Here is a 57,671-nt window from a genome sequence, read left to right as displayed (position 1 = left end):
CGTATATTCACCATATAACTGGCCCACCGTGTTCTGTTGAATATCCACATAACACGGTGGCTGGCTAGCGAGAATTTGGATATGTGGATTTGATTTTAAATCGAGTCGAATATCACCATTGACCAATTCAATATTTAAATGCTCTGTCTGTTTGTTTACACCTTGTTGCCAGATCAGTTCGATGTGATAGCCTTGTTCTGACCATTGAAGTGCAGTATGGCTCTTTTTTTGCCAGTACACATCGCCACTTTGAATAAAAGATTTGAAATGCTCCAATAAAATTCCGGAGATATCAAGATTGCTTTGATAAAAACGTTCGTCACTGTTTATTTTGGCATAATAATAAATCTGGTTAAATAATTGTCGTTTTTGTTCAGGTAAAGTCAGATGCTTTCTGGTGATATTTTCATATTGGGTATAATAACTTTCCCCCGCAATTGAGCCGTTTTTATTGCGTCTGGCCTTCTGAACATCAACTGTCAATTTCTTTAAGCTGACAGACTGATCTAACAGGTAAATTAAATAATTGTTTGTTTTGACAGATTGCTCTGGTTCAGTCTGTTGTAAATACCGTTTAAAATCATTCAACCAGCGCTGTGCCTGATCATCCCCCCGTAGGCGTTTTGCGATTCCCTGCGGGGATTGAGAGTCAGCATAACGCTGCTGAAATTCCTGGCGATATTCCTGAAAGAATAACCGCGCTAAAGCAGCAGCATGTTTACAGTTATATCCAACCGGACAAGTGCAGTCGTCATCGATTAAACGGTCTTTTTGGGGATTATAGGTAATTGCAGTATCGTAATAATCTGTCCCTTCAATTTGGGCATACATCGTAACCCCGTCTTTTTCCTCAAAGAACTCAATCGTTTCCCTATCAATGCGTTTAGCATAGCTAAGACTGCGCTGAAGAGTTGCTGTACTAAAGCGAGATAGAAAATTGATCAATGAGGACATAATTACCAGACACTAAAAATGTTTATACAATTATAACGAACAAAGGTGTCATTTCAGAATAGTAGCCGAACGGCCCAACCTGAGCATAACTTGGATTCACTCAAAAGGAATATTGTAAATAAAGACTACTTTTTGCATAAACATTCAAAGCCAAACCTCAATATGTCTACATCATCACAGCATGCATTTCCCACACATATTGACTGCGCATCAATTGCTTTAATTGTTTAAGGTCTTGATATTTTTCCAGTATCTCTTGCGCTCGAGCCAGTTTTTGTTGAACATGTCGATAGTCTTGCTCATATTTTCGATACAAATCCTGCACTTTAATTTTACGGTTAGAATATAAAAACTGACTCCAATTAAAAGAGTAAATAATGTCATCTACTTGCATTTGCAAAGTTTCTAACTGTTCTTCTAAAAGCAGGTTATACGCTTTTAATTGTTGATTGGCGAAAGACAAATTATGCTGCTGACCCAGCTGAATTTGCAAATTTAACAATGTCAATAAATCATTGGCTTCATAAGCCTGATTGGCTTGCTGCATCAATACGGTTTTTTCTTGTTTTTTCTGCTCATCTTGCTCACGATCTGGGTGAATCCACGCTGTAATTTTTAAGTAAATCGCTTTAATGGACTGATTTGCTAGTTTCTTGGCTTCTTCACGCTGTTGCTGTTTTTTTGCTGCTTTGGCTTTTTCACGGGCAATTTGCTGTTCGGCAAAAGCTTTTTGCGCACTACTCAACTGACTTAAAAAATCCAGCTCCTCTTGTTCTTGCATTTTTTGTTCAAATTTTTTTATAAAGTCATCTAAATCTAATGGATCATGCTGAAAATCAAAAAAATCTAGATCTAGGTCATATTCTTCACAAAGAAAATGCTTCAAACTTTCTAGCTTGAGCTGTGCCAAGCGCTCTTGTTCAGACTCATCATGTTCAAAACTATTTTGTTCACATTGTTCAACATTTTCGTCTTCTGACTCTGTTGCTGTTTTAGCTTCAGATCTTAAATCCACATCATCTGTGTCTAGCAATTCAATATGATGCCCATAACTGTTCAGCAATTCTGTTAAAAACTGAACTTGTTCGGTAGACATCTGCTGCGAATCCAAAAGTTGTAAACTGAGTTGCTCAATTTTTTGATCCAGCTTAGTTTGCTGGGCTGCCGTCATTTTTTGCTGTTTTTGCTGAAGCAATTGTTGAATTTGCTGAAATATAACTTCACGCAATTGCGCATAAGTCGGTAAAATTTCACGGCTGGCACGTGCCTGAATATCGGCTTGTGCGGTCTGCCATTCATTCAAACGTAGCTGTTCCTGCTCAATTTTTTGGCATAGTTTCTGAAATTTTTTCTGTGGCGCAGAAAGTTTCTGCTCTGGCTCTAAAGTACTTTTCTGTAATTCCATCTTCAATCATATCGAACACATAAGTCTGAGCCGTATTTTAACCAACTTCTTACTCAAGAAAAAACACCCTTGCCCATCACCACATCTTTTCTCATCCATAGTCTTTGACCTGAAACATCTTCAAGCAATTGATCTTCCATTCTATACAGCACATTACACACAGTTCGATTATCATAGGCAGCAATACGATTTTTCCAAATATTTAGGACAATACATGAGCGCATTCACCTGTTTTAAAGCCTATGACATTCGCGGAAAATTGGGCACAGAACTCAATGAAGAGATTGCCTATAAAATTGGTCGTGCTTACGGACAAATTTACCAACCTAAAACCGTTGTAATTGGCTGCGATATTCGCCTTAGCAGCGAAGGCTTAAAGCAGGCCACCATTCGTGGTTTAAATGATGCAGGGGTCAATGTGCTCGACTTGGGAATGACAGGCACAGAAGAAGTCTATTTCGCAGCTTTTCATTTAGACGTGCAAGGTGGCATTGAAGTAACTGCCAGCCATAACCCCATGGACTACAACGGCATGAAACTGGTACGTGAAAATGCACGTCCGATTAGTGCCGATACCGGCCTAAAAGACATTCAGGCTTTGGCAGAATCGGGCGAATTTACCCCAGTTGAGCACAAAGGTAGCACTCAAAGCTACAATATTTTGCCTCAATTTATTGACCATTTAATGACGTATATCGAGCCTAGCAAAATTCGCCCAATGAAACTGGTCATGAATGCAGGCAATGGCGCTGCAGGACATGTGGTCGATGCGATTGAGCAAAAATTCAAAGACCTGAATATCCCTGTTGAGTTTGTCAAAATTCACAATGATGCCGATGGTACTTTCCCCAATGGTATCCCGAACCCAATTTTAGTGGAAAACCGTGATAGCACCCGCAATACCGTATTAGAGCATCAAGCCGACATGGGCATTGCGTGGGATGGTGACTTTGATCGCTGTTTCTTGTTCGATGAAAAAGGCCAGTTTATTGAAGGCTATTATATTGTCGGCTTATTGGCACAGGCGTTTTTGCTCAAACAAGCAGGCGAAAAAATTGTGCATGACCCGCGCTTGGTCTGGAATACCTTCGATGTGGTCGCACAATATCAAGGTGAAGCGATTCAATCTAAATCTGGGCATGCCTTTATTAAAGATGTGATGCGTGAGCACAATGCCGTTTACGGCGGTGAAATGAGCGCACACCACTATTTCCGTGATTTCGCCTATTGTGACAGCGGCATGATTCCATGGCTATTGGCGGTTTCGGTATTGTCTGAAACAGGACAATCGCTATCAAATCTAGTCGAAGAAATGATTGCCAAATTCCCATGTTCAGGGGAAATTAACTTTAAAGTGGCCGATACTCAAGCCACCATCCAAAAAATCTTTGAGCATTATGCTAGCCAAAACCCAGCAATTGACCAAACCGATGGCGTGAGTCTTGACTTTGGGGCATGGCGTTTTAATGTGCGTGCGTCAAATACCGAGCCTTTATTGCGCTTAAATATTGAAAGCCGTCGTGGCCACAATCCACGCCCGATGCAGGACTATGTGGATGAGTTGACGCAACTCATTCAAGCCTAATCTGAAAAATCAAAGCAATATAAAAAATGGGAGTCAAAACTGACTCCCATTTTTTATGCCCTAAACTTTGTGGCTGAGTGTATGGCTAGAATGATTAATTTTGACGATAACCATTCGGATTCTGCTTTTGCCAGTTCCAGCTATCAGTCAACATATCTTCTAGGCCATATTGTGGAGTCCAGCCCAGTTCTTGCACGGCGCGGCTATTATCTGCAAAAGAGGTCGCAACATCGCCTTCACGACGTGGTGCAAACTCAAATGGAATCTGCACACCATTGACCTGTTCAAAAGTATTTTTGACTTGCAGCACCGAAATCCCATTACCCGTACCAATATTCCAAGCACGGCAACCCTGGGCAGTCAAACGGTTATTCAAGGCACATAAATGCGCATTGGCCAAATCGACCACATGAATATAATCTCGCACGCCTGTACCATCTGGCGTGGCATAATCCTGCCCAAAAATTGACAGTTTTTCACGACGTCCCACCGCCACTTGGGTGACATAAGGCATTAAATTATTTGGAATACCTTGTGGGTCTTCGCCAATGCAGCCACTTTTATGTGCCCCCACAGGATTAAAATAACGTAATAGCGCAATCGACCAACGTGCATCGGCAAGGGCTGCTTTTTGTAAAAGCTGTTCTACAATCAGTTTGGTATAGCCATAGTTATTGCTTGGCATACCCGTTGGCATCTCTTCATGTAACGGCGAAATATTGGCTTCATCATATACTGTAGCCGATGAACTAAACACCAGTTTAAACACATGCGCGCGTTGCATCGCCTGGATCAAGCTAATTGAACCCGCAATATTGTTATCAAAATAGCTCAGTGGAATTTGTTGGCTTTCTCCCACTGCTTTGAGTCCTGCGAAATGAATCACTGCATCAATTTGATGTGCAGCAAACACAGCATCCAAAGCAGCAGCATCACGAATATCACCCTGAATAAACTGCAAGGTTTTGCCCGTCAGTTGCTGCACCCGCGCCAATGACTCTGCCGAGCTATTGGACAAATTATCTAGCACCACCACGCTGTGCCCTGCATTCAGCAACTCGACACAGGTATGTGAGCCAATATAGCCCGCACCGCCTGTTACTAAAACATTAGCCATCTATTTTTCCTAATAAAATTTTTAATAAACCTTGAGTCGATGCATCGAGTGCCGATAAATCCTGTTGCTGCCCATTTAAAATAGGCAAAAGCTGATTGGCAATTTCCTTACCTTTTTCTACGCCCCATTGGTCAAAGGGATTGATATTCCACAGCACCGATTGTACAAAGACTTTGTGTTCATACAAAGCAATCAACATGCCTAAGCTATACGGATTGAGTTCTTGCAATAAAATACTGCTACTTGGCTGATTACCACTGTACTGCTTATACGCAGCTAAGCCATCTAATTCCTGCTGATCTAATGCCTGATTGCCAAAGGCCAAAAGCCGCGACTGTGCCAAGCAATTGGACAAGGCCAAATGATGCTGCTCCACCAAAGCCTCAGCATTTTCCGCATAGGTAAATTGATTGGCATTATAACGCTGCACAGGGGCAATAAAATCACAGCTGACCGCATGTGTCCCTTGATGCAACAATTGATAGAACGCATGCTGTGCATTCGGCCCGACCTCACCCCAAACAATCGGGCAAGTGTCCAAGCTCACCGCCTCGCCATTACGCTGAATCGACTTGCCATTCGATTCCATTTCTAATTGCTGTAAATACGAAGCGAAGTATTTTAAACGTCCATCATAAGGCAAGACCGCATGAGTCTGAATATTCAGGAAATTATTATTCCACACCCCCAGCAAACCCATCAGCACTGGGATGTTCTGATCAAATGCAGCCGTTTGAAAATGCTGATCAACCGCATGTGCACCTGCTAAAAACCGCTGAAAACCCGCAACGCCAATGGTCAGGGCAATCGGTAAGCCAATACACGACCATAACGAATAGCGACCACCCACCCAATCCCACAGCAAGAGCTGATTTTCAGGACAAATGCCCCAAGCGGTCATTTTATCTGCTTTGGTGGATACCCCAATAAAGTGATGTTTCAGAATTTGCGCATGTGTACCCAAGGCCTTTTCTAGCCATTGTTTCACGGTCTGTGCATTGGATAAGGTATCAATGGTGCCAAAAGACTTGGAGGAAATAATAAACAAAGTGGTCTCGGGACGCAGACGATGCAGCAATTCGGATAGCTGACTGCCATCCATGGTAGACACAAAATGTACATTCAGTGGTTTTTCAGTTGCCACTTTAAAATCAGATAAGGCTTGGGTCACCATCAAGGGGCCTAAATCTGAGCCACCCACACCAATATTAACCACATCCTGAATCACTTCACCCGTGGCACCACGGTATTGGCCTGCATGGATTTTTTCCACCAAGGCATACATACGCTCAAGCTGGGTATGGACTTGCTCAGTCAATGCAGCGTAGGCATCGCTCTGTTCGGAAGCGCTTGCTGCTGTGCTAGGCGCAGGCAAACGCAAGGCCCAATGCATCGCATCGCGCTGTTCGGTATAGTTGATTTTCTCTGAGCCCGTTGTTGCCGTTGAAAATAAACGTCCAATCCACTCAGCAAGCTGACTCTGCTGTGCAAACTGAACCAGGGTCTGCAACACCTTGGCATCAATCCGATGCTTGCTATAGTCAAACAGCACACTGTCCAAAGCCACCGAGAAACGCTGAAAACGCTGCGGATCTTGAGCAAACAGCTGATTTAAATGCAGCTGCTGAAACTGATGCTGCAATTGTTGTAACTGCGACAAGGCATTGTCATTTTGGGAAATCGAGTTTTGCGTCTGTGGCATTGTGCTACGAATCATTAGCGACCGACTCCCATATAGGCAAAACCTTGTGCTTTCACAAATTCAGGATCATAAATATTACGACCATCCAAAATCAGCGGATGCTGCATCTGCTGCAACAAAGTTGGATAATCCAAACTCCAATATTGTTTCCACGCGGTCAGCACACATAATGCCGATGCACCTTCTACCGCTTGATATTGGTCTGCGCATAAAATCAGATCATCACGCTGACCATACTGTGCCACAATTTCAGGCAATGCTTGTGGGTCATGCAATTTGACCGTCACACCCTGCGCCCACAACGCAGGCAACATCACATGAATTGGAGAATGTTGCACCCGTGCAGTATTTTCTTTAAAAGCCGCGCCCCAAATCGCCACAGTTTTGCCGTTTAAATCGCCCTGATAATAATTCCACAACTTTCTAAACAAGAGTTCTTTTTGTTGTTCGTTAATGTCCCAGACCTGCGCCAACAGCTGACTTTTCACCCCTGTGGTGGATACGGTACTGGCCAGAGTCTGAATATCATGGCTAAAGTTTTCACCACCAAACCCCGCACCAGGGTACATATACGATGCACCAATACGGCTATCTGCCGCCATACCCTGTCGCACATGTTCAATATCAATCCCGAGTTTTTCTGCCACCACCGCCAAGTCATTGATATAACTGATACGGGTCGCCAACATGCCTGAAATACTCAGTTTGGTAAATTCTGCATCCAACACGGGCATAAACAGATATTGCTGTGCACGTGGGAATAAGGGGCGGAGTAATTCTTTGAGTTTGACTTGCGCACGTTCATTTTCACAACCCACCGTGAGTTGCTGTGCACGGGTCATACTTTGAATGGCATTGCCCTCTTGAATCATGTCGGGCAAATAAATCCAGTCATCTTGTGGCAAGATTTTTTGCAGGCGCTGTGTGCCATTTAAACCCAAAGTCGAGGCATTGATCATCAGTTTAGGGTGAATGATCGGACGTTGTTGCAACTGCCCCAAAACAGTTAAGGCGTGAGCTTCTTCAGTCGGGTTCAAACTGAGTAGATACACATCAACGTCTAAAGGCAATGCAGCAAAATCACAATAGTGTAAAAAGCCCTTGCTGCATTGTTGTTGTAATAACAGGCTCAAGGCTTGGTCTTGAAAGCTGAGATGTTGCTGTTCTAGTGGATGGGCAGCATCCTGAAAGATATCGCACCAATAGACTTGATGCCCACATTCTGCCAAGAGTGCAGACATCACGCCTGCATAGAGGGTTTTTCCAAAGACTGCGACTTTCAAAATGTGTTCCTGCGTATTGGTTGATGCTGTTTATTTCACGTGGGTTCCTCCCTTTTTTAAAGGGAGGTTAGGAGGGATTTTTACATTTCATCCTTTCCTACATCATATATGAATAACTTTTCAGGTTTTTTAATCCCCCTCAATCCCCCTTTGAAAATGGGGAAGTTCACACTAGCAAAGGCTTTATAATGGATGTTCCACCATGAGCAAGAATTTAAGCACTGCTTTAAATTTTCGCACATAAAATCAATTTTATAATGAGCACCCCTCTCTTTTTTAAAGAGAGGTTGGGAGAGATTTTCAACATTGGAAGTTTTCACCATATTTGGCTCTCCTTTTTTTAATCCCCCTCAATCCCCCTTTTTCAAAGGGGGAAGTTCGCACTAGCAAAAGCTTTATAATGGATGTTCCTCCCTGAGCAAGAGTTTAAGCACTGCTTTAAATTCTTGCGTAAGAAGAGAGGCTAGGAAAGATTTTCTAATCTTTCCTCCCTCAACCCATCCTTAAGATTCAATCTTTAATTCTTGAATCATGGCTTTAAAATCATCCCCTAATTTTGGATGATCCACCCCATAATGCAATACCGCTTTTAAATAGCCTAACTTACTGCCACAATCAAAAGTCTGACCTTGCATACGGTAAGCTTCCACCACACTATTTTGTTGCAACATGGCAATCGCATCGGTCAATTGAATTTCATTACCTGCCCCTTTAGGGGTGTTTTCGAGCAAAGTCATAATTTCTGCAGGCAAGACATAACGCCCCACTACCGATAAATTAGAAGGTGCCGTGCCGACTGCAGGTTTTTCGACAATGCCCTGCATCACGGTACTTTCACCTTCTGCGGGTGCAGTGGCTACATCGACAATACCGTATTGATCGACCAGATGATCTGGCACTGCTTCGACCATAATCTGTGCGGCATGGCTTTGCTCAAAACGCTGAATCATACGCGCCAAGTCATTTTGTGCAGCATCATCTTTAACCAATACATCGGGTAACAGCACTGCAAAGGCGTCATTGCCCACTACAGATTTAGCACATAAAACAGCATGACCTAAGCCTAAAGGTTGTGGCTGACGTACACTCACGACACTGACATGTGCAGGTAAAATTTCGGCAATTTCTTTGAGCAAATCCAGTTTTTGTTTTTGTGCTAGTGTGGTTTCTAACTCGAAATTACGGTCAAAGTAGTTTTCAATGGAAGCCTTAGATGAATGGGTCACCAAAATAATTTGCTCAATTCCTGCTGCAACTGCCTCCCGCACTACATATTCAATCGCAGGACGATCGACCACGGTCACCATTTCTTTAGGGATAGATTTACTGGCAGGCAGAAAACGGGTGCCTAAACCTGCAACGGGTAAAATGGCTTTTTTAATCATGGTAAATGTTCTACTAACATATTATTGAGTTATGTTTGCTTTCTTTTCATCGGTAGGATTATTTCCTGTAAACAAGGAAGGACCAACATGCCCAGGTGCATTAATACCTTCTCGCTTAAGCATAACGCTGACTGTTTTAAGCATAATTTTGAAGTCCACCCAAATATTATGATGATCGACATACCATACATCGCACTCAAAACGCTGCTCGTAATCTAGCTCATTACGCCCACTCACTTGCGCCAGTCCAGTCATACCTGGCTTTACCTCTAGACGACGTGCTTGCTCGGGAGAATACAGTTCAACAAATTCTTTTAACATTGGGCGTGGACCCACCACACTCATATCCCCTTTTAAGACATTGATGAGTTGTGGCATTTCATCCAAACTTGTGGCACGTAATTTTTGTCCAAATGGCGTGATACGTTGCTCATCTGGCAAAGGATTGCCTTGAGCATCATTTGCATCCTTCATAGAGCGGAACTTCATCATTTTAAATAGCTTGCCATCTTTACCTGGTCGCTCTTGATAGAAAAAAATAGGCGAACCTAAATTTTTCCTCACCTTATATGCGACTACCAGAAAAACAGGCGATAGTAATAATAATGCAACTGAAGCAACAACGATATCAACAAGCCTTTTCATTCTTCTAAAATATACCTTGGAGCAATTAAACCTTGGTTCGAAGCCACATATTATAAATCTTTCCCAAAAAAATGGAAGAAGGATTCTTTTTTCTACAGCATAAACAATACGCACCTAAGATCAATCGATGAGTTTAGTCTAAAACACCTAAAATACGTGCAACCTTAGGATATTTCGTCCTCAAAATACCTCTAATAGCATAATGAGTAAAATAATATACTGCTTGTAGTAAACTTAACTTCTCCAAGTCTCTATAGAGTCGCCAATTCTCTTTTGCCATATTTACTTTTTTACCAGAGGTTTGATTTGAATAAACACGATATTTTGCTAAAGGTTGTGTTAATCCGTAAGCGTAATCGACTTTTTTTAGAATATGAAGCCAAGTCGCAAAATCTTCTCGCTTAGTATTGATAGGCATATAGATTTTTCCTAATCTATCTACATCATATACGACTGTTAAACATCCAATCACGCAGGTCTTTAATAACTGTGTATAATTAATCTGTTCTGGTATGCCCATCAACTCAAAAACTTCACCATTTTCATTCATTTTTTCATAAGCTGTATAAGAAAAAGCTATATCCTTACTCAACATAAATTTAATTTGTAGTTCGAGTTTTTTCGACAACCATAAATCATCACTGTCTAAAAAAGCAATATAACGCCCGTTGGCTTCTCCTATAGCCGTATTGCGTGCAACAGCTGCGCCTGAGTTTTCTTCAAGTTTTATTACTTTTATACGCTTGTCTAATATAGCATAACGTAAAGCAATGGCTAAAGAGTCATCTTGCGAGCAGTCATCAACCATTATCATTTCCCAGTTTTGATATGTTTGAGAAATTACAGATTGGATCGTTTGTTCTAAAAACTCAGCACTATTAAAAATAGGTGTGATAATACTGACGTCAGTATAATTTATAATGTGCATAAACTAGCCCATATGATGATTTTTATCTCTACAGTGTTTCAATCCAGAGAACATATTATTTAACATTCTAAAATATGTATAGTTTGGAAATAAGTGTTTACGCCTAACAACGAACTGAAATATTAGAAAATATGATATCTTGGGTGAAATTGCATAAAATACAGCACCGCGATCAAATAAAAACTTGTCATCGTAGCCCGTAAACCAAGTAGATTTGGACTCATTTCTTTTTAAGATCTTAGTTGGAAGATAAATCATCTTAAAATAACTGTAACATTTGGCAAGAAATATATTCTCCTCGCCAGACATATACATTCCACTACCTGTACCAAAGTTTTCATTAAAAAAAATGTTTTTATTAACCACATCCCCTCTCTTAAAGGCAATCTGCCAAGATGAGACACCCAACACATTAAGAAAGAAAAATCTTTTTTCTTCTCTAGGGTATGATTTTTCATAATTATCCACATTAAAAATAATAAACTCAAATTGATCATTTTTTTGAAATGCATCTAATATTATTTCATCAAAACCATCATAATAATATAAGTCATCATCAGCTAGTAACACAATATCAGCCTTACTATTTCGTAAAGCCATATTACGACTTTTGCTTAACCCTCTTTCTTTGGAAAAAAAAATTTTAATATTTTGATTGCCTTTTGTAACCTCCCTATAATCATTAATATTGCCTTGCACAACAACAAGTACATCACAAGATATATTTGACATTTTTATCATATCTAAGACTTGTACTACATTTTTATGCATAGTTGATATAAGAAGCTCAAAGGTCATAATAATTCCTACATAAAATAAAACTTAAATGGCTCGGCATTATAAATAAGCCATCCTTGATAAAGTCCATAACTGAAAACAACAAACAAACTAAAAATTAATTTAGCTTTCAATGCATAAAATACCTTCAAATTATAATATCTTGCTATAGCTGGTATTATTACAACCCCACAGATTAAGAAAAAGTAACTAAGCCTCCAAGCCAAAATAACAACATCACTAAAAGCAATTAATAGAAATGAACCAATTATAAATAATTTAAGATAATAAAGTTCAAAGCTACTTAGTGTATTTTTTATTTTTAGCCCAAAATAGGAAACACATAAGCTTACGATAATTCTCGGATCATATAAAGCTAAAGGATAACCAAACTCACCACCTCTATACAGGATTATTGCGTTACTTAAATCACTTTTTCCAATTTTATCTAAAACAAAAATAGCTAAATCTACAGGAGAAATTACAATTAAAAATAAAAATGTTGATAAAGCGAAATAAAAAAGCACATTAACTTGAAAAAGAGTTAAGAATACAAGTATCAAAATCAATGCTGCTGTATGAAAAGAAACAGCCATTAATAATGCAAAAATACTCCATACATACTTCTTTTTAAAAAAAGAAAATATGAATATCAAACCAAAAGCTACTGCTACCGAAGTTCGGCTAGTTTGCATATTAAAGGTATAGAAATACGGTAACCAAAAGAATATAGCTAATATTTTATAACAGGCATATTTTCTAATAAAATAGTAAACAGGCAGTGTACTAAACACTCCCATGACCATTATGATGAACTGTGAAGAAAACCCTAAACTATTGCCTAAAAAAGAAAAGAATCTAAACCCGATTTCTGCAGGCACGCTTTCTAATAATACATCTTGCCATGATACGACTAGATCATAAAAGTCCTTATAATTATCATAATCTGCTAAGCCGAACCCGCCTCCTCTGAAACAAACTAAAATTAACAATATAAAAAAAATAAAATCACTTATGAGTAAATCATATTTACGCTGATATAAGACTGAGCCAAACCCAGAAAAAGTAGATAAGAGTATATATGGAAACATTTATCAAAATTTCCATAATAAATTTAAGTTTAATACATTAAATGATCTGCAAGTAATGTAACTCAAATTTAATAGCAAAAAAAGTTTAAAAACAAAGAGCATGTTCATTTCAACTCAAAAAATTTTATTAATTTTATAATTAAAGCTTTTACTCCGTTATATTTCAACTCTTCCCATCCCAAAAATAATAAATTTATCTTATTTCCTAAAGTCACTCCAAAAATATCTCGTAATTTTTTAACTCTATCTGTAGCTATCCGCTGCCTATCAGTAAACCACGAAGCATTAAAATGATGTATAGAATAAGTGTTATGAGAAAAATTTTTCTCCCCATAAAATCCTATAGGCGAAAAATAGTCACTAGGGAAAAAAGTCATATCCGCAACAATCTGCTTCTGGTTATTTTGTTGTAAACCGTACTCGACTAGTACTTTAGTATCACGTTGCGGACAAGGTAAGGTATCAAATTCGCCATTTGGCTTAATAAATGGTGAGTTTTCATAATTTTCGCGTAGTGCTGTCACTAAAGGATGAAAAGGAGTAGCCCCAAAGCCAAGTCCTGTTGCGATTAAGTTTACACCTCCTAATTCAAAACCCATAAACCCGTTTAAAATAAGCAAATCATCAAGTGGTTTCAATAGTTCTACATCTATATCTAAATAAATACCACCATGCTCTTCCACTATTTTCAAACGAAAGTAATCCGAAACAAACGCCCATTTTTTCGCTTCATAGGCTTGCTGTACAAACTGATTAACTGTTATATCACAATTAGTTTCATCCCAACGGATAATTTCATAGTTAGGACAAAATCTTTGCCAACTTTCCATGCATTTTGTAGCGATAGCAGGCAAAGGATTACCACTAAACCAACAGTAATGTATTTTTTTAGGGATCATAGTTTCTATTCTGTATACCAATTTTTAATTTTAACAAAAAAATATTTCCCGTAGACTAAGAACTCTCTCTTAAAAATTACTAGAGGGTTTTCCATTATGTATTCTAACAAAAGCTTTAAGGATAAAGCTTTATTTTGCTGCCCTGTCCAAATTATATAAGTCCATCTTAGCTTACTATATGCTTTATCATATAAACTATGATCTTTATAAAAACTTAAGGTTTTCATATTGTTTTCATAAATAAACTTTGAGTTTTTAGTGGTATTACTTGAGTGTATCCTGTAGTTTGCAAACGTATCTGATAGGCAATACACAGTCCCTTTCTCTGCCATTTTCAACCACATATACCAGTCTTCAACTTGTATATCAGGATCATACCCGCCAACCTCATCTAGAACAGATCTTCGTATTAATTGTGTCGGTGCGTAGAACTGACATTCGTTCAAAAATATTTTATCAAAAAAATACTCCTGCTGTTTTAATTTTGCCAATATTTTAATATTATTATTTTCATCAATATAATTCGCGCTTCCAAAAACTGCCGTAGTTTTTGGATTTTCTTCCATATACTTAGTTTGTATATCAATTTTGTTTTTTAAAACTATATCGTCAGATGCTAAAGCAGAGAAATACTTCCCTTCGCACCATTCTAAAGCCTCATTTAAAGTTGCGCTTAAACCTTTATTCGGTCTACATCGAAATTCAAACCGAATAAACCTTTCTTGGCAAGCAGGAATCATTTCTTTTATCTTTTCTACCGAGCCATCTTTTGAACCATCATCAATAATAATCAACTCGATATTTCGGTAAGTTTGATCGATTATACTTTGAATACTATCTTGTACAAAGCATTCATGATTATAACAAGGAATAACAACAGAAACTAACGGAAAACTAATCATAGAATAAAATCCTTCATTATCATCAATATTAGAAACTTAATTTTACTTTTTAAACTCAAACCACTAAACAAACTATTTTTCCAAATATATTTAGTTGCATCACTAATTGCAGATTTCCAATTTTGGATATTATTTATTGAATTACGATTAAAAAATAAAAATTTTCCAGACTCCCATGCATATACAAGAATAAGTGCAGGACTTACCTCAATTTTATATTTTGATACAAGTATTTCGTAAAGAATAATTGAGTTAAAAATTTTCTTATATAATTCTTCATTAATTCTCTTAGTGGTAGACTGTAGATTATTATTATAAAAATATATACCATCTGAAACTTTTATGAGACGCGAATAATAGAATGCTAAACGTGTTATCACTTCATCATTATTTATATAGTTTTTGGTATTCTTTTCTTCATAATCTATATATGCACACATTAAAATATCTTTTCGATATATTCCTAACCCATGTACGCCCCACCTTTCCAAGGAGTTCTTTAGTGCATCGCGACCACAAAAAAATGATTTACTCGTATAATAAATAAAATCATTTAGAACTACCTCTCCATTAATTTCACTTTTATACTTCAAGTTGAAAAGAACTATGTCCACTTCTGTATTGAAATTAGTCATGGCTTCGTTGATAGCATCTTTAGAAAGCTCATCATCACAATCCAGTATTGCAATAAAATTTCCTGATGCGTGCATCACACCGTTCTTTCTAGCGCTAGCAGCCCCCTGATTTTCCTGATTTATTAGTTTAATTTTTAGATCTGGATATTTAGCGGCAATATGAATAATTATATTCTCAGAGTTATCCGTAGAACCATCATTTACAAAAATAGCCTCTATAGCTTTATAAGTTTGACTTTGAATAACCTCAAAACATTTCTCAATATTTTTCTCTTCATTATACACAGGAATAATGATAGAACATAATTGATTCACATTAATACTCCATACTCTTAAGTTTAATGTTTGAAAATAAACCGCATACTACCCAGTACATCAAACAATTTATAAAAAATGCAATTGCAATACCTTCAAAGCCAAAATATAAAATCGATAAGTAAGTTATTGGAAGTATACTTAGAGCAAACACTGTTTCTGTAATAACAAACAACCCCGTCATCGCTTTACTTAACATCATAAAGCTAATAATCCAACTTGCAATTTTAGTCACATCACCAACTAACTGCCATGTTAACAATTCAAGCATTGGCATAAATTCATCTGTAAACAAAAGCTTAACAACTATTTCTTTAAAAATATAAATGAGAATAGACGATATAATCGCAACAGGTAAAATAACCTGATAACCTAAAAACACTTCCTTTTTAACCTCTTCATATTTTTTTAGTTCAGACAGTCTAGGTAGGTAATACACACCGAGGATCGTAGATGCAAATAACAAGTAACCATTACTTAATCTTGTCATTGCATCCCAATACCCTGCATAAACTAAACCAAAATGCTCAATAACCATGTTTCTAAGCAATATTTGTGCAATATTGCCAAAAAAAACACTTACAAAAGCCATTAATGCAAATGCTGCTAACTTCTTAGCTATGTTCTTCTCGACTTTCCCAAAAAAACTTTTTAGATTAAACCACTCTAACTTAGAGCATAAAAACATCGTTACTAAAAAAGCGAGTGATTGATAAATTGACAGTGCGATCAATGCACCATATAACTGATAATAAACCGCTAGGAGGCTTGTGATAATAAGTGAAAAGATACTCCCAGCAATATTAGCTACCACCATCTTTTTTACTTCTTTTACGCCATTCAGAATTGCCAAAAAGAAAGAGTTGAACGTAAAAAATACTAGAAAAATTGCAAACCAAACTAATACTTTAGAGTATTCATTAGAATGAAAAATATAAATGGCTATCTGATTTTTAAAAATCAAAATCAATAGCGCTGAAACTGTACTAAAAATTAGGATTAAAGTCCCGGAGGTTCGCCAAACTTCTATTTGCTTCGTTTTTTCTTCATGATATTCAGCTGTGTACTTGACCACTGCTGTATTCACCGCACTCCCAGCAAAAGTCGTGATCACTTGAATAAAGTTTTGGAATTGACCAATAGCAGCATAACCAGCAGGCCCGACGTATACTGCGAGTATTTTATTCAATAAAAACATAGTGGCTGTTTTGATTAAAACAGCCACTCCATTTAGTACACTGGTCTTAAGCAAATTCATTTTTAGACTTTAAAACTATTGCAAAGCTGAATTACTTTTTTTACATCATCCAAGCTCAGAGTTGGTCCCATAGGTAAGCTCATTACCTCATTATGAATCTTCTCCGAAATTGGATAACTCAAATTATTCCATTCTTTATAGGCCTGTTGCTTGTGTGGAGGAACTGGGTAATGGATTAACGTTTGTACGCCATTTTCTGCTAAATATTGCTGTAATGCTTCTCGATTTCTTGAACGAACGACAAATAAATGCCAAACATGTTGGTCATATTGAGACACATCTATATCAGACAAAGGCAAGCTCAATTCAGGGTTTTTAATCCCCTCAAGATACATTTTTGCAATTGTACGACGATGTTTCACTTCTGCATCTAAATGTTTTAATTTGACATCGAGCATTGCTGCTTGGATTTCATCTAATCGACTATTCACACCCACGAATAAATTCTTATATTTCTCGTGTGATCCGTAATTACGCAAAGCCTTTAACGTTTGTGCCAATTCAGCATCATTCGTCGTAATCGCTCCCGCATCTCCTAGTGCTCCTAGGTTTTTTCCCGGATAGAAGCTAAAACCTGAAGCATCTCCCCAGTTTCCTGCTTTTTTCCCTTGTAGTTGCGCACCATGACTTTGCGCTGAGTCTTCTAAAACTAACAAATTGTATTGTTTGGCAATTTGCATAATTTTTGGCATGTCTGCAAGTTGACCATATAAATGGACAGGTAAAATCACTTTGGTTTTAGCCGTTATTGCTTCTTTGATTTTTATAGGATCAATATTGTAGGTAGAAATATTTGGCTCAACTAAAACTGGCGTCAAGTTGTTTGCTGTAATGGCAAGAATGCTAGCAATATACGTATTCGATGGAACAATAACTTCATCTCCATCTTTAAGTTTACCTAACTCTTTCCAAGCACGTAACGTCAAAATAAGTGCATCTAAACCATTTGCAACACCAATTGCAAACTGTGTACCACAATAATCAGCAAAGTTCTTTTCAAAACTTTCTAGCTCTTTACCACCAATATACCAACCTGAATCAATAACACGACTGCATGCTTCTATTAACTCATTACGATATTGCTGATTAATATTTTTTAAATCAAGAAAAGGGATCATTCTATATAACCTTTAATAAATGCTGGATTACCAATGACTATTGCATTTTCTGGCACATCTTTAGTCACAACAGCACCAGCACCTACTAATGCATTTTTACCAATTTTTATTCCGGGCAATATAGTCGCATTTGCACCGATACTTGCACCTTCCGAAATTACTGTTTTAGCGAAAGAGTCAGGATATTGTTTCGATCTTGGTTTTTTATCATTGGTAAATGCAACACATGGGCCAATAAAAACATTATCTTCTAACGTGATTCCATCCCATACATAGACACCTGATTTTATGGTGACATTGTTGCCAATGACGACATCATTTTCAATGAGGGTATGTGCACAAATATTACAATTCTCACCAATCATTGCATTCTGTAAAACGACACTAAATTGCCAAATTTTGGTTTTCTGACCAATTTTTGGGGATTTCACATCTGCCAAAGGATGAATAAACGGCTTATGTGCTTCTTTTAGAAAATCTTGATAATCACGAATGTAATCGTTTTCATCATAATGCTCACTTGCCAATACCAGTAATACACAATCTTCTGAAAAGTCATGCATTTCTCGCCAAGTCAAAGCTTCAATATACAAGCCTTGTGTTGGTGAGTTAAGAGTCACCTCTTCCCTAGCATGACCATTGTCCAAAATAAAACGACAACTCCCTTTGACACATACCGCAACTTGCTTTAAATCGATATGTGCATGATAGCCACGAGACTGATCGGTTGTATCAAAAATATAATACAAACGCCTAATCTCAAAAGGAATAGATTGATTAGACTCTATTGCAACCAACCCTCCTCTTTGATCTCCCAAACTCGGCAAATCAATTAGTTTTATTAAACTCATTTTAATTCATTCACCAATGAAATTAGATATTGACCATAGTCATTTTTACTCATGCTCTGACCAATTTCTAAAACTTGTTCTTTACGCAACCAACTATTATTCAAAGCAATTTCTTCTAGACAAGCCACTTTATAACCTTGACGCTTTTCAATGGTTTCTACAAATTGCGCTGCTTCCAATAAACTTGAATGTGTCCCTGTATCCAACCATGCAAAACCACGTCCAAGTAACTCTACATTTAAATCACCACGTTCTAAATACATCTGGTTAACGGTAGTAATCTCTAACTCTCCACGCTCGGAAGGCTTCACTTGTTTCGCAATTTGAATCACATCATTGTCATAAAAATACAGACCAGTGACTGCAAAGTGAGATTTAGGTTGTTTAGGTTTTTCTTCTAAAGAAATTGCGCGCTTTTGTTCGTCAAACTCAACTACACCAAAACGCTCAGGGTCTTTCACCTGATAGCCAAATACCGTTGCACCTTTTTGACGGGCGACGGCTTGACGTAGCATTGGGGTAAAACCTTGACCATAAAAAATATTGTCGCCAAGCACTAAGCAAACATTACTATCCTCAATAAAGCTTTCACCAATAATAAAAGCCTGTGCCAAGCCGTCTGGGCTAGGTTGGACGGCATATTCAAGCTGAATTCCAAATTGAGCACCATCACCCAATAAACGTTTAAAACCATCTATATCTTCAGGAGTACTAATAATGAGTACTTCACGAATACCAGCAAGCATCAGCACTGAAAGCGGGTAATACACCATTGGTTTGTCATAAATAGGCAATAACTGCTTAGATACACCCTTAGTAATGGGATATAAACGTGTACCTGAACCGCCAGCTAAAATAATACCTTTTGTTGTATTTGACATTATGAATTTACACCTAATCTTTCGCGTTGGTAACTACCATCTTGCACTCGATGACACCAGTCTAAGTTATCTAAATACCACTCTACCGTTTTACGAATTCCAGTTTCAAAAGTTTCTGCAGGTGTCCAACCTAATTCATTTTGAATTTTTGTAGCATCAATCGCATAGCGTAAGTCATGCCCAGGGCGGTCTTTTACAAACGTAATCAGTGATTCATAAGTTTGACCGTTGGCTTGTGGTTTTAACTCATCCAAAATTTTACAAATGGTTTTAACCACTTCTATATTCTGCTTTTCATTATGACCACCAATATTATAGGTTTCACCCACTACACCTTCGGTCACCACTTTATATAAAGCACGTGCATGATCTTCTACGAATAACCAATCACGAATCTGCTGACCATTCCCATATACAGGTAAAGGTTTAGCATCCAGTGCATTTAGAATCACCAAGGGAATCAACTTTTCAGGGAAGTGATATGGACCGTAATTATTCGAGCAATTGGTCACAATTACAGGCAAACCATAAGTTCTGTGCCAAGCACGGACTAAATGATCCGAACTGGCTTTAGAGGCAGAATATGGAGAGCTTGGCGCATATGAAGTCGTTTCAGTAAATAAATCTGTCGTGCCTTCTAAGTCACCATAAACTTCATCAGTTGAAATATGATGAAAACGAAAGTTTTGTTGCGCTTCAGCATTAAGCCCCATCCAATACTTTCGAGCAGCTTCCAATAAAGTATAAGTTCCCACAATATTAGTTTGAATAAATGCTGCAGGACCATCAATTGAGCGGTCTACATGCGACTCTGCAGCTAAATGCATAATTGCATGAGGTTGAAATGCATCTATTGCAGCTGTAATTTGTTCTGTATCACAAATATCAATTTGTTTGAACTCATAGTTCGAGTGTTGATCAATTTCTTTTAACGATTCTAAATTGCCCGCATAAGTCAGTTTATCGATATTTAGAACTTGGTTGTTGGTATTTTGAATAATATGGCGGATGACAGCTGAACCAATAAATCCCGCACCGCCAGTCACTAAAATTTTCATAATTTCCTTTTATTATAAGCGAATATCTACATCTGTATGATTTAAAATATATTTTAAATCGTATAAAACATATTTTTCTTTTGCCACTGCTTTAAATTCATCTATAGACATCTGCTTAAATTGATCATGCGCAACTGCTAAAACAATGGCATCATATTTAGCGTTCGCCAAACTAGAAACAGGGTCTATACCATATTCCTTTGCAGCCTCTAACGGATCCACCCACGGGTCATAAATATCTAAATCTAAATCATATTCTTTTAAAGCTTTGACCATATCTACAATTTTAGTATTGCGAATATCAGGACAGTTTTCTTTAAAACTCAGGCCCATCACTAAAATTTTTGAACCGACCACTTGTATACGCTGCTTCACCATCTCTTTAATCAATTGTGTTGCAACATATTCACCCATACGGTCATTTAAACGGCGTGCCGCTAAAATAATTTCTGGATGCAAGCCTAAAGATTGGGCTTTATGGGTTAAATAATACGGGTCTACCCCAATACAGTGCCCACCAACTAAACCTGGACGGAAAGGTAAAAAATTCCACTTGGTTCCCGCAGCCTGTAAAACCGCTTCAGTATCAATACCCAACTTATTAAAGATCACGGCTAATTCATTAATTAAAGCAATGTTCACATCACGTTGGGTATTTTCAATGACCTTCGCTGCTTCAGCCACTTTTATACTCGGTGCTTTATGTGTACCTGCAGTCACAATCAGTTGATAGACTTCATCAACAAAGTCTGCAACTTCTGAAGTAGAACCCGAAGTCACTTTTAAAATATTGGTCACACGATGCAGCTTATCGCCTGGGTTAATCCGTTCTGGGCTATAGCCTGCAAAAAAATCTTGATTGAATTTTAATCCAGACACTTGTTCCAAAACTGGAATACAGGCTTCTTCGGTAGCACCTGGATATACCGTAGACTCATACACCACCACATCGCCTTTTTTAAGTACTTTTCCAATACTAGTTGAGGCTTTAATGAGCGGAGTTAAATCGGGTTGTTTAAACTCATCAATTGGGGTTGGGACAGTCACAATAAAAAAATTACAGCTGCGTAGGTCATCTAAATTAGCAGAATAAGTCAATTGCGTCGCTTGTTTAAGTTCTTCTGACGACACTTCTAAGGTATGATCTTGTCCGCTTTTTAATTCTTGTATGCGTTTTTGCTGAATATCAAAACCCACCACAGTCAACTGCTTGCCAAATTCAACCGCTAGGGGTAACCCGACATAGCCTAAACCAATAATGGCAATTTTTAGGTCTGAAAGCTGTAGCATTTGAGCGCCTTTAAATTTATATCTGTGTTTTATGAAGAACAAATCTTTCGGCAGGAATACTAGCAGAAATTCACAAAATTACTATTGTGTTTTGTGCTTAAACCACATGAAAAATAGCATAATGTAATTTAATTTTTTCTAGGCATGCACTTTATCAAATAGGTATCATACTTTTTATGTATTGTCTTTCTCAGGAAATTTAACTAGATATGAAAATTTATCATAAATAGCTATGTACCTATTTTATAAGTTCAGTAAAATAGTATTAATTTATTTTAAATTTTTAAATATTAATAACAGGATTTCGCGTGCGACACATTCAACTGACTGTTTTATTGGCATGTGGTATTGCCACCACTGGTTGTGCATTCACCTCTGGCTTACAAACTTATGACTTAGCGCAGCAAGGTGTATTCACTACCGACTTAGGTACAAAAGTTAATGTTATTCCTTTGACTCAAGACAGCATATATGCCTCACAACCTGCGGTGCATAATATTCAACAAGAATATGCTCATCTGTTCAATACAACACAACGCCAGTACCGCTTAAGTTCAGGCGATATTTTATCTATTTATTTATGGGCGTATCCTGAACTCTCTGGCAGTAATTCTGACACGAACAACGGCTATCAAATTGACTCTCAGGGTTATATTCAACTCCCAATTATTGGACGCTACCAAGTAGTTGGGAAATCTTTAAACCAAGTCAATCAAGAGTTACGTAGGCTATTCGCACGTTATTTAAAAAACCCAGATGTGATTGTGCGGGTCTTGTCTTACCAAGGGCAGCGTTACTCCGTGCAAGGGAATATTGAAAAGGGTGGGGTGTATCATCTGTCAGATCAACCCATCAGTATATACGCTGCATTGGGTAATGCGGGAGGCATTAATGCTGCACAGGGGGACAATGCTGCTATTACCCTTATTCGTCAAGGACGAAGCTATACACTGAATAGCATTGAGTTAGAGCGTGCAGGGTATTCGTTACATAATCTTCTGATTCAGGCAAACGATACCATTTATGTCAATGCCAAAGAAAGCCAAAAAGTTTATGTTATGGGTGAAGCTGGAAAAAACCACGCTTTACCCATACGTTCAGAAGGTATGAGTTTAGGTGATGTTTTGGGTGAAAGTCTTGGTATTAACCCCTTCACTGCCAGTCGTAGCAAAATTTATGTTGTGCGTTATCAACCAAATGATCAACTTTCTGAAATTTATAATCTTAACTTGACCAGTATTGCTGACTTCGGCTTAGCTAATCAATTTAAAATGCGCAGCAATGATATCATCTATGTTGATGCGACAGGTTTAGTTCGCTGGCAACGTATTATTAATCAGATTGTACCTTTTTCAAATGCCCTTTATACCTTTGAAAATATGGGACAGTAGAGATCTCTTATGATCTTAGTCTTCTAATTTATATGATGTTATTTACGAATCTTAGTTATGAAATTCTTCTAACTAGATTAATTAACAACATTCTATTTTCTATTAAAGTTGACCTAGTGAGATCTATAAGCCAATAAACTAGAGTTTTACTCAAGATTAATTGTCTTTAACCATTTTTACTTATTTCGAATGAATAATTATGAACCCAAATACTTCTTTAGATAACGAAGATACGATTGATTTAAAGGAATTATTTTTTTCACTTATAGAGCAGTGGAAAACTATTATTCTTTGCATTCTTATTGCTTTAGTCAGCGCTTTTTTATATTTAACGAGCACAACACCTATTTATCAAACTGACGCATTAATAGAGGTTAAATCAAACAAATCAAGCCCTTTAGCTGGATTAAGCTCGGAAATGGCTGCAATGGCAAGTTTTGCAGGCTTAGGTGGAGTTGGCGGTTCTTCTATACAAAGTGAAACTGAGTTATTAAAGTCTCGTGCTATTTTTGGAAAAGCCATTCAAGATTTACATTTAGATATACATTTCTCTCCTAAAATAAATACGCTTCAAAAAATTCTATCTAATGATGATTTTATTAAATCATATACAACTCAAGGTTTATCTATTTCTTTAAAAAATAAAAATCAAAATTTAAGTATATCTGAGTTTAAAATACCTAAATTTTATGAAAATAAAGAGTTGCTACTTGCTTTCAAAAACAATACTTATACAATTTTTGATAATAAAACAGAGCAGATTTTAAAGAAAGGAATAGTAGGTCAACCGCTAGTAGATGGTACTTGGAGTATTCATATTTCTGGCAACTTAACATCTGAACAAGAATTCATAATTCAAAAGAGTTCTTTACCGAATGCTATGTCTAATATTTTGAAAAAATTTAATGTCAGTGAAAAGGGTAAGGGAAGCAGTATACTCGAGCTCACCTATCAAGGTGAGAATCCAGAAAACATCCCAACTATTCTCAATACAGTTTTAAATATTTACAAACAACAAGATATCACTCGAAGTGTTATCGACAAAGATCAGCAAGTTGCTTTTTTAGAAAAGCAACTACCAGATTTAAAGGCAGAATTAAATAACTCAGAACGTCAGTTCAATCAGTTTAGAGAAAAATATGGCACTGTAGATGTTAAAGAGGAATCAGAACTTTATCTTAATCAAACAATGCAATTAGAAATCCAAAAAGTTCAACTCCAGCAAAAGCAAGCAGAGCTAAGCGCTCAATATACAAACGAACATCCAGCAATGCAGGCTATTAGTGCTCAACTGAATGCTCTTAATACTAAAATTAATGAAGTAAACAATAAAGTAAAACAGTTACCAGAAATTCAACGTTTATACTTACAGTATTATCGTGATGTTGAAGTCAAAAATCAGCTATATACAGGCTTATTAACCACTTATCAAAGCTTGAATGTAGCTAAAGCAGGCGAGTTAGGCAAAGTCAATATTATTGATTATGCCATGGAACCCACCTCTCCTATTAAACCTAAAAGATTAATTGTTTTAGTTCTTTCTATTTTTATGGGTGGCTTTATTGGTGTTTTAATTGCTTTATTACGAAATATGCTCAATTCTGGTCTTCGGAATATTTCACCTATCGCAAACCAATATCATTTAAAGAATATAGGAAAGGTGATCTATAGTAATCAACTTGATAGTGCTTCTAAATCTTTTACACCTTTATTAGCAGCTTCCCAACCAACAGAAATAGTTGTGGAACAAATGCGCCAAATTTCGACTACCCTTTACTATCACGCACAAAATGCAGCTAAGCCAATTGTACAAGTGATAGGTACACACAAAAACACAGGTAATTCAACATTAATCGCAAACATTGCAGTTGTTTTAGCACAAATGAATTTAAAAGTATTGTTAATCGATTGTGATTTAAAAGATGGGAAATTAAAGCAATTCTTTAATATTTCAACAAGCCTAGGTTTAAGTGACTATTTAAACAATTCTGAAACTATTTTAAATTCGATTGTGAGCCCTACATCACAAACCAATCTTGACTTGATACATAGTGGTAACTTTTCTGGAATTTCTGCTTCTTTACTCAGTAGCCCTAAAATGACTGCTTTATTAGATAGTGTGGTCACTGATTATGATTTGGTATTAATTGATAATGCAGCAATGCAAGAATCATCAGATGGCTCTATACTAGCCAAACACATTGATACAAATATTTTAGTCACAAGATTTAACTCTTCTACGCTAGAACAAATCGAAACTGCTTTGGAAAACTTTGGTAATTCAGGACTTAAGTTTGATGGAATCATTTTAAATATGGCAAAAAACTCACTGATTTAGAGGAAGCTGTATTTAAATTAAAGTTGCTAATTAACTACTCAAAAATTAGGGATCGAAAGTTTAATTTACGATCCCTCAACCAAATATTAAGTTATAGACTATTCAAACTAATAGTTTAGCCAATAGTTCTAGGAATAAAACATGTCCAAATTTAGAAGTTTCCTTTTTATATTAAGTTTAAGCTCCTCCTTCACCTTTGCCCAAGGCATTGTCTTAAATGACCAAAACTTACGTACCGATTTAAACTGGCTAAATCAGCAAGGCGTCATTCAAATTAGTACGTCAACTTGGCCTATGAGTGGTGATGAAATTCAACGTGCACTTTCTCAAGCCAAAGTCAGCAACAACAATCAACAGAAAGTCATCGATGCAGTGGTGGCACATTTAAATGCCAATAACCAACTGCTCAAAGCCTCGTTTTTTGCAGAAACAGATCAAAAAAATATTCCACAAGCCTTTGGCGACCAACAAAAGGCGCAATATCAGGCAGGCTTGGAACTCAATGCAGGCAATCAACACTGGGATGCTAAAATTCGGGTCAATGCAGAAAAAGACCCACAAATTGATAACGATCAAGATGTCAATGTTGAAGGTTCCTATATTGCAGCCAAGCTTTGGAATCAATGGCTGATTGCAGGTCAAATCCCAACCTACTGGGGGCCTGCACATGACGGCAGCTTAATTCGTGGTGATGCTAGCCGCCCAGTTTACGGCGTAACCATGCAGCGTGCTGAACAACAAGCTTTCAGCAACAAATGGCTGTCTTGGATTGGTCCATGGCAATATCAAGCCTTTGCAGGTCAATTGCATGATTATGATGATGTACCCGATGCCAAATTGATTGGTTTACGTGTCACTGCACAACCGCTACCTTATTTCGAACTTGGGGCATCACGTATGATGCAGTGGGGTGGGGGTGATCGTTCAGAAAGTCTATCCACACTTTGGAATGCAATCAAAGGCAACGATAACTTTAATAACAGTGATGATGATAAATCTAACCAAGTTGCAGGTTTTGATGCACGCTTAAACCTACAGCTATTGCTACAAGTGCCAATCGGTATCTATGCACAATACGCAGGTGAAGATGAAGCTGGTGGCTTACCTTCAAAAAAAATGTATTTGGCTGGGGTAGACTATTCATCGAGCTATCAAAATATGCCGTTCCAACTCTATACCGAATGGGCAGATACCCGTACTAACGGTAAAGCACAAGGTATTACCTATAACCACCATGTCTACACTGATGGTTTCTATCAACATGGCTATCCTTTAGCGCATGCCATGGGCGGTGATGGACAAATTATTTCAGTCGGTGGTGATATTCGTTTTGATCGTATGAACCGCGTGAATGCACGTATGTTGTTTGCCAAATTTGATCAGGCGGCTAATCGACCAGTGAGAGGCGAAACCAATAAAGCTTTCCCAGAAAAAGATCAGTTAAAAGCTTTGGATTTGACTTGGACACACTATTTACGTCCAGATATTCCACTTAAACTGAATGGCTGGATTAGCGATTCAGATGTCCATGGCAATGATGGTGGTGCATCGATTGGCATTGAATTTCCCTTAGAAAAAGGGCTGTTTTCATATTAAATCTACCCGCTAGACCGAAATACTTCGTGGATGAGATCGACACCGATTTCATCCATTTTTCTAAGATTAAAAATTCAGCGCAACTCAATTATTTAACGCAAAATTTCAGGCAACGCCTTATAACTACCGCTTTTGCTTAATTCAATTTTCATTTTTTGCAGCATTTGATACGGTTGCTGCTGCACAAACATATTCACAAAACTTAAAGGAATCGAGCCTTCAGGGTTGGCGTAGCCATAGGTACTGACTTTGACTTTGTGATTGCCCAATTTCTGAAAAGTCCAATCGCCCTCATACTGCCGAATACGCACATAGTCAGGATTTAGCGGATAGCCGCCTTCAATGGCTGTGTTTTGAATGCTGATAATCCCCTGTGCATCTTTGCTCATTTTGCCTTTAACCACTAAATCACGATCTTTTAGCGGAAAAGGAAAATCCAGCACCATATACAGCAAGAACTCACCTTTTTGGTCATCACGTGACAAGACTTTGACACTGCCCACATAAGGCACCCATTTCACGGCATGATCGACATCTAAAATTAAAGCTGCTGCTTTTTCTAAAGGCACATTAAAGGTGGTTTCTGCCTTGTATAAAAATACAGGACTAGACTGCTGTTGATAGGTCCAGACTTTGATATTGTTTTTATGAATACTGAGTTTGGCATGTTCAAGGCTTTGCGCATGCGTGATACAGCTACAGGCAATCATGCCAAGAATTGGCAGAATTTTTTTCATTATCTTGTGCATCTTATTTTAGTTTTGTGTGGAGTCTGATGCTTCATCATCCATGACATCAGACCCTAGTTTTAACTGCAGATCACGATTTGTTCAAGCAATTTTTATTATTTTATCGTCAGCGGCGATTTAAACTTGAATATCGTTAAAGCCTAGTACATCTTTCATGTCATATTTACGGGCTTCACGTCCAACCACCCAAGCAGCTGCACGAACAGCACCTGCAGCAAAGTTCATACGGTTAGTGGCTTTGTGAGTAATTTCCACACGCTCGCCATCGGCAATAAACATCGCAGTATGCTCACCCACAATGTCGCCACCGCGAATGGTTTGGAAACCAATGCTTTTACGTTCACGTGGCCCTGTGTGTCCTTCACGGCAGTAAACAGCATCTTGTTTTAAATCACGACCTAAAGTTTCTGCAATGGCCTCACCCATCATTAATGCAGTACCTGATGGTGCATCGACTTTATGACGGTGGTGCGCTTCAATCACTTCAATATCTACGCTATCACCAAAGACTTTGGCTGCCAATTCCAACAGTTTAATAGATACGTTTACCCCTACTGAATAGTTGGCGGCATATACCACAGGCGTCTGTTGAGCCGATTCTTCTAAGAGTGCTTTTTGTTCATCATTCATGCCTGTGGTGCCAATCACAATCGCCACGCCTGCTTCACGACAAAGCTTTAAGTGCTGTGCAGTGGCGGCTGGTGCGGTAAAGTCGATCATGACATCGCAGTCAGCTAATACTTGCTCTAGGCTACCCACCACTTTCACGCCCAGTGTACCTACACCTGCCAACTCTCCTGCATCTGCACCCAATAAACTGCTTTCTGGACGCTCTACTGCGGCAGCCAATTGGTAGCCTGCTTCTTGAACAGCTTGAATTAAGATGCGTCCCATGCGGCCGCCTGCGCCTAATACACCAATGCGTGGAGTTGCTGACATAGCATATTCCTAAAATAGATTCTAAATTGTGCTTACTATATCAAAACTCGCTGCCTAGACTAAGTTTGTCAGCCAAGTTTCTGGGTTTATTTTTATCGGAAAGCAACTGTGACAGTATGCTAAAGGTCACTTTAAATGCCACTGGCAAACTTTTATCAAAGCGATGCTAAAAATTTATCTGGAAATGCTCATTTTTTATTTTTATTTCACAAATTTGCAAACTTGTATGCGCAGACTAGCCTGCACGAATGATAACAACTGCAAAAATTAAAGGGGGATTTACATGCATTCGAAGAAAATTGTATTGGCATTATTGTTGGGCATGAGCACAGCATCCGTATTTGCAGAGCCTGCACTTCAAGAAGGTGATACGCTTGAAAGCCTGTCTAAAGTCCGTATTAGCGTGACGCTACAAGAACCTCTTGCTGTTGAAGTCGATGCACCTGAACTAGAAGAAACAGCAGCAGAACATGGGGTTGTTGCAAGCGCTCAACCACAAACTGTCGTTAAAACAGCAACCACTGAAATGGTGGATGTTTTAGAGATTGATGTACCTGAAGTCGAATAAGCGTGCAGCAGATACAACAAAGGCGATCCTTAAGATCGCCTTTATTTTTTGAGTTTAGATCAGGTTGTGCTTCGACATACCTAATCTAAGTTTCCTTAATCAAATAAACGATCAAAGAAAGACTTCTTCTTTGGTGATGACTGACTGCCCTCACCTTCCATCGTCGTCTGTAATTCTTTTAACAATTCACGCTGACGTGCAGTTAAATTCACAGGTGTTTCCACCACAATACGGCAGAGTAAATCGCCCTGCATACTGGTACGCACAGGTTTTACCCCTTTACCACGCAAACGGAACAATTTACCCGTTTGTGTTCCCTCAGGTACTTTCAGGCTCACGCGACCATCTAGAGTAGGAATTTCAATTTCCTTACCTAAAGCAGCATCGGCAATGCTAACAGGCACATCCATATACAGATCAGCACCATCACGCTGGAAGATTTCGTGCTCACGCACCACCACTTCTACATATAGGTCGCCCGATTGACCATCACGAATCGCTTCACCTTTACCTGTTAAGCGTACGCGGTCGCCATTGTCCACCCCTGCAGGAATGGTCACCTCAAGGGTTTGCTGACGATCTGACACACCCGAACCATGACATTTTTTACATGGGTTCTTGATAATTTTGCCCTGACCACGACAAGTGCTACAGGTTTGCTGTACCGAGAAGAAACCTTGCTGCATGCGTACTTGACCCGCACCATGACAGGTTGGACAAGTTTCAACATCATTTGGATTTTCTGAGCCTTTACCATCACAAGCTTCACATGGCGCAGGTGCTGTAAAGGTGATGGTTTTCTTAACGCCTTTGACTGCTTCTTCAAGCGTCAATTCCATCACATAGCGTAAGTCTGAACCACGGCGTTGACGTTGCTGGCCACGCCCCCCCCCACCAAAGGCTCCACCGAAAATATCCCCAAACTGGCTGAAAATATCTTCCGCACTGAAACCACCGAAGCCGCCAGCACCACCGCCCATACCACCTTCAAAGGCTTGATGGCCCATACGGTCGTACATGCTGCGTTTTTCGCTGTCTGACAGAACTTCATACGCTTCTGAAGCTTCTTTAAACTTCTCTTCAGCTTCAGGATTGTCCGGGTTACGGTCTGGATGATATTTCATCGCCAACTTACGGTAGGCTTTTTTAATTTCATCATCACTAGCGGTTTTAGAGACGCCCAAAACCTCATAATAATCACGTTTAGCCATGTCTGGCGATGCTCCTCACGGAATTCTATTTAAAACTTAACTGAAGTCTGAAATTGGGGTCAAACTGAGTTTTACAAGGGAAAGCTGTTAAAAATTTTAGCTGAAGTGCTTTAGATGAAGTTCAAGCCATTAGAACACAGCTTTATTTTTCAAAAATTTGGATAGCCCTTTAATCCAAGCATTGATTAAAAATAAGAAGGCAATCACGGCAAAGACCACACCTGCTACGGTGCAGGCTTTGACCCATAAAAAGGCATCCCAAGGAAAGAAGGCCAATGGAATAAACCACAATGCAGCAAACATTGCCAATACCGTATAAATCAGCACATTGCGCATGACCCATAAAGCCTGCGCCTGTAACCAGACTTCAGTGCTATCGACCACAATCACTTTTCGTGCATACCAATACGCCAATGCACCACTCACCACAGTAAATAAAGCAAAAAACATAAACACGTAAGAGATCGCAACGGAACGGCGAAACTTTAACAAGTTATCTTGCTTCATAATGTGATTAAACCCCATCTGTGCCGTGCTTTATTTTTTAATCTGGCGCATGCTGTAACGTATGCAAAGGCTGAAAAATATAAGGTGCTACTATATTGAAATTTTCCAAGTTTCGCACCCGTTATTATGTCACTTTTACAGATTATGTGGATTTTTTTTCACTTTAAACCACTGGGCGTATAACGCAGGTAAAAAGAACAGAGTTAATAAGGTCGCGACAATTAATCCACCCATAATTGCCACAGCCATCGGGCCAAAGAAAATACTGCGAGAAAGTGGAATCATGGCCAAAACAGCCGCTAATGCTGTGAGGACAATTGGACGACAACGGCGTACCGTGGCGTTAATAATCGCATCCCACTGTAACTCTCCTGCTCGAATATCCTGCTCAATCTGATCAATTAAAATCAAAGAGTTCCGCATGATCATGCCCGATAAGGCAATGGTACCGAGCATCGCCACAAAACCAAAGGGTTTATTAAACAGCAACAGAAACAACACCACACCTATAATGCCGAGTGGTGCAGTCAAAAATACAATGAATGCACGTGACATACTGCGTAGCTGAATCATCAACAAAGTCATCACCACCGCCAGGAAAAATGGCATGCCTGCATTGACTGACTTTTGCCCGCGTGCTGACTCTTCAACCGTACCACCCACTTCAATTAAATAACCACTTGGCAATTTTTCACGCAAGGCTGCCATCGGCTCAGACAATTCTGCCACCACCGTTGCAGGTTGCGAATTGCTACGAATATCGCCACGTACGGTAATGGTCGGCAAACGGTTACGATGCCAAATTAAGCCTTCTTCAAAACGGTATTCAATTTGGGCAATTTGGGCCAACGGCACCGATGTTCCACGTGAAGTCGGTATAGCCAAACTGCTTAAAGATGCGACATCTAGGCGCTCAGTTTTATCGCCACGTAAACGGATTTCAATCAGTTCACGTTTTTCACGATACTGATTAATTGCCGCGCCACTGATAGAGCTATTGAGGTAGTTAGCCAAATCCAGACTCGACACTCCCATTTGACGGGCACGGTCTTGATCAATTTGCAATTGAATGACTTTGCTCGGCTCACCCCAATCTAAATGCACATTGGTACTGTTTGGATTGGCACTGATGGTGGCTGCGACTTGCTGCGCCCATTGTCGTACTTGTGCCAAGTCTTCACCTGACACGCGGAATTGCAATGGATAACCCACTGGTGGGCCATTTTCCAATAACGACACGCGAGTACGCACCTCTGGCAGCAATAAACGAATTTGTTCAGATAAATTGCGACGAATTTCATTGCGGTCTTCTAAGGACGATGCCAACACCACAAATTGGGCAAAACTGGCCTGCGGTAATTGCTGATCTAAGGGCAAATAGAAACGCGGCGAACCTGTGCCAACATAGGCTACATAATTGTCGATGCCTTGTTGTTGCGCCAAGAACTTTTCAACTTTTTTAACGGCTGCTTCTGTGGCTGTTAAAGACGCACCTTCTTCAAGCTTTAAATCGACCAAAATTTCTGCCCGATTGGAAGGCGGAAAGAATTGCTGCGGTACCAATTTAAACATGGCAATGGATAGGACAAAAATGGCCACGGTCGCTGCAATGACGGTTTTACGATAGCGCACACAGGTATTGACCCAACCTCGAAACACTTGATAAAAGCGGGTTTGATATGGGTCGTGTAATTCACCTGTTGGCTGTAGCACAGGCTGCGGCTCAGCTTGTTTACCTAAACGCGCCCAAAGACGTTGATACCACGGCGCTCGCTGTGCATGACGCTGAAAATCTGGCAATAATTTATCGCCCAGATACGGCACGAATAGCACGGCAGCAAACCAGGACACCACCAAAGCTATGGTGACCACTTGGAAAATTGAACGGGTATATTCCCCTGTACTTGAGGCTGCTGTGGCAATGGGTAAAAAACCTGCCGCGGTAATCAATGTCCCTGTCAGCATAGGGAAAGCAGTGGTACGCCACGCATGACCTGCGGCTTGCAAGCGGCTATAGCCCTGCTCCATCTTAATTGCCATCATTTCAATGGCGATAATGGCATCATCCACGAGCAATCCGAGGGCTAAAATAAGCGCACCGAGTGAAATCTTATGCAGTCCGACATCAAACAAATGCATACCTGCAAAAGTCATCGCCAAGACCAGTGGAATGGAAAATGCCACCACCAAGCCCGTGCGAAAACCCAGTGAAAAGAAGCTGACCAAGAGCACGATAATCACCGCCTCAGCCAACACTTTCATAAATTCATTGACGCTGTGTTTTACCGCAACAGGCTGATCAGAAACTTTTTGCAGTTGCATGCCCAAAGGCAAGGTCTTTTGCAAACGGGCAAATTCTGTTTCCAGATTTTCACCCAAAGCCAGAATATCACCGCCTTTACGCATCGACACCGCAATGCCAATGCCATTTTCGCCCATAAAGCGCATACGCGGTTGAGCAGGTTCGCTAAACCCACGATAGACCTCGGCAACATCGCCCAGTTGAATGGTGGTGCCATTCACCAACAGCGGCATTTGTTTCAACTCATCGACACTGTGCAACGCACCGCTGACACGTACCTGAATACGGTCTGAATGGGTTTCAAAAAAACCTGCGCTTGCCATGCTGTTTTGTTGTTGTAAGGCTTGCTGAATCGCGGTAACAGGAATACCGAGTTGCGCGGCTTTGGTGTTAGATAACTCAATCCATATTTTTTGATCTTGTAAACCCACCAAATTAACTTTGGCTACATCTTTGACCCGCTGTAATTGTAGCTGCAAACGGTCGGCATATTCTTTGAGGGTGGCGTAGTCATAGTCTGCGCCTGTCAGCACATAAATATTGCCAAAAGTGTCGCCAAACTCATCATTAAAAAATGGGCCTTGTACCCCTTGTGGCAGTTCATGGCGAATGTCATTGACCTTTTTACGCACCTTGTACCAAACATCTGGAATTTGGCTGGAGCGCATAGAATCTTTGGCAATAAAAGTCACCATGGACTCGCCCGGACGCGAATAGGCCATGATGCGTTCATAATCGCCCGTGCTCATCAATTCTTTTTCAATACGGTCAGTGACTTGTAACGAGACCTCTTTGGCGCTCGCTCCTGGCCAATAGGTTTGAATCACCATCACTTTAAAGGTAAACGGCGGATCTTCACTTTGTGCCAGTTTAGAGTAGGAAAAAATACCAACAATGCCCAACAACAGCATCAAGTAGACCACTAAACCCTTATTTTTTAATGCCCATTCGGATAAGTTAAAATTCATATTTTAACGCTCCGTCTGTGTAACAGCAGGAGCTGCCTGAGCTTTAGTATTGACCGCCTGTACAGTTTGATTGTCACGGTTAATTGGGCGGATTTTTTGTCGATCACGCAGTAAATGCACCCCACCCATCACCACATAATCTTGCGGCTGTAAGCCACTCAGTACAGGCACGCTGTCACGTCCATAAGTGCCCAATGTAACAGGAATTTGGCGCACGGTTGAGTCTGGCTGTAAGACCAAAACAAAAGCTTGTTGCCCTGTTGCCGACACGCTAGATAAAGGCACATATAAACCCTGATTGGCTTGGCGAGTCAGAAATACCCGCGCACTTTGCCCCAATTGAATCTGTGCATTGCCTTCACGTAAAGCCACTTTGACTTTAAAAGTACGCGACTGATCTGCCGCAGGGGAAATTTCTCGAACCGTACCTGCAAAACGGGTATCGGGTTGTGACCATAAGCTTACCGTTGCCTCTTGCCCGACCCGAATTTCACTCACCGCTTGTTCAGGCACGCCAATCACGACTTCACGCTCCCCATCAATCGCCAATAGATAAGCGACCTGCCCTGCCGCTAAAACCTGCCCAACTTCAATATTGCGTTCAGTAATCACACCATTTTTTGTGGCACGTAACTGGTTATAGTCGGTTTGATTACTGCTAACCGCATAATTGGACTGCGCCTGTTTCAACTGCGCCATGGCATGTTGATACTGGTTTTTGACTGCATCATATTGCGAGCGACTGACGGCATTCATGGGTAACAATTGCTGAAAACGCTGCAATTCATCACTAGCAATTTTTGCAGCAGATTGCGCACTTTCCAGTTGCGCACGTGCGGCATTGAGCTGTAATGCTGCATCTTGCACATCCAGAGTTGCTAAGACTTGCCCAACTTTGACCTGATCTCCCACATCGGCAAAACGCTGTGTAACTTGCCCTGCAACCCGAAATGCCAAAGCCGTTTGCTGACGAGCTTGCACCTCGCCTGCATAGCTTTTTTGCTCAAGATGTAAACTGCTAGGCTGGGTCACCATCACCAAAGGGACTTCCTGTTCAACCTCGGTTTTTTGCTTACTGCATCCAATTAGGGTGATACAGCACAGCAGCATCAGGCTGGCAATGAGATTCTGAGTCGTGTTCATCAGGTTTGCTCTTATTTAAACGTTTTTTTTAGGGCAGAATACGGTAGGGTTTGCTGACACTTCGTCTATGTTTGCGACAGCGCATATTTTTAGCTGATATAAGGCATGAGGCAGGAAACTTAGTCATTCTAAGTAACTGACTCATAACGTAATAGCAGTAAAAAATATGCTTGTTCCAAAGGACTGTGGCTAAAACTTTCTCAGATTGCGTTATGAAACTTGGTAATAGTCTCGCTATTCCCTTCGTTTCATGCCTGATCTGCTCAGTTTTAGCCTACAGCGCAAGCCATTTACGAAGTGCGTGCAAACCCCTATATTAAATTGATTATTTTTTAATTAATATACCACTGGGTACATTAATTAAAACTGAAGCGTCATTTTCCAGTTGTACTGATGCAAATTAGGATGAGCATGTGCAGATTCATGTCGGACGACCAAAAGATTTAGAAAAACGCCAACGCATTTTAATGTCGGCAAAACACTTGTTTTTAAAGTTGGGCTTTCATGGTTCTAGTATGAATCAGATTGCACGTGAAGCAGGCGTGACCAAATTAACGGTGTATAACCACTTTCAAGACAAAGCCACGTTATTTTCCTGTGCCATTGAAGAAACCTGTGAAAGTCTGCTCAAAGCACAACCTTTGGACTTGACTGCACATCGCAATTTTAAGCAGGCCTTATACCAAGCCTGTGAACTGTCCTTGAACTTGGTCAATATGCCTGAAGCGATTAAATTAGAGCACTTGCTGATGGAACTGGCCTCGGAGCAAAATCCGTTGGCATTGCAGTTTTACAATGCCTCACATGCCAAACTTCGCGCGATGTGGGAAAGCTTCTTTCGTCAAGCAGTAGAATTGCAGTTTATTCAGGCCGATGAACCAAAAACGCAAACTGAATTGATCGTTTCCTTACTGCATGGTTTACGTCACCATGAAGTTTTACTCGGTGTACGTGCCGTGCCCGATGCTGCACAATCTCAAAAGATTATTGAAGATGCGATTGGTATTTTTATGCTGCGTTATGGCTGAACAAGCTAATTTTGCAGCCTCATCATGCGAAATCTAACTCTCACCTTACACATATACGAATGATCAACTGACTCATATCTCCGTCCTGTATTTCTCTCCTAAATACTGCCACTTGGCACTATAACTTCAGATGCGCAAAATCCATGCAACTTTTGTAGATAGCCCGCTTGGATTGTATCTAAATCGGGGTATAGTCTTAACAGAGTAGAAAAACACAGAACATGGAGAACAACGAATGATTCAACAAATTGATGCTCCTCTACGCGATGACGTACGCTTACTTGGCAACTTATTGGGTGAAACCCTCAAGTTACACGCAGGACAAGATTTGTTTAATCAGGTCGAACAAATTCGTGCTTTGTCTAAAGGCGCGCGCGATGGACAAGCCGAAGCTGAAAAACAACTCGAACAACTGTTTTTAAGTCTAGAAGATGATGAAATCTTACCGCTCACCCGTGCCTTTACCCACTTTTTGAATTTTGCCAACATCGCTGAGCAATATCATGTGGTGCGGAGCCGTCGCCAAAGCGAATTTGATGAAAATGGCGTTTCTCCAAACCCGCTAGATCACTTATTTATCAAGTTTAAAGACAACCAAATTTCTGCAGAAACACTCTTTCAACAAGTCTGCGAGCTAAAAATTGAGTTGGTTTTAACTGCGCATCCGACTGAAGTCAGCCGTCGTACCCTCATTCAAAAATATGACGATATTAATGACTGCTTGTTTAAAATGGATCAGCAAAAACTGACACCACGTGAACGTCAGGCAGTTTTGGCAGATTTAAAACAGCTGATCAGCTCGGCTTGGCAAACCGATGAAATTCGCCAACATCGCCCAACCCCTGTCGATGAAGCCAAATGGGGCTTTACCACCATCGAACAGACCCTGTGGAATGCGGTGCCTAAATTCATGCGTGAATTAGACAGCATTGTGCAGGAACATTGTGGACAAAGCCTACCGCTGAGCGTTGCGCCTGTACGTTTTGCCTCTTGGATGGGCGGTGACCGCGATGGTAACCCGAATGTCACTCATAAAGTGACTCAAGAAGTATTATGGTTGTCGCGCTGGAAAGCAGCAGAACTGTATTTACGTGATATTGAAAACCTGCGTTGGGAACTTTCCATTCAGCAATGCAGCCCAGAATTGGCAGATGCTTTGGGACATTTCCATGCCGAGCCGTACCGTGAATATTTACGCGACACCCGCGAACGCCTAAAAGCCACCCGCGACTGGTTAGCAGCGAAACTGCAAGGCAAAGAGGCTGATGACAGTTTGGTCATCAAAAGCAAAGACGAACTGTTACAGCCTTTATTGCTGTGTTATCGCTCGCTGACGGCTTGCCAATTATCAGACATTGCGAACGGCAAATTGTTGGATTTAATTCATCGTGTGAATTGTTTTGGTATTGAATTGCTAAAACTGGATATTCGCCAAGAGTCAGGACGTCATCGCCAAGCCATTTCTGCCATTACCGAATATTTAGGTTTGGGCAATTTTGAAACATGGACTGAACAAGCACGTCAGAACTTTTTGCTTCAAGAGCTGCAAAGCAAACGTCCGTTATTGCCAAAATTCATGCAGGAACCTGCACAAAGCCTGATTCAACATCCCGATGTGCAAGAAGTATTTGCCACCATGCGCACTCTGGCTGCACAGCCGCAGGAAAGTTTGGGTGCTTATATTATTTCCATGGCGGAATATCCAAGTGATGTGTTGGCGGTATTATTGCTGCAAAAAGAAGCAGGCATTCAGCATCCTTTACGTGTAGTGCCACTGTTTGAAACCCTGAAAGACTTGGATGGGGCTGCCCAGACCATGAATACCCTATTTAATATGCATTGGTACAAACAGCATATTCAGGGCAAACACGAGGTGATGATTGGCTACTCAGACTCCGCCAAAGATGCAGGGTTCATGTCTGCCAACTGGGCGCAGTACCGCGCGCAGGAAGAACTGACTGCGGTAGCGCAGCAACATGCTGTGCAGCTGACTTTATTCCATGGTCGCGGTGGTTCCATCAGCCGTGGCGGTGCACCAACACAACAAGCATTGTTCTCACAACCACCGGGTTCTATTTCAGGTGCAATCCGCGTCACCGAACAAGGTGAAATGATTCGTTTTAAATTTGGACTTGAAGGGGTTGCCTTACAAAATCTGGAAGTCTACACCGCTGCAACCTTAGAAGCGACGCTGATGCCACCACCTGTGCCGAAAGCAGAATGGCGCGAGTTGATGGATAACATGACCGAACTTTCAGTGCAGGTCTATCGTCAAACCGTGCGTGAAAATCCGCATTTTGTGAAATATTTACGCACCGTCACGCCAGAGCTAGAATTGCAGATGTTGCCACTCGGTTCACGTCCTGCGAAACGTAAAGTCAGCGGTGGAATTGAATCCTTACGTGCCATTCCATGGGTATTTGCATGGACACAAATCCGTTTGATGCTGCCTGCTTGGTTGGGTACAGGCGCAGCAATTAACCAAACGCTCGATCAGGGACAAAAAGCCACTTTGGATGAAATGCTCAGCGATTGGCCGTATTTCCAGACTTTAATTGATATGCTAGAAATGGTGCTATCTAAAGCCGACAGTAATATTGCCCTGTACTACGAATCTAACCTGACCGATGACGAAGACTTAAAACAACTGGGTGAGCAACTCCGTCAACGTCTGCGTGATGCTGTGACGACCCTACTGACCCTTAAAGGTGAATCGCAATTGCTCAGCAGCAATGATGTGCTAGATCAATCGATGCGGGTGCGTAAACCTTATTTATTGCCACTGCATTTGCTACAGGCAGAATTGATGAAACGTCGTCGTTTGTATTTGGCAGAACAGCATGCCGAACATACCCCTGTCGATCATGCCCTCATGGTGAGTATTGCAGGGATTGCAGCAGGCTTACGCAATACAGGTTAAGAGCTAACGAATAGCACAACAAGCAGAGTCATGCTCTGCTTGTGGCTCATTCACTCACTTAAACATGATTTGGGACGGATGACTACATATTAGGCTAAGTAGAAAAAATCATAAAAAAACATGATAACTGGCATTTTTTATGATTTCTGTCTCAACTTATTTGAATTATGCTTAGATTAGACAATAAATAAGAGTTTGGACTTGCCTATGCCAGAAAGCTCTACAATGACGACTTTATTAAAGCTAAAAATTTTTAATTTTTTCAAGGGTATAAAAATCTCCTCAGTTTAAATAACATCCAAAAATCACGTGTCGTCAGTGGCTTGGTTTTTTTCTTTCATTTACTCTTTTTAGTGGTACTTTGGCTCAGTCAAAGCCAACCCCTGTTTACCCCATACATGCTGCCATGGGTATTGGGTTGTTTAATATTGTATTTGCTGATTGCCTTGGTCTTTATATGTCATCAGCTATCGTATTCCTGAAAATCAGACCACACTCTATTATTTTCCAATTCTGTGTTTAGGCTTTTATAGCAGCTCACTCATGAGTATTGGCTATTTTCTGGGTCAAATGACGGTACTCACAGGCGTATTTACCATTGGCTCCATTTTTACAGGCTTATTGTTGTTTAAACGCAGCATTATCTTTTGGGGCACCATTCCCTGCTTGGTGGTATTTTACGGTGGTTCTTTGCTGACCTTGCGCAATATTATCCCCTATGCGCCCGTTTTTCAGCCCTATACGTTTACCAGTGCGGAATTCCAAAATTTCATGCTCATCAATAACTTGATTGGCAGCACCATCATTGGTGTTCTGTTGGCCATTTTATTTAATACTTTTTTGGGACGCTGGATGATTCGTGAAGAACATCAGCAACAACTAATTCTGCTTGATCCACTCACCCAAACTCTCAACCGACGCGGTTTAAGCATAAAATTCAACCAACTGGTGAATCAAAAACAATTGGCGGGGCAAAACAAAGAACACATCTGCCTTGCCCTGCTCGATTTAGACTGGTTTAAGCAAGTAAATGATCGCTATGGACACGATGGAGGGGATCAGGTACTCAAGCAAATTCCAAAAATTTTGCAAAAAAATCTACGCAGTGAAGATATTATCGGACGTTTTGGTGGCGAAGAATTTATGATTATTTTCTCCAATACCTCACCGCAAATTGCCCAAAATGTACTGGAACGCTGCAGAATTGCCATTGAACAACATCGTATTGCCTATGCAGAACATGAGATTCAAATTACCGCAAGTTTTGGTTTAAGTGCCTTATATATTTATCATACAGATCAACATGAATTAATTCAGCGTACTGATGCTGCGCTGTATAAAGCCAAGCAAAGTGGACGTAATAATGTGCAGCAAGATATTGAATCATGAATATTAATTTTGTATAAAATACAAACAAAAATCGCAGGTCATACAATTTTTTTTAAACTGCGACTATCACTAAGTGACTGCAATACATTCTTTAAATTTATAAATAAAATTACTTATTTATATTAAATGTAAATTTTATCAAATAGTAAAATTTAATCCTAAAAATAAACAGCTGATCTGTTTTCTGGCAAAATTTTTAAAAAATTTAGGCAATACAAGAGTATGATGTGCTCAATTTAGCTTTTGAGTGCTTACTTTATGTCCAATTGGTTTCCCAAATGGCGCCCTTATGAAGGCAGCATTGATGCACGTCCTGTAGGTACCAATGAGTATCTACCGCCTGCACAAACCGTTGTATTGGGGATACAACACGCATTTGCCATGTTTGGTGCCACTGTACTTGCACCTTTTTTAATGGGCTTTGATCCGAACCTTGCCATTTTAATGTCAGGAATTTGTACCATCCTGTTCTTTTTCATGACAGGTGGGCGTGTTCCAAGTTATTTAGGCTCAAGCTTTGCCTTTATTGGGGTGGTGATTGCTGCCACAGGCTATGCAGGCGCAGCAGGCGGTTTAAATGCCAATATTGGGGTTGCGGCAGGCGGGATTATTGCCTGCGGTATTTTATATGCCCTGATTGGCTTTTTGGTGATGGCTACTGGCACCCGCTGGATTGAAAAATTAATGCCACCTGTGGTGACAGGTGCGGTGGTGATGATCATTGGTTTAAACCTTGCTCCTGTCACGGTCAAAGCGGTTGCAGGCAATCCATTTAATATGTGGATGGCCTTGGTGACTGTGCTATGTATGGGCATGATTGCCGTATTTACCAAAGGTTTACTGCAACGCCTCTTGCTCCTGATTGGCTTGCTCATATCGTATCTGATCTATTTTGTAGTCACCAATGTCATGGGTTGGGGGACGCCAATTAACTTCGCACCGATTCAGCAAGCCGCTTGGTTTGGCGTACCAGACTTTCATGCGCCTGTATTTGATGTGAATGCCATGCTGATTATTGCCCCAATTGCCTTCATTTTGGTGGCAGAGAACTTGGGACACATTAAAGCAGTAGGTGCCATGACTGGTGAAAACCTCGATCCACACATTGGTAAAGCCTTTGTAGCCGATGGTGTTGCCACAACCCTTGCAGGTGGTGTCGGTGCACCGGGTATGACTACCTATGGTGAAAACATTGGGGTGATGGCTGTTACCCGCGTGTATTCCACGATTATTTTTGTGGTGGCGGGGGTCTTTGCTATTTTCCTTGGCTTATCACCAAAATTTGGGGCAATCATCCATACCATTCCTACCGCCATTTTAACGGGCGCTTCGATTGTGGTATTTGGTTTGATTACCATTGCTGGCGCGAAAATCTGGATTGAAAACAAAGTCGATTTTTCTAAAAACAAAAATCTGATGGTGGCTGCCGTGACCATTATTTTAGGAACGGGTGACTTTGCGTTGCAATTGGGCAGCTTTAACTTGGGCGGGATTGGGACAGCAACTTTTGCAGCCTTGTTCCTGAACTGGTTCTTTAGTTTGCGTGATCCATCCTAATCAGAACCTGCTGTCATCTGCTGTAACTAAGCAGATGCCGAAACAATGCAAAAAGACCGAACAACAATGATTGTTCGGTCTTTTTTTAGCTCAAACGGTCTGTCTAGAATAAACCGTTTTTAAGAGATCATGCTTTTGCTGTGGCTTATTTCTGTTTTTTAAGCTCTTGCTTAAGTTGCTTCAATTTGCCTTTATGTTTTGAAATCTTTTTCAAACGTGCTTTGATTTTTTGCTTCAAAGATTTAACTTGCTTAGCCATGGTATTACTCCTTAGTAAGGCTATTCGTTGCCATTGTGTTGTTTCACAAAACTACGAATAAATTTTCTTAATTCACGAGCAGCACTAGTATCAAGTTCTTCACATAAACGAATAAATTCATCACGTTCAGTACTATTAATACGAATTAAAAGTTGTCCATCTTTCTTGCCTGTCTTTATTTTTTTGATTTGCTCGTTCATTGCTGATCTCTCCAAAATAAAGACTGCTTTGCAAAAGATGTATATACAATATATATACTTTTCAGAATAATGCAAACTTACAATGTTAAAAAATGTAATAAAATCATAATCTTTTTTTTACCATAGCTTTTAAAAGCAACAGCAAAGCCAAGACAGGCAAGGCTTTGCGCTAAAAGCTGTCTATAGAAAAAATAAACATATTATTTTTAAAAATACTGTTTCGAGGTTAAAAATAAATACAGACACCGCAATTTTGCAGCGTAAAGGAAAGGATTGGCTGAGTTTGAAGTATCACGCCAAACTCATTAAAAACTTTTTAAGGGCGGAATTCTTTCAGTTCACGTTGAATAAAGTGCTGAATCATATCGTGGTACAAACGCTCAACCATATCAGGATCAACATCATGTTGCAGCGCAAGAGTACGCACTTTTTCAATGACTTCTTTCACTCGCTGTGGTGATTGCACATCTTCCACCGTCTGTTTATGGCGCATGGCTTGATCGACATAAAACTGACGTGATGCAATCAGTTCAATTAAAGCCACATCTATCTGATCAATCTTGTCACGTGCTTGTTGTAATGAGTTTACTTTTTCATTGTTCATGGGCTGGGGCTACACTTTCAGTTTCGTTTTCAATTTCACTCTTATACTTTTCTTCTAACACATTACTGAAAATACTTTCAATCATCCACACCCGATATAAGCTGTTAAATACATAACTTTGCCCATCAATGCGCAATTCCAGCACAGGAAAATCGGGCTGAGATTTCATCTCGCACAACATGTCATTTTCTTTGAGCAATTCAGCAACATCGGCTGTACTCAGTTGTTCTAGCTCTAATTCACGCTGCATCCGATCAAAATGTGCCTTAAAAGACATATCCTGCCCTCTCGTCCATACCGCCTGCAAAATACGATACATGGCATCGACGCGCTGTTCTTCAGGCACGCTGTAATACAGCTGCGCCATGTAAGTCGTGGCAGCTTCGGTTGGGCGGCAAAACGGCGTAAACGCAACATCAGTACGTTTAGATAAACGTGTTGCCAAACTCCAGTCAAACCAGTCGCGTCCATGATAAGATAAGGGATACACATTCAAATGGATATTGTAATAGGCAGCTAATTCTTCTTTGATATACGCCAATAACAACCAAGAAATCGGGTCTTCCAGTGCAATATACAAATCCAGTTCAGGGTCGAGTGCCTGAATTTCATTGAGTTCTTCGGCATCACTAATTAAATGTTCTCGCCATTCAATGTGATTGATCAAGAAAATAGGATTATCGGTGAGTAATTTTTGTTGTTTTAAACGGCGTGTCAAACGCAATAAATCATCGACCGCATGATATTTACGTCCACCAAACTCAAAATAACTGGCCAATACAGGTGCATCATCAAAAACCCGTTCAGGAAAATCCTGAATTTGATGATGACGGCTGGACATGGCATATAAAGTGCGTAATTTACCCGACTGCTTTTGCCACAGCATGTGAAACACATCTTCGAGTAAATACAAGAAATCTTGACCACGTAACGGCGTATGCCGCAAAATAGCTTCTGCCTGCATTAAGGCCTCTGCAGTCGGTGGTTCAGGGCTATCGTGAAAACTAAAACGGTGTTGTTTGGCAAGAATTTGTGCATCTTGAATACAATAATTTTGCCATTCTGCAGCCGACATTTGATTCGGTGCATCGCCACTTTGCCGCGAAATCACCACGGTTAAAGGTTTTAATTCATCGGCCAGAATATCTTCTAATTGCGGCAACTGCTGTACCGCCAAATAGCTATATACATCATCTAGACGTAAATACACACTCAGTCCGTGTTCCGTGGGCAACACCGCTTGCCGAGATGGTTTTTGATAAAACCAACTCGATCTGATCGGATCGAACCAACGGCGTAACAGTGACATGAGATTAGCCTCTAAAAAGAAAATCCTTGTGGTTTGGGGACAAGCCACATGCAAATCATGTGCGCTCGTCCTTCAATAGTACACAAGGATTTATATCAATTCATATAAAAATGATCAATTAGACCTCTAAATTCAGATCAGTCACTGCACCTTTTTCTGCGCCCGATGCCAATTTAGCAAATTTCGCCAATGCACCATGGGTATAGTTTGGCTTTGGTTTGACCCATGCCGCTTTACGTGCTGCCATTTCCTCTTCCGACACATGCCAAGTCATTTCACGGGTTTCGGCATTAATCGAAATTTTATCGCCATTTTTCACCAGACCAATTGGCCCGCCTTCATACGCTTCTGGGGTCACATGCCCAATCACAAAACCGTGACTGCCACCCGAAAAACGTCCATCGGTAATTAACGCGACTGAATTCCCCAAACCTTTGCCAATAATTGCAGAAGTTGGTTTCAGCATTTCTGGCATACCCGGGCCACCTTTAGGGCCTTCACCACGAATCACCACCACTTCACCTTCTTGCACTTCACCATCTAAAATGCCGCGCATCGCGCCAATTTCACCTTCAAAAACGCGTGCAGGGCCTTCAAAATACAAGCCTTCTTTGCCTGTAATTTTTGCCACTGCGCCCGTAGGTGATAAGTTGCCTTTTAAAACCACCAAGTGTGAATCTTTTTTGATTGGCGCATCAAACGGTAAAATAATTTGCTGACCTTCAGGATAATCAGCAACATCGGCCAAGTTTTCTGCCAAAGTTTTACCTGTAACCGTTAAGCAAGAACCATCGAGCATGCCTGCATCTAACATACGTTTCATCAATGGTTGAATTCCGCCAATGGCAATCAGCTCCGACATTAAATACTTGCCCGATGGACGTACATCGGCCACCACTGGAGTTTCCTGACCAATACGCACGAAATCATCTAGTGTCAGTTCAACCCCTGCAGAATGTGCCATGGCAATCAAATGCAGTACACCATTGGTCGATCCACCCAAAGCAATCAGCACTTTAATGGCATTTTCAAAGGCAGATTTGGTCATAATGTCACGTGGTTTAATATCCAGACGTAACAGATTCATGACTGCTTCGCCTGCACGTTGGCAGTCATCCATTTTATCTTGAGAAACAGCTTCTTGTGCTGAAGACCCCGGCAAACTCATGCCCAATGCTTCAATGGCCGATGCCATAGAGTTGGCGGTGTACATGCCACCACAAGAGCCTGCACCTGGCAAAGCCACTTCTTCAATTTGTTTGACCTGAATTTCGTTAATTTCACCTTTGGCATGCTGACCCACAGCTTCAAACACCGAAATAATATCGGTATGTCCTGCACCCGGTTTAATCGTGCCGCCATAAACAAACAAGCCCGGACGGTTTAAACGCGCCAGTCCCATAATGCAGCCTGGCATGTTTTTATCACAGCCACCAATTGCAATCACACCATCATAGGCTTGACAACCCACCACGGCTTCAATTGAATCGGCAATGATTTCACGTGAAACCAATGAATATTTCATGCCTTCAGTGCCGTTTGAAATACCGTCTGAAATGGTGATGGTATTGAAAATAATGCCTTTACCACCCGCCTGATTCACGCCTGTTTCTGCTTCTCGTGCTAAGCCATCAATATGCATATTACATGGTGTGACATTGGCCCAAGTCGATGCAATGCCAATAAATGGACGAGTAAAATCTTCATCCTTAAAACCCACCGCACGCATCATGGAACGTGCAGGTGCATTTTCAATGCCTTCATAGACTTCGGCTGAATGTTCGCGGATATTCTGTTTACTCATGGCTGATTCCTTAGCAAGATGGGTGAAATGACGTATTCATCATGACAATTTATTTTATTTTTCATTGTATCGAAAGCAGGCAGGATGTAAACGAAAATGCCTGTCTAATTTCATTGCTCAAATTTGCTGCACTACTAACATTGCTCAATGCATGTCTTGTCCTGAAATAGATTGACAGTATTCCACTTCAAACCGAGTTAAGCAATTAGCTCGGTTTTAGTTTGCTCATACGTCTGATTCGGGGTGTTCATATTTAAACTTAAATGTGGTCTATAGCAATTATAAATCATAATAGATTCCGCAATTAAGTGATCTAACTCCTTCATGGTTTGACATCGTGTAATTAAAAACTCCTGCTTTAATATTCCATTAATCCGCTCTGCTAATGCATTCTGGTATGAGAAACACTGTTTCGCAAGGCCTCCATCTGTCATAGAAGGACATACCCCATAATGGCGTAATGCCGATTGATATAGTTCAGAGCAATACTGAGAGCCTCTGTCTGAATGATGAATCATCCTTGTCGCTCGATCCGTCACATGCTGCATCGCCATATGTAGAGCCTGCACAACATTCTCCGCACGCATATCATTCGATAACTTATAACCTTTAATCTGACGGGTATAAGCATCTGTCACTAAGGATAAATAATGTACGCCTTCAGCACTCTCAACATAAGTAATATCACTAACAAAGACTTCGTTGGCTTGCACTGCTGAATAATCCTTTAATAAATTTGGATGCTTCTTCATCCAATGCTTGCTATCCGTAGTTTTTGTATAGCGACGCTTGGGGCGAATCAATAAATTATGCTCTTTCAATATTTTAAATAACTGATCCCGTCCACACTTTAAACCACGCTGCAACAATTTGCCTTTAATAAGCCAATACAGCTTACGTGTTCCGATACTTGGCATGAGACAGCGATACTCCATAACCAACTCGAGTATTTGTTCTGTTACTTGTGCAGTCATTTGAGCACGTTTTTCTGCTTGATAATAAGCTTGTCGAGTGATTCCTAACCACTGACAATAACGTGAAACGCTTAGTCTTCTTTGGCTTTGCCAATCTTTGAAACGTGCTCGGTATACTTTTTTCCAAGATCAGTCCCACACTCTTTATCAATGTGATAAATCACATCCTGTATAAATTCAGTTTTGAGCTTTTCTGCGGCTAACTGTTTTTCTAATTGGCGGATTCGTTGTTGGGGTGTCAATTGGCGTTTAGAAGAAGTCGGCATATTCGAAGTCCAATCCTGTTGTCCGTGCTTGCGTAACCATACCAGCACAGTTGATCTTCCTTGAATACCATATTTTGCCTGAGCTTGCTTATAAGTAATTTGCCCTTTTTCTACTTCATGTACCACTATCATTTTAAAGGCAAAGCTATAGTCACGTTGTGTACGTTTAACTCGTTGTTCTCGTTTATGTTCCATAAAATAAGTCTCTTAAGGTGTAAACTTATTTCAGGACGGGACAGCAGGCTCATAAAAAAAGCACCCCGATTTTGGAGTGCTTTTTGTGACAGCTTAAATTGCCAATTCCTGCTTAGATTTCACGTACCGCACCTTTTGCCGCACTGGTAGTGTGCATGGCATAGGCTTTCAACGCTTTAGAAATTTTACGTGGACGTTCTTCTGCAGGATGCCAGCCTTTAGCTTCTTGCGCTTCACGACGTGCCGCCATAGTTGCGTCATCTACCGCCAAGTGAATGCTGCGGTTTGGAATATCAATTTCGATACGGTCACCATCTTCAACCAGACCAATCGCACCACCTTCAGCCGCTTCTGGAGAAACGTGACCAATTGAAAGACCTGAAGAACCGCCCGAGAAACGACCATCGGTCAGTAAGGCACATTCTTTGCCTAAACCTTTCGATTTCAAATAGCTGGTTGGATAGAGCATTTCTTGCATACCTGGGCCACCACGTGGGCCTTCGTAGCGAATCACCACCACATCACCCGCTGTAATTTTACCGCCCAAAATCGCGTCTACTGCAGCATCCTGACTTTCAAAAACACGTGCTGTGCCGTTAAATTTCAAAATGGAATCATCTACCCCTGCAGTTTTGACAATACAGCCATCTAAAGCAATATTGCCGTAAAGTACCGCCAAACCACCATCTTTAGAGAAAGCGTGTTCTGCATTACGAATCACACCATTGTCACGGTCACCATCTAAACGTGAATAGTAACGGTCTTGTGAGAATGCTGTTTGGGTGGGTACGCCGCCCGGTGCAGAACGGAAGAACTGGTAAACGTCTTCATTTTCGGTACGGATGATGTCCCATTTATCCAAAGCATCTTTTAAAGTCGCTTCGTGAACTGTGCCTACTGAAGTGTCCAATAAACCTGCGCGATCCAGCTCGCCTAAAATAGACATAATGCCACCCGCACGGTGTACATCTTCCATGTGAACATCTTGTTTTGCAGGCGCTACTTTACATAGTACAGGCACTTTACGTGATAAACGGTCAATGTCATCCATGGTGAAATCCACACCTGCCTCATTGGCAGCCGCCAACAAGTGCAGTACGGTGTTGGTTGAACCGCCCATGGCAATGTCCAACGTCATAGCATTTTCATAAGATGCTTTGGTTGCAATTGAACGTGGCAATACGCTGTAATCGTCTTGTTCATAATGGCGTTTGGCCAATTCCACAATCAACTGACCTGCTTTATCAAACAGTTTTTTACGGTTGGCGTGAGTTGCTACAATTGAACCGTTGCCCGGTAAAGATAAACCTAGAGCTTCTGTTAAGCAGTTCATTGAGTTTGCAGTGAACATCCCTGAGCATGAACCACAAGTTGGACATGCAGAACGCTCATATTCAGCAACTTCTTCATCCGTATAGTTGTCATCTGCCGCCACAATCATCGCGTCAATCAAGTCAATCGCGTGTTCATTGCCACGAATTTTGACTTTACCTGCTTCCATTGGGCCGCCAGACACAAACACCACTGGAATGTTCAGGCGCATGGCAGCCATCAGCATCCCTGGTGTGATTTTGTCACAGTTGGATATACACACCATTGCATCGGCGCAGTGTGCGCTGACCATGTATTCTACCGAGTCGGCAATCAAGTCACGCGATGGCAATGAATACAACATGCCGTCATGACCCATGGCAATCCCGTCATCTACGGCAATGGTGTTAAATTCTTTGGCAACACCACCTGCCGCCTGAATTTGTTCTGCCACCATTTGACCGAGGTCTTTTAAATGCACATGGCCAGGTACAAATTGGGTAAATGAGTTGACCACCGCAATAATCGGCTTACCGAAATCTTCGTCTTTCATACCCGTTGCACGCCATAAGCCGCGTGCACCCGCCATATTTCTTCCGTGTGTCGATGTTTTTGAACGATAGTCAGGCATTATAAAGTTCCAACTTGGTTGTGCTGAAATGAATCTGAAATTCATTCTGGCGAAATAATACTGTTTGCAAGATCTGTATCACTGCAAAATAGTTTAAGAGTCTTTGTATTTTACTACAGCTTGAGGTAGTAAGGCTGCTGCTTTACCGACTTTATGATGGATAAAAAGTGACGAAAAACTACAGCACTTTGTTGATCATACTGAATGCAATACAAAACTTTCATGAATAATTTTTAAATTTTGCATTACTAATTTTTATCATAATAATTTATAGCACAGCGACAAGGTGGATTTGTTACAACCCATTCCGACCTTTGAGCCGCAATTTGTTATAATTGCCGCGTCATCTAAAACTATGGGTTGATTTCCATTGAAAATCGTTTTTGCAGGTACGCCTGAATTTGCTGCAAGCGCTTTGGCAGCACTCCTGAACACCGAACATGAGATTGTCGCGGTTTACACCCAGCCTGACCGTAAAGCAGGACGCGGACAAAAACTCACAGCATCTGCGGTGAAGCAATTGGCACTACAACACGATCTTCCTGTCTATCAACCTTTGCATTTTAAATCATCTACTGAAGAAGGTCTGGCGGCCCAACAAGAATTGGCTGCATTGAATGCCGATGTGATGGTGGTTACGGCCTATGGTTTAATCTTGCCGCAAGTGGTTTTAGATACTCCTAAATATGGCTGCTTGAATATTCACGGTTCGTTATTGCCACGTTGGCGTGGTGCAGCGCCGATTCAGCGCGCGATTGCCACAGGTGATACCGAAACAGGCATCACCATTATGAAAATGGCTGCAGGCTTAGATACGGGCGATATGATGTATAAAACCCTATGCCCAATTACTGCCACAGACACCTCTGCCACTTTACATGACAAACTGGCGCAGCAAGGTGCCAAAGCAATTGTTGAAGTACTGGCTTCAGAACAAAAATTGCAAGACTATTTAGCCGCGCGTGAAGTGCAAGATGAAGCCTTGACGGTCTATGCACACAAATTGACCAAAGCCGAAGCACAAATTGACTGGTCACAAACTGCAGCCGAAATTGACCGTAATATCCGTGCCTTTAACCCGTGGCCGGTGGCATTTATCCCTTTAGATGACACTCAAAACTTACGCGTGTGGAGTTCAGCATTATCAGATGAACCTGCCCAAGGTCAGGTGCCTGGCACAATATTAAAACTGGACAAACAAGGTGTACACGTCGCTTGTGGCGATCAACAAGCGGTATGCTTAAGCTCGTTGCAATGGCCAGGCGCTAAACCGCTGAATCCTGTGCAAATCATTCAAACTCAAAAACTTCAAACAGGACAAGTTCTCGCATGAGCCATTCTGAATCAGGCAACTCACATTTGAACTTGCGTGCCCAAGTCATCCGTACGCTATTGGCTGTACAACAAGGGCAATCGTTGGCGAGCGTCTTACCTGCACATTTAAGTAAAATCGCAGAACGTGACCGCGCTCTATTTCATGAGCTGGTTTTGGGCACCTTGCGTCAATGGTATGCCCTAAAAAGCATTACTTTGCCGCTGTTGGTGAAACCACTCAACAATGAAACTATTGAAACCTGTTTATATGTCGGCTTATATCAAGTGCTTTGCACCCGTGTAGCCAGTCATGCCGCAATTTCAGAAACCGTAACTGCAGCCAAACAATTGGGCTATCAAGCACTCAGCGGTGTGGTGAATGCAATTCTGCGTCGTGTTTCACGTGAAACATCGGAATTTCAAACGGCTTTGGCGCAGGCACATGGTTTGCCAAGTTGGTTGTATAAACGCTTGAAAAAAGATTGGCCTGAACAATTAGAACAACTGACGCAAACTTTAAAGCAAACCGCACCTCTGACCTTAAGGGTTAATACACGCCAAATCAGCCGTGATGACTATTTAGAAATTTTGCAGGAACAAGAGATTGCAGCAGAAGCTTGCACCGTGTCTGAAGTCGGCATTGTGATGTTGCAAAATGTGCACATTCCTGACTTACCTGGTTTTGATGAAGGCGTATTTTCCGTTCAGGATGAACATGCCCAACTGTGTGCAACGCTCTTGCCAAATTTAGATGGCAAAGTCGTGGTCGATGCCTGCGCAGCACCCGGCGGTAAAACAGCGCATCTGCTCGAAAAATTTCAGCCTAAAAAATTGATTGCCTTAGATCAGGATGCCAAACGTCTGTTACGTGTCAGCGAAAACCTAGAACGTCTGCAACTGAATCAAGAAGCGCAAGTCGAAATTTTGGCTGCCGATGCAACCACATGGAATGCCAGTGAAGCAGTAGACTGTATTGTATTGGATGCACCATGTTCTGCAATTGGAGTCTTGCGTCGTCATCCAGATATTCGTTTGCTGCGTCAATCTAGCGATATTCAGCAGACGGTGGTATTACAGCAACAGATTTTGCAGCAGATGTGGCAACAGCTCAAAGTTGGTGGCACCTTGCTTTACATTACCTGCTCGGTTTTAAAAGCCGAAAATGAACAGCAAATGCAGCAATTCTTTGCCGAACATCAAAATGCCAAAGAAGTCAAAATTGAGGCAGATTGGGGCATTCCACAACTGTATGGGCGCCAATTATTGCCGCAACAAGGACGCGGGGATGGTTTTTATTATTGTCGTATTGAAAAAACCGCCTAAGCTATTTCTGTTTTAACGATTCTTCTCATTTAATAGCCTTTCCAAAAAAATAACCCTTGAATCAATCAAGGGTTATTTTAGTTAGCCAGTGCAATGCTTTACAGCATCGCACCCGTTTCAGCAAAATGCTTAGTCTTCGAGTTCATCTGGGTTTTTGATCAGGTGAATCATCGCCAAAACTAAACCACCCCAAAGTACCACTGTTGAAATAATCAACATCACCAATGCAGATGTATTCATCTTATTTCTCCGTTGCGTCGTGATCTTTTAAGCGGCTAAGCAATACCGCGCCAATAATAAAGAGCACTACGGTACCACCACCCACGGTGAGTAAAATGTGTAATGGATAACCACCATAGCCTTCTGCAAAAATAGATTTCAGGGTTAAGCCTAAAGCCACGAGCAATGAAAGCGGAGTCACGATGGTTAATAGGAAATTCCAGCCCCAACCCAATTTAATGCTTGAGTATTGGTTAACGTGTTGCTGCAATTCTTTGAGCAATGGACGACGGAACCAAGTCACCAAAATGATCGACAATAAACCACCACCAACAATACCAATGTTGTTGGCAAAGTAGTCAATGATGTCGACAAAAGTGATCGCGCTGTGGGTAGAGAATAAAATGGTTGAAACAATAGCTGAACCACCCGCAATGATGGTTACTGCACGCTTACGCGACCAACCCAGTTTGTCTTGGAACGCAGCAATGGGCACTTGCAGAATACTCACCATTGAGGTCACCCCTGCAACCGTCAATGAGGCGAAGAATAAGAAACCAAATAAATCGCCACCTGCACCCAAGCTTGAAATGATTTTCGGGAATGCAATAAAAGCTAAACCAATACCGCCCGAAACCACTTCATCTACCGATGAACCTGCGCTGTACGCCATGAAACCAAGCGCAGCAAAAATACCAATACCCGCTAAAATTTCAAAAGATGAGTTTGCAAGTGCAACCACCAAGCCTGAACCAGTCAAGTTGGTTTTACGTTTTAGGTAAGATGAGTAGGTCAACATAATCCCGAAACCCACTGAAAGTGAGAAGAAGATATGACCAAAGGCAGCTAACCATACTTTATAGTTCGCCATCGCTTCCCAGTTAGGCGTAAAGAAAGCATTTAAGCCATCGACTGCACCCGGTAAACGTAAAGCTTGAACCACGAGAATAGAGAACAAAATCAGCAAAAGTGGTATAAAAATTTTATTTGACAGCTCAACCCCTTTTTTCACCCCACCATATAAAATGAACATCACCACCGTCCATACGATGACTAAGCCAATAAATAAGGTTGGTACAAAACCAAAGGCTAAACCTTCACCATTTTGTAAGTAGCTTGTGAAAAAGAATTTTTCAGTGTCTGTTCCCCATTGCTGACCAATGGAATAGAACATATAACTGCCTGCCCAAGACAATACGCTGGCATAATAAATACCAATCAGCAAAGTCACCATCACCTGCCACCAGCCCAATGCTTCACTGTTCATGAGCTTTTTATAAGCGGTTGGTGGTGCTTTACGGTATTTATGTCCGACTGCATAGTCCAAAAACAGCAATGGCAAACCTGCGGCAAAGATCGCAATTAAATAAGGGATTAAAAATGCGCCGCCGCCATTTTCATAGGCAACATAAGGGAAACGCCAAATATTGCCCAACCCGACCGCAGAACCAATGGCTGCGATAATAAAGCCTGATCGCGCGGACCAACTCTCACGAGAATCTGTCATAGAACACCTAAACTTCAGGCTATTTTTTGCTGCTTGTTTTTTAATTCTGACCTTTTATATAAATAACTTGCTTTTTCATTAGCTTAAATTTACTTTATATAACGGTACTTTAGCGCACGCAAAAAATATCCTGCAAAAAATGAAAATCTGGGTGTTTGCTTTAGAGTCACACCTTTTGAGCATCAAATTCTAAAGGTCAAACAGCGAAATATTCGGAAAATCTTGCTTAAAGTCTTTGCCCAATATTGCGCTTTTGTATGGCTTAACAATACTCATTTTTGAACAATTTTTCTGTAAATTCTGCTTAGAAAGATGCTTTTTGTATGCATTTTTTTAATCAAACGTTCAAATTCCACTCCATTTTGACTTGATTTTTTAGTTATAAATCGTATAACTATTTGGAATGGAATTTTGATGCTATTTGAGTTATTTTAATTTTCATCTATTTTAGCAGCGCTGTAGCCTATTATTCACCGAACTACAGCACTGTAATCAATCATCTCAAAATTCAGAGTTAACTCATCCTTTCTCTTTATTTATAACGATGCATCATTAGATCAGATACTTAACGCTTAATTACCAATAAACGCTCTTCCTGCATATCCCGAATAGCAGATTGAATCCCTTCTCGCCCTAAACCCGAATCTTTCACGCCACCATAAGGCATATTGTCCACACGGAACGATGGAATATCATTAATAATCACCCCACCAACTTGTAACTGATCCCATGCATACAGCATTTTTTCCAAGCTTTGTGTATAAATACCCGCCTGTAAACCAAAACGACTTTGGTTGATACGTGCAATCCCTTGCTCAAAAGATGAATATTTTTCCAAAATGGCAACAGGGCCAAAAACTTCATCTTTATAAACTTCCAAGTTTGGATCGACCTGTTCCAATAAAGTCGGTTCAAACATCACACCTTTCAGCTCGCCACCTGCCAATATTTTTGCGCCTTTTTTCACCGCTTTATCAATCCACTTTTTCAAGCGCTGCGCTTCAGCTTCCTTAATCATTGGCCCGACCAAAGTGCTGTCTAAATCAGGATCTGCCGCTTTAATTTTCTTGAGCTGGCTCACAAGTTTCTTTTTCAGTTCGGCATATACGTCAGCATGCACCAAAATACGTTGCACACTAATACACACCTGCCCAGCATGATTATACGCACCACCAATTAAGCGATGAATCAATGCATCATTCAATTCAGTATCGGGTTCAATCATCACTGCTGCATTGCCGCCCAACTCTAGCGTTACTTTTTTGCGTCCTGCGCGGGCTTTCATATCCCAACCCACCACATCTGAACCGGTAAAACTGAGCAGTTTAAAGCGGTCATCCGTGACTAAAACATCGGCTTGTTCACGCTCACAAGGCAATACCGAAAACGCACCTTTAGGTAAATCTGTTTCTGCCAACACTTCTGCAATTTTCAATGCTGAAATAGGCGTGGCACTGGCAGGTTTTAATACAAAAGGACAACCTGCGGCAATCGCAGGTGCAATTTTATGTGCAGTTAAATTCAACGGAAAATTAAAAGGACTAATCAAAGACACGGTACCAATGGGTACATGCTTAACCATCCCTTGATAATTCGCAGCAGCAGCCGTCACTGCCAACGGCAAAATACGCCCTTCATCTAGTTGTGACACCGCATCTGCCGCAATTTGGAAGGTATTAATTAAACGCTCGACTTCTGCCATCGCAGCCAAACGTGGTTTTCCACCTTCGGCAATTAAAATTTCGACCAATTCTTCACGCATGTTTTGAAAACGCTGCACACAATGCAAGAGAATTTTTTGTTTTTGAAAGGGCTGTAACTTTGCCATTTCGGCTTCTGCTTTTACGGCTGCACGAATGGCTTTTTCAATACTTTTCGCATCGGCAAGTGCGACACGCGCATATAAATTTTGAGAATATTTATGCTGAACGGCTAACCATTGCCCTGTTTCTACGGCTTTATTGGCAAGATAGAGCGGATAATCGACAGGTGGATGGACATTTTGCATACTGAAATCCTCTATTTTTGGCGCGAATTAAGCTATATTTTTACAAGAATTTTGATTCTAGAAAATGTATGATGCGCTAAGTTGGACAATATTTCACATGATTTTTTGTCACGAGAACATACAACACCACACCATTCATCCCAAATGATGATGACAAAATACTAGGGTTTATATGCTTACATTACAACGTTTTGCTTTAGCATGCAGTTTAATTGGTTGTTCAGCGGTTCATGCCGATATTATTGGGGTAAAAGCCAGTGTAGATTATTGGAAATATAGCGCAGACTGGAATCAGGCTCAGTTATCACCAAACTTAGTTGACGATTTTGCCTTACCCTTTACTCTGGCAGTAGAACATCCTGTTCCTTTTTTACCCAATGCCAAAATTAAGCATGCCAATTTGCAGGCCGAAAGCGAGCAAAGCGCTGCTGGTGTAAAAATCAATCAGCTGGATTTAGATTACTCAGACTTCATTTTATATTATGAAATTTTAGATAACATTGTTGCAGCAGATGTTGGATTTGGCGCCAAAGTACTTGAAGGTGACTTAAGATCGAATTTGTTTTCAACACAAGACGTCAGTGAAACTTTAGCTATGTTATATGCAGAGGCAGCAGTTAAATTACCGTTTACGGGTTTAAGTGCCAAAGCTGAAGCAAATTACGCCAAAAATAGCGACAATGAAGTTCGTGATGCTCAGGCAGAAATTAAATATAACTTTATAGATGCCATTTTAGTCGATGTGGGTTTAAAAGCGGGCTATCGCATTTTAGATATTAAGCTCAATCAAGATTCCAATCAGGAAACTCAATTAGAGTTTAAAGGCCCATATTTAGGTTTAGAAGCACATTTCTAAATATTTGATATTTATATAAGTTTAAAACCCTTAAATTTTTTAAGGGTTTTTTATTCATTCTACTTTTCTTTTTTACATAAAAAAACACCCCCAACGCTAGTTGAGGGTGTTTGAATAATGAGCTGGCGATGACTTACTCTCACATGGGTAACCCCACACTACCATCAGCGCGAAGAGGTTTCACTTCTGAGTTCGGGAAGGGATCA

General features: G+C 40.5%; 47 protein-coding genes and 1 rRNA gene (1 of these 48 running past the window's edge). 12 read left to right on the top strand and 36 right to left on the bottom strand.

Features of this window, described 5'->3' with window-relative positions:
* Positions 1 to 954: the 5' end (the start) of a DEAD/DEAH box helicase gene (locus tag FTU66_RS09265; RefSeq protein WP_179994268.1), read on the bottom strand. It extends 2,394 nt beyond the left edge of the window; the window shows 954 of its 3,348 coding nt (coding positions 1-954); it begins with the start codon at positions 952 to 954; its stop codon lies beyond the left edge, outside the window.
* Positions 955 to 1,120: 166 nt separating this feature from the next.
* Entirely contained in the window at positions 1,121 to 2,359 is a 1,239-nt protein-coding gene (locus FTU66_RS09260) for a hypothetical protein (protein WP_179994269.1), read from the bottom strand.
* Positions 2,360 to 2,573: 214 nt separating this feature from the next.
* Here FTU66_RS09260 and FTU66_RS09255 point away from each other — a divergent pair, with 214 nt between their 5' ends.
* Complete coding sequence (locus FTU66_RS09255; RefSeq protein ID WP_180112727.1) at positions 2,574 to 3,944, top strand: phosphomannomutase CpsG; 1,371 nt, start codon at positions 2,574 to 2,576, stop codon at positions 3,942 to 3,944.
* Between the two features lie 94 nt (positions 3,945 to 4,038).
* On the opposite strand, the gene galE is transcribed toward FTU66_RS09255, so the two are convergent.
* From galE to tviB, 18 genes are all read right to left on the bottom strand, one after another.
* The gene (gene galE / locus FTU66_RS09250) at positions 4,039 to 5,061 is read right to left on the bottom strand and encodes a UDP-glucose 4-epimerase GalE (RefSeq protein ID WP_180112726.1); all 1,023 of its coding nucleotides are present in this window, start codon (positions 5,059 to 5,061) and stop codon (positions 4,039 to 4,041) included.
* Positions 5,054 to 6,778: a glucose-6-phosphate isomerase gene (pgi, locus tag FTU66_RS09245; RefSeq protein WP_373684821.1), complete on the bottom strand. Its 1,725-nt coding sequence runs from the start codon at positions 6,776 to 6,778 to the stop codon at positions 5,054 to 5,056. The genes galE and pgi overlap by 8 nt, the downstream gene beginning before the upstream one ends.
* Complete coding sequence (locus tag FTU66_RS09240; RefSeq protein ID WP_180112725.1) at positions 6,778 to 8,046, bottom strand: nucleotide sugar dehydrogenase; 1,269 nt, start codon at positions 8,044 to 8,046, stop codon at positions 6,778 to 6,780. Before FTU66_RS09240 ends, pgi begins: the two co-directional genes overlap by 1 nt.
* An 80-nt stretch (positions 8,047 to 8,126) precedes the next feature.
* Complete coding sequence (locus FTU66_RS09235) at positions 8,127 to 8,369, bottom strand: hypothetical protein (RefSeq protein WP_180112724.1); 243 nt, start codon at positions 8,367 to 8,369, stop codon at positions 8,127 to 8,129.
* 180 nt (positions 8,370 to 8,549) lie between these two features.
* On the bottom strand, positions 8,550 to 9,431 hold the full coding sequence (gene galU / locus FTU66_RS09230) for a UTP--glucose-1-phosphate uridylyltransferase GalU (RefSeq protein ID WP_180112723.1): 882 nt from the start codon (positions 9,429 to 9,431) through the stop codon (positions 8,550 to 8,552).
* A gap of 21 nt (positions 9,432 to 9,452) precedes the next feature.
* Entirely contained in the window at positions 9,453 to 10,076 is a 624-nt protein-coding gene (locus FTU66_RS09225) for a sugar transferase (protein WP_180112735.1), read from the bottom strand.
* A gap of 133 nt (positions 10,077 to 10,209) precedes the next feature.
* A complete protein-coding gene (locus tag FTU66_RS09220) occupies positions 10,210 to 11,004 on the bottom strand; it encodes a glycosyltransferase family 2 protein (RefSeq protein WP_180112722.1) in 795 nt (264 codons plus the stop codon).
* A 3-nt stretch (positions 11,005 to 11,007) separates the two neighbouring features.
* Positions 11,008 to 11,802: a glycosyltransferase family A protein gene (locus tag FTU66_RS09215; RefSeq protein ID WP_180112721.1), complete on the bottom strand. Its 795-nt coding sequence runs from the start codon at positions 11,800 to 11,802 to the stop codon at positions 11,008 to 11,010.
* A gap of 8 nt (positions 11,803 to 11,810) precedes the next feature.
* Positions 11,811 to 12,872: an EpsG family protein gene (locus tag FTU66_RS09210; protein WP_180112720.1), complete on the bottom strand. Its 1,062-nt coding sequence runs from the start codon at positions 12,870 to 12,872 to the stop codon at positions 11,811 to 11,813.
* 104 nt (positions 12,873 to 12,976) lie between these two features.
* On the bottom strand, positions 12,977 to 13,771 hold the full coding sequence (locus FTU66_RS09205; protein WP_180112719.1) for a glycosyltransferase family 32 protein: 795 nt from the start codon (positions 13,769 to 13,771) through the stop codon (positions 12,977 to 12,979).
* 5 nt (positions 13,772 to 13,776) lie between these two features.
* On the bottom strand, positions 13,777 to 14,673 hold the full coding sequence (locus FTU66_RS09200) for a glycosyltransferase (protein ID WP_180112718.1): 897 nt from the start codon (positions 14,671 to 14,673) through the stop codon (positions 13,777 to 13,779).
* Positions 14,670 to 15,623, bottom strand: coding sequence for a glycosyltransferase family 2 protein (locus FTU66_RS09195; protein WP_180112717.1), 954 nt, complete (start codon positions 15,621 to 15,623; stop codon positions 14,670 to 14,672). Before FTU66_RS09195 ends, FTU66_RS09200 begins: the two co-directional genes overlap by 4 nt.
* A gap of 1 nt (position 15,624) precedes the next feature.
* Positions 15,625 to 16,881: an O-antigen translocase gene (locus tag FTU66_RS09190; protein WP_180112716.1), complete on the bottom strand. Its 1,257-nt coding sequence runs from the start codon at positions 16,879 to 16,881 to the stop codon at positions 15,625 to 15,627.
* A gap of 2 nt (positions 16,882 to 16,883) precedes the next feature.
* Entirely contained in the window at positions 16,884 to 17,999 is a 1,116-nt protein-coding gene (locus tag FTU66_RS09185; RefSeq protein WP_180112715.1) for a DegT/DnrJ/EryC1/StrS aminotransferase family protein, read from the bottom strand.
* Positions 17,996 to 18,850 (bottom strand): WxcM-like domain-containing protein, encoded by an 855-nt coding sequence (locus FTU66_RS09180; protein WP_180112714.1) that lies wholly within the window; start codon positions 18,848 to 18,850, stop codon positions 17,996 to 17,998. The genes FTU66_RS09185 and FTU66_RS09180 overlap by 4 nt, the downstream gene beginning before the upstream one ends.
* Positions 18,847 to 19,731, bottom strand: coding sequence for a glucose-1-phosphate thymidylyltransferase RfbA (gene rfbA / locus FTU66_RS09175; RefSeq protein ID WP_180112713.1), 885 nt, complete (start codon positions 19,729 to 19,731; stop codon positions 18,847 to 18,849). Before rfbA ends, FTU66_RS09180 begins: the two co-directional genes overlap by 4 nt.
* Positions 19,731 to 20,789: a dTDP-glucose 4,6-dehydratase gene (rfbB, locus tag FTU66_RS09170; protein ID WP_180112712.1), complete on the bottom strand. Its 1,059-nt coding sequence runs from the start codon at positions 20,787 to 20,789 to the stop codon at positions 19,731 to 19,733. Before rfbB ends, rfbA begins: the two co-directional genes overlap by 1 nt.
* Before the next feature lie 12 nt (positions 20,790 to 20,801).
* Complete coding sequence (gene tviB, locus FTU66_RS09165) at positions 20,802 to 22,079, bottom strand: Vi polysaccharide biosynthesis UDP-N-acetylglucosamine C-6 dehydrogenase TviB (protein WP_180112711.1); 1,278 nt, start codon at positions 22,077 to 22,079, stop codon at positions 20,802 to 20,804.
* A gap of 308 nt (positions 22,080 to 22,387) precedes the next feature.
* On the opposite strand from tviB, the gene FTU66_RS09160 reads away from it, so the two are divergent.
* From FTU66_RS09160 to FTU66_RS09150, 3 genes are all read left to right on the top strand, one after another.
* On the top strand, positions 22,388 to 23,470 hold the full coding sequence (locus tag FTU66_RS09160; RefSeq protein WP_180112710.1) for a polysaccharide biosynthesis/export family protein: 1,083 nt from the start codon (positions 22,388 to 22,390) through the stop codon (positions 23,468 to 23,470).
* Positions 23,471 to 23,669: 199 nt separating this feature from the next.
* Entirely contained in the window at positions 23,670 to 25,808 is a 2,139-nt protein-coding gene (locus FTU66_RS09155; RefSeq protein WP_180112709.1) for a GNVR domain-containing protein, read from the top strand.
* Positions 25,809 to 25,949: 141 nt separating this feature from the next.
* On the top strand, positions 25,950 to 27,404 hold the full coding sequence (locus tag FTU66_RS09150; protein ID WP_180112708.1) for a capsule assembly Wzi family protein: 1,455 nt from the start codon (positions 25,950 to 25,952) through the stop codon (positions 27,402 to 27,404).
* Between the two features lie 92 nt (positions 27,405 to 27,496).
* Here FTU66_RS09150 and FTU66_RS09145 read toward each other — a convergent pair whose 3' ends face one another.
* The gene (locus FTU66_RS09145; protein ID WP_373684822.1) at positions 27,497 to 28,114 is read right to left on the bottom strand and encodes an START domain-containing protein; all 618 of its coding nucleotides are present in this window, start codon (positions 28,112 to 28,114) and stop codon (positions 27,497 to 27,499) included.
* A 156-nt stretch (positions 28,115 to 28,270) separates the two neighbouring features.
* Positions 28,271 to 29,092, bottom strand: coding sequence for a 4-hydroxy-tetrahydrodipicolinate reductase (gene dapB, locus FTU66_RS09140; protein ID WP_180112706.1), 822 nt, complete (start codon positions 29,090 to 29,092; stop codon positions 28,271 to 28,273).
* Between the two features lie 283 nt (positions 29,093 to 29,375).
* Here dapB and FTU66_RS09135 point away from each other — a divergent pair, with 283 nt between their 5' ends.
* Positions 29,376 to 29,660 (top strand): hypothetical protein, encoded by a 285-nt coding sequence (locus FTU66_RS09135; RefSeq protein ID WP_180009316.1) that lies wholly within the window; start codon positions 29,376 to 29,378, stop codon positions 29,658 to 29,660.
* Between the two features lie 95 nt (positions 29,661 to 29,755).
* Here the strand turns inward: FTU66_RS09135 and dnaJ are convergent, their stop codons facing one another.
* The 4 genes from dnaJ to FTU66_RS09115 form a co-directional block, all read right to left on the bottom strand.
* Positions 29,756 to 30,871, bottom strand: a complete 1,116-nt coding sequence (gene dnaJ, locus FTU66_RS09130) for a molecular chaperone DnaJ (RefSeq protein WP_004970338.1) — start codon at positions 30,869 to 30,871, stop codon at positions 29,756 to 29,758.
* A gap of 129 nt (positions 30,872 to 31,000) precedes the next feature.
* On the bottom strand, positions 31,001 to 31,378 hold the full coding sequence (locus FTU66_RS09125) for a hypothetical protein (RefSeq protein ID WP_070154959.1): 378 nt from the start codon (positions 31,376 to 31,378) through the stop codon (positions 31,001 to 31,003).
* Positions 31,379 to 31,513: 135 nt separating this feature from the next.
* The gene (locus FTU66_RS09120; protein WP_180112705.1) at positions 31,514 to 34,648 is read right to left on the bottom strand and encodes an efflux RND transporter permease subunit; all 3,135 of its coding nucleotides are present in this window, start codon (positions 34,646 to 34,648) and stop codon (positions 31,514 to 31,516) included.
* 3 nt (positions 34,649 to 34,651) lie between these two features.
* Positions 34,652 to 35,791 (bottom strand): efflux RND transporter periplasmic adaptor subunit, encoded by a 1,140-nt coding sequence (locus tag FTU66_RS09115; protein ID WP_180112704.1) that lies wholly within the window; start codon positions 35,789 to 35,791, stop codon positions 34,652 to 34,654.
* A 413-nt stretch (positions 35,792 to 36,204) separates the two neighbouring features.
* Between FTU66_RS09115 and FTU66_RS09110 the strand changes: the two genes are divergently transcribed.
* The 4 genes from FTU66_RS09110 (at position 36,205) to FTU66_RS09095 (ending at position 42,685) form a co-directional block, all read left to right on the top strand.
* The gene (locus FTU66_RS09110; protein ID WP_179988876.1) at positions 36,205 to 36,819 is read left to right on the top strand and encodes a TetR/AcrR family transcriptional regulator; all 615 of its coding nucleotides are present in this window, start codon (positions 36,205 to 36,207) and stop codon (positions 36,817 to 36,819) included.
* A 235-nt stretch (positions 36,820 to 37,054) separates the two neighbouring features.
* Entirely contained in the window at positions 37,055 to 39,739 is a 2,685-nt protein-coding gene (gene ppc, locus FTU66_RS09105; protein WP_131261313.1) for a phosphoenolpyruvate carboxylase, read from the top strand.
* Positions 39,740 to 40,180: 441 nt separating this feature from the next.
* Positions 40,181 to 41,128, top strand: coding sequence for a GGDEF domain-containing protein (locus tag FTU66_RS09100; RefSeq protein ID WP_180112703.1), 948 nt, complete (start codon positions 40,181 to 40,183; stop codon positions 41,126 to 41,128).
* Positions 41,129 to 41,386: 258 nt separating this feature from the next.
* On the top strand, positions 41,387 to 42,685 hold the full coding sequence (locus tag FTU66_RS09095; RefSeq protein WP_004970352.1) for a solute carrier family 23 protein: 1,299 nt from the start codon (positions 41,387 to 41,389) through the stop codon (positions 42,683 to 42,685).
* 279 nt (positions 42,686 to 42,964) lie between these two features.
* Here the strand turns inward: FTU66_RS09095 and FTU66_RS09090 are convergent, their stop codons facing one another.
* From FTU66_RS09090 to ilvD (FTU66_RS09065), 6 genes are all read right to left on the bottom strand, one after another.
* On the bottom strand, positions 42,965 to 43,144 hold the full coding sequence (locus FTU66_RS09090) for a hypothetical protein (protein ID WP_004970356.1): 180 nt from the start codon (positions 43,142 to 43,144) through the stop codon (positions 42,965 to 42,967).
* 316 nt (positions 43,145 to 43,460) lie between these two features.
* Positions 43,461 to 43,748: a chorismate mutase gene (locus FTU66_RS09085; protein ID WP_168541878.1), complete on the bottom strand. Its 288-nt coding sequence runs from the start codon at positions 43,746 to 43,748 to the stop codon at positions 43,461 to 43,463.
* On the bottom strand, positions 43,738 to 45,057 hold the full coding sequence (locus tag FTU66_RS09080) for a hypothetical protein (RefSeq protein ID WP_180112702.1): 1,320 nt from the start codon (positions 45,055 to 45,057) through the stop codon (positions 43,738 to 43,740). Before FTU66_RS09080 ends, FTU66_RS09085 begins: the two co-directional genes overlap by 11 nt.
* Positions 45,058 to 45,175: 118 nt before the next feature.
* Complete coding sequence (gene ilvD, locus FTU66_RS09075) at positions 45,176 to 46,861, bottom strand: dihydroxy-acid dehydratase (RefSeq protein ID WP_004970362.1); 1,686 nt, start codon at positions 46,859 to 46,861, stop codon at positions 45,176 to 45,178.
* A 197-nt stretch (positions 46,862 to 47,058) separates the two neighbouring features.
* Positions 47,059 to 48,296 (bottom strand): IS3 family transposase gene (locus FTU66_RS09070; RefSeq protein ID WP_180112701.1). Its coding sequence is split into 2 segments (ribosomal slippage): positions 47,059 to 47,960 and positions 47,960 to 48,296, totalling 1,239 coding nucleotides; the frame shifts between segments, so codons are not numbered across the junction.
* Positions 48,297 to 48,408: 112 nt separating this feature from the next.
* Entirely contained in the window at positions 48,409 to 50,238 is a 1,830-nt protein-coding gene (ilvD, locus tag FTU66_RS09065) for a dihydroxy-acid dehydratase (RefSeq protein WP_019837334.1), read from the bottom strand.
* Positions 50,239 to 50,608: 370 nt separating this feature from the next.
* Here ilvD (FTU66_RS09065) and fmt point away from each other — a divergent pair, with 370 nt between their 5' ends.
* Together fmt and rsmB are read left to right on the top strand one after the other, a co-directional pair.
* Positions 50,609 to 51,571, top strand: coding sequence for a methionyl-tRNA formyltransferase (fmt, locus tag FTU66_RS09060; RefSeq protein WP_180112700.1), 963 nt, complete (start codon positions 50,609 to 50,611; stop codon positions 51,569 to 51,571).
* A complete protein-coding gene (gene rsmB / locus FTU66_RS09055) occupies positions 51,568 to 52,875 on the top strand; it encodes a 16S rRNA (cytosine(967)-C(5))-methyltransferase RsmB (RefSeq protein ID WP_180112699.1) in 1,308 nt (435 codons plus the stop codon). Before fmt ends, rsmB begins: the two co-directional genes overlap by 4 nt.
* 129 nt (positions 52,876 to 53,004) lie before the next feature.
* Here the strand turns inward: rsmB and FTU66_RS09050 are convergent, their stop codons facing one another.
* The 3 genes from FTU66_RS09050 to FTU66_RS09040 all read right to left on the bottom strand — a co-directional run bounded on the left by FTU66_RS09050 (position 53,005) and on the right by FTU66_RS09040 (position 56,609).
* Entirely contained in the window at positions 53,005 to 53,115 is a 111-nt protein-coding gene (locus tag FTU66_RS09050; protein ID WP_004970370.1) for a methionine/alanine import family NSS transporter small subunit, read from the bottom strand.
* A gap of 1 nt (position 53,116) precedes the next feature.
* On the bottom strand, positions 53,117 to 54,601 hold the full coding sequence (locus tag FTU66_RS09045; protein ID WP_180112698.1) for a sodium-dependent transporter: 1,485 nt from the start codon (positions 54,599 to 54,601) through the stop codon (positions 53,117 to 53,119).
* Between the two features lie 565 nt (positions 54,602 to 55,166).
* A complete protein-coding gene (locus tag FTU66_RS09040; RefSeq protein WP_180096436.1) occupies positions 55,167 to 56,609 on the bottom strand; it encodes an aldehyde dehydrogenase family protein in 1,443 nt (480 codons plus the stop codon).
* A 172-nt stretch (positions 56,610 to 56,781) separates the two neighbouring features.
* Here FTU66_RS09040 and FTU66_RS09035 point away from each other — a divergent pair, with 172 nt between their 5' ends.
* Positions 56,782 to 57,465: a TIGR04219 family outer membrane beta-barrel protein gene (locus FTU66_RS09035; protein WP_180112697.1), complete on the top strand. Its 684-nt coding sequence runs from the start codon at positions 56,782 to 56,784 to the stop codon at positions 57,463 to 57,465.
* A 120-nt stretch (positions 57,466 to 57,585) separates the two neighbouring features.
* On the opposite strand, the gene rrf is transcribed toward FTU66_RS09035, so the two are convergent.
* Positions 57,586 to 57,671, bottom strand: a 5S ribosomal RNA gene (gene rrf, locus FTU66_RS09030); the annotation flags it as partial.

It is taken from the genome of Acinetobacter sp. YH12131 (assembly GCF_013418635.1).
In the GTDB taxonomy this organism is placed as follows: domain Bacteria; phylum Pseudomonadota; class Gammaproteobacteria; order Pseudomonadales; family Moraxellaceae; genus Acinetobacter; species Acinetobacter towneri.
This window is presented reverse-complemented; position numbering and strand designations above follow the sequence as displayed.

Bases quoted from the DNA above. Each gene is read 5' to 3' on its own strand.
- FTU66_RS09215 (WP_180112721.1), bottom strand. From the start codon at position 11,802: ATGACCTTTGAGCTTCTTATATCAACTATGCATAAAAATGTAGTACAA.
- FTU66_RS09135 (WP_180009316.1), top strand. From the start codon at position 29,376: ATGCATTCGAAGAAAATTGTATTGGCATTATTGTTGGGCATGAGCACA.
- FTU66_RS09255 (WP_180112727.1), top strand. From the start codon at position 2,574: ATGAGCGCATTCACCTGTTTTAAAGCCTATGACATTCGCGGAAAATTG.
- FTU66_RS09200 (WP_180112718.1), bottom strand. From the start codon at position 14,673: ATGATTAGTTTTCCGTTAGTTTCTGTTGTTATTCCTTGTTATAATCAT.
- ilvD (WP_019837334.1), bottom strand. From the start codon at position 50,238: ATGCCTGACTATCGTTCAAAAACATCGACACACGGAAGAAATATGGCG.
- dapB (WP_180112706.1), bottom strand. From the start codon at position 29,092: ATGTCAGCAACTCCACGCATTGGTGTATTAGGCGCAGGCGGCCGCATG.
- FTU66_RS09155 (WP_180112709.1), top strand. From the start codon at position 23,670: ATGAACCCAAATACTTCTTTAGATAACGAAGATACGATTGATTTAAAG.
- dnaJ (WP_004970338.1), bottom strand. From the start codon at position 30,871: ATGGCTAAACGTGATTATTATGAGGTTTTGGGCGTCTCTAAAACCGCT.
- FTU66_RS09260 (WP_179994269.1), bottom strand. From the start codon at position 2,359: ATGGAATTACAGAAAAGTACTTTAGAGCCAGAGCAGAAACTTTCTGCG.
- FTU66_RS09045 (WP_180112698.1), bottom strand. From the start codon at position 54,601: ATGACAGATTCTCGTGAGAGTTGGTCCGCGCGATCAGGCTTTATTATC.
- FTU66_RS09225 (WP_180112735.1), bottom strand. From the start codon at position 10,076: ATGAAAAGGCTTGTTGATATCGTTGTTGCTTCAGTTGCATTATTATTA.
- FTU66_RS09190 (WP_180112716.1), bottom strand. From the start codon at position 16,881: ATGAATTTGCTTAAGACCAGTGTACTAAATGGAGTGGCTGTTTTAATC.
- ppc (WP_131261313.1), top strand. From the start codon at position 37,055: ATGATTCAACAAATTGATGCTCCTCTACGCGATGACGTACGCTTACTT.
- FTU66_RS09125 (WP_070154959.1), bottom strand. From the start codon at position 31,378: ATGAAGCAAGATAACTTGTTAAAGTTTCGCCGTTCCGTTGCGATCTCT.
- FTU66_RS09205 (WP_180112719.1), bottom strand. From the start codon at position 13,771: ATGATCCCTAAAAAAATACATTACTGTTGGTTTAGTGGTAATCCTTTG.
- galE (WP_180112726.1), bottom strand. From the start codon at position 5,061: ATGGCTAATGTTTTAGTAACAGGCGGTGCGGGCTATATTGGCTCACAT.
- FTU66_RS09085 (WP_168541878.1), bottom strand. From the start codon at position 43,748: ATGAACAATGAAAAAGTAAACTCATTACAACAAGCACGTGACAAGATT.
- FTU66_RS09115 (WP_180112704.1), bottom strand. From the start codon at position 35,791: ATGAACACGACTCAGAATCTCATTGCCAGCCTGATGCTGCTGTGCTGT.
- rfbA (WP_180112713.1), bottom strand. From the start codon at position 19,731: ATGTCAAATACAACAAAAGGTATTATTTTAGCTGGCGGTTCAGGTACA.
- FTU66_RS09150 (WP_180112708.1), top strand. From the start codon at position 25,950: ATGTCCAAATTTAGAAGTTTCCTTTTTATATTAAGTTTAAGCTCCTCC.
- FTU66_RS09220 (WP_180112722.1), bottom strand. From the start codon at position 11,004: ATGCACATTATAAATTATACTGACGTCAGTATTATCACACCTATTTTT.
- FTU66_RS09180 (WP_180112714.1), bottom strand. From the start codon at position 18,850: ATGAGTTTAATAAAACTAATTGATTTGCCGAGTTTGGGAGATCAAAGA.
- FTU66_RS09210 (WP_180112720.1), bottom strand. From the start codon at position 12,872: ATGTTTCCATATATACTCTTATCTACTTTTTCTGGGTTTGGCTCAGTC.
- FTU66_RS09040 (WP_180096436.1), bottom strand. From the start codon at position 56,609: ATGCAAAATGTCCATCCACCTGTCGATTATCCGCTCTATCTTGCCAAT.
- FTU66_RS09145 (WP_373684822.1), bottom strand. From the start codon at position 28,114: ATGATTGCCTGTAGCTGTATCACGCATGCGCAAAGCCTTGAACATGCC.
- rsmB (WP_180112699.1), top strand. From the start codon at position 51,568: ATGAGCCATTCTGAATCAGGCAACTCACATTTGAACTTGCGTGCCCAA.
- FTU66_RS09185 (WP_180112715.1), bottom strand. From the start codon at position 17,999: ATGATCCCTTTTCTTGATTTAAAAAATATTAATCAGCAATATCGTAAT.
- tviB (WP_180112711.1), bottom strand. From the start codon at position 22,079: ATGCTACAGCTTTCAGACCTAAAAATTGCCATTATTGGTTTAGGCTAT.
- FTU66_RS09095 (WP_004970352.1), top strand. From the start codon at position 41,387: ATGTCCAATTGGTTTCCCAAATGGCGCCCTTATGAAGGCAGCATTGAT.
- pgi (WP_373684821.1), bottom strand. From the start codon at position 6,778: ATGATTCGTAGCACAATGCCACAGACGCAAAACTCGATTTCCCAAAAT.
- ilvD (WP_004970362.1), bottom strand. From the start codon at position 46,861: ATGAGTAAACAGAATATCCGCGAACATTCAGCCGAAGTCTATGAAGGC.
- galU (WP_180112723.1), bottom strand. From the start codon at position 9,431: ATGATTAAAAAAGCCATTTTACCCGTTGCAGGTTTAGGCACCCGTTTT.
- FTU66_RS09080 (WP_180112702.1), bottom strand. From the start codon at position 45,057: ATGTCACTGTTACGCCGTTGGTTCGATCCGATCAGATCGAGTTGGTTT.
- FTU66_RS09090 (WP_004970356.1), bottom strand. From the start codon at position 43,144: ATGAACGAGCAAATCAAAAAAATAAAGACAGGCAAGAAAGATGGACAA.
- FTU66_RS09235 (WP_180112724.1), bottom strand. From the start codon at position 8,369: ATGGTGAAAACTTCCAATGTTGAAAATCTCTCCCAACCTCTCTTTAAA.
- FTU66_RS09050 (WP_004970370.1), bottom strand. From the start codon at position 53,115: ATGAATACATCTGCATTGGTGATGTTGATTATTTCAACAGTGGTACTT.
- FTU66_RS09035 (WP_180112697.1), top strand. From the start codon at position 56,782: ATGCTTACATTACAACGTTTTGCTTTAGCATGCAGTTTAATTGGTTGT.
- FTU66_RS09120 (WP_180112705.1), bottom strand. From the start codon at position 34,648: ATGAATTTTAACTTATCCGAATGGGCATTAAAAAATAAGGGTTTAGTG.
- rfbB (WP_180112712.1), bottom strand. From the start codon at position 20,789: ATGAAAATTTTAGTGACTGGCGGTGCGGGATTTATTGGTTCAGCTGTC.